This window comes from Leisingera sp. ANG-M6 (assembly GCF_000813905.1).
Taxonomy (GTDB): domain Bacteria; phylum Pseudomonadota; class Alphaproteobacteria; order Rhodobacterales; family Rhodobacteraceae; genus Leisingera.
In genome coordinates, this window is sequence record NZ_JWLG01000013.1 from 167,930 (window position 1) to 223,662 (window position 55,733).

General features: G+C 61.5%; 57 protein-coding genes, 2 tRNA genes and 1 riboswitch (2 of these 60 running past the window's edge). Of the genes, 40 read left to right on the plus strand and 19 right to left on the minus strand.

Annotated features, from left to right (window positions below):
• The 7 genes from RA24_RS10670 to RA24_RS10700 form a co-directional block, all read left to right on the plus strand.
• Positions 1–1,613, plus strand: the 3' portion of a protein-coding gene (locus RA24_RS10670; RefSeq protein ID WP_152612835.1) for a tetratricopeptide repeat protein. The gene continues 4 nt to the left of window position 1, outside the view; 1,613 of the gene's 1,617 nt are visible here — the last part of the coding sequence; the start codon falls outside the window, past its left edge; it ends in the stop codon at positions 1,611–1,613.
• Between the two features lie 246 nt (positions 1,614–1,859).
• Positions 1,860–2,438 carry a phage tail protein gene (locus RA24_RS21980; protein WP_082008995.1) on the plus strand — a complete coding sequence of 193 codons (579 nt, stop codon included), beginning with the start codon at positions 1,860–1,862 and terminating at the stop codon, positions 2,436–2,438.
• Positions 2,439–2,479: 41 nt separating this feature from the next.
• Complete coding sequence (locus RA24_RS21760) at positions 2,480–3,040, plus strand: phage tail protein (protein WP_052254262.1); 561 nt, start codon at positions 2,480–2,482, stop codon at positions 3,038–3,040.
• 75 nt (positions 3,041–3,115) lie between these two features.
• A complete protein-coding gene (locus RA24_RS10685; RefSeq protein WP_082008996.1) occupies positions 3,116–3,655 on the plus strand; it encodes a phage tail protein in 540 nt (179 codons plus the stop codon).
• A gap of 38 nt (positions 3,656–3,693) precedes the next feature.
• A complete protein-coding gene (locus RA24_RS10690) occupies positions 3,694–4,278 on the plus strand; it encodes a GNAT family N-acetyltransferase (RefSeq protein ID WP_039191456.1) in 585 nt (194 codons plus the stop codon).
• 81 nt (positions 4,279–4,359) lie between these two features.
• On the plus strand, positions 4,360–4,644 hold the full coding sequence (locus RA24_RS10695; RefSeq protein WP_152612215.1) for a DUF6916 family protein: 285 nt from the start codon (positions 4,360–4,362) through the stop codon (positions 4,642–4,644).
• Between the two features lie 202 nt (positions 4,645–4,846).
• A tRNA-Ser gene (locus RA24_RS10700) sits at positions 4,847–4,936 on the plus strand.
• A 142-nt stretch (positions 4,937–5,078) separates the two neighbouring features.
• Here the strand turns inward: RA24_RS10700 and RA24_RS21765 are convergent.
• Genes RA24_RS21765 through RA24_RS10715 form a run of 3 tightly spaced genes read right to left on the minus strand, consistent with a single transcriptional unit; the run spans position 5,079 to position 8,263 of the window.
• Complete coding sequence (locus RA24_RS21765; protein ID WP_052269582.1) at positions 5,079–5,819, minus strand: MbnP family protein; 741 nt, start codon at positions 5,817–5,819, stop codon at positions 5,079–5,081.
• Entirely contained in the window at positions 5,819–6,943 is a 1,125-nt protein-coding gene (locus tag RA24_RS10710) for a cytochrome-c peroxidase (RefSeq protein ID WP_039191459.1), read from the minus strand. Before RA24_RS10710 ends, RA24_RS21765 begins: the two co-directional genes overlap by 1 nt.
• Before the next feature lie 12 nt (positions 6,944–6,955).
• A complete protein-coding gene (locus RA24_RS10715; protein WP_039151205.1) occupies positions 6,956–8,263 on the minus strand; it encodes a hypothetical protein in 1,308 nt (435 codons plus the stop codon).
• 409 nt (positions 8,264–8,672) lie between these two features.
• Here RA24_RS10715 and RA24_RS10720 point away from each other — a divergent pair, with 409 nt between their 5' ends.
• The 7 genes from RA24_RS10720 (at position 8,673) to RA24_RS21770 (ending at position 16,580) form a co-directional block, all read left to right on the plus strand.
• Positions 8,673–10,232 (plus strand): ABC transporter substrate-binding protein, encoded by a 1,560-nt coding sequence (locus tag RA24_RS10720; RefSeq protein WP_039191462.1) that lies wholly within the window; start codon positions 8,673–8,675, stop codon positions 10,230–10,232.
• Between the two features lie 145 nt (positions 10,233–10,377).
• On the plus strand, positions 10,378–11,358 hold the full coding sequence (locus RA24_RS10725; protein ID WP_039191465.1) for an ABC transporter permease: 981 nt from the start codon (positions 10,378–10,380) through the stop codon (positions 11,356–11,358).
• Positions 11,355–12,305: an ABC transporter permease gene (locus RA24_RS10730; protein WP_019297368.1), complete on the plus strand. Its 951-nt coding sequence runs from the start codon at positions 11,355–11,357 to the stop codon at positions 12,303–12,305. Before RA24_RS10725 ends, RA24_RS10730 begins: the two co-directional genes overlap by 4 nt.
• A 4-nt stretch (positions 12,306–12,309) precedes the next feature.
• Complete coding sequence (locus tag RA24_RS10735; protein WP_039191466.1) at positions 12,310–13,305, plus strand: ABC transporter ATP-binding protein; 996 nt, start codon at positions 12,310–12,312, stop codon at positions 13,303–13,305.
• On the plus strand, positions 13,302–14,345 hold the full coding sequence (locus RA24_RS10740) for an ABC transporter ATP-binding protein (RefSeq protein WP_019297366.1): 1,044 nt from the start codon (positions 13,302–13,304) through the stop codon (positions 14,343–14,345). Before RA24_RS10735 ends, RA24_RS10740 begins: the two co-directional genes overlap by 4 nt.
• A 14-nt stretch (positions 14,346–14,359) precedes the next feature.
• Positions 14,360–15,280 carry a LysR family transcriptional regulator gene (locus tag RA24_RS10745; protein ID WP_019297365.1) on the plus strand — a complete coding sequence of 307 codons (921 nt, stop codon included), beginning with the start codon at positions 14,360–14,362 and terminating at the stop codon, positions 15,278–15,280.
• A 94-nt stretch (positions 15,281–15,374) separates the two neighbouring features.
• Positions 15,375–16,580: a PAS domain-containing sensor histidine kinase gene (locus RA24_RS21770; protein ID WP_052257702.1), complete on the plus strand. Its 1,206-nt coding sequence runs from the start codon at positions 15,375–15,377 to the stop codon at positions 16,578–16,580.
• Between the two features lie 93 nt (positions 16,581–16,673).
• Here the strand turns inward: RA24_RS21770 and RA24_RS10755 are convergent.
• The 9 genes from RA24_RS10755 to RA24_RS10795 all read right to left on the minus strand — a co-directional run bounded on the left by RA24_RS10755 (position 16,674) and on the right by RA24_RS10795 (position 23,986).
• A tRNA-Pro gene (locus RA24_RS10755) sits at positions 16,674–16,750 on the minus strand.
• A 173-nt stretch (positions 16,751–16,923) separates the two neighbouring features.
• Positions 16,924–18,027 (minus strand): 3-isopropylmalate dehydrogenase, encoded by a 1,104-nt coding sequence (gene leuB / locus RA24_RS10760; protein ID WP_019297363.1) that lies wholly within the window; start codon positions 18,025–18,027, stop codon positions 16,924–16,926.
• Between the two features lie 125 nt (positions 18,028–18,152).
• Positions 18,153–19,196, minus strand: coding sequence for an endonuclease/exonuclease/phosphatase family protein (locus tag RA24_RS10765; RefSeq protein WP_019297362.1), 1,044 nt, complete (start codon positions 19,194–19,196; stop codon positions 18,153–18,155).
• On the minus strand, positions 19,193–20,029 hold the full coding sequence (locus RA24_RS10770) for a hypothetical protein (protein WP_039191786.1): 837 nt from the start codon (positions 20,027–20,029) through the stop codon (positions 19,193–19,195). The genes RA24_RS10765 and RA24_RS10770 overlap by 4 nt, the downstream gene beginning before the upstream one ends.
• 373 nt (positions 20,030–20,402) lie before the next feature.
• Positions 20,403–21,008, minus strand: coding sequence for a 3-isopropylmalate dehydratase small subunit (leuD, locus tag RA24_RS10775; RefSeq protein ID WP_019297360.1), 606 nt, complete (start codon positions 21,006–21,008; stop codon positions 20,403–20,405).
• Entirely contained in the window at positions 21,008–21,835 is an 828-nt protein-coding gene (locus RA24_RS21775; protein WP_052254272.1) for a hypothetical protein, read from the minus strand. The genes leuD and RA24_RS21775 overlap by 1 nt, the downstream gene beginning before the upstream one ends.
• A gap of 16 nt (positions 21,836–21,851) precedes the next feature.
• The gene (leuC, locus tag RA24_RS10785) at positions 21,852–23,255 is read right to left on the minus strand and encodes a 3-isopropylmalate dehydratase large subunit (protein WP_019297358.1); all 1,404 of its coding nucleotides are present in this window, start codon (positions 23,253–23,255) and stop codon (positions 21,852–21,854) included.
• A gap of 53 nt (positions 23,256–23,308) precedes the next feature.
• Positions 23,309–23,407, minus strand: coding sequence for an isopropylmalate isomerase (locus RA24_RS10790; protein ID WP_226429013.1), 99 nt, complete (start codon positions 23,405–23,407; stop codon positions 23,309–23,311).
• A gap of 84 nt (positions 23,408–23,491) precedes the next feature.
• Positions 23,492–23,986, minus strand: coding sequence for a DUF3592 domain-containing protein (locus RA24_RS10795; RefSeq protein ID WP_039151225.1), 495 nt, complete (start codon positions 23,984–23,986; stop codon positions 23,492–23,494).
• 113 nt (positions 23,987–24,099) lie between these two features.
• Here RA24_RS10795 and RA24_RS10800 point away from each other — a divergent pair, with 113 nt between their 5' ends.
• From RA24_RS10800 to rlmH, 3 genes are all read left to right on the plus strand, one after another.
• Positions 24,100–25,476, plus strand: coding sequence for a mechanosensitive ion channel family protein (locus tag RA24_RS10800; RefSeq protein WP_029204929.1), 1,377 nt, complete (start codon positions 24,100–24,102; stop codon positions 25,474–25,476).
• 167 nt (positions 25,477–25,643) lie between these two features.
• Positions 25,644–26,015, plus strand: a complete 372-nt coding sequence (gene rsfS, locus RA24_RS10805) for a ribosome silencing factor (RefSeq protein WP_039191469.1) — start codon at positions 25,644–25,646, stop codon at positions 26,013–26,015.
• A gap of 61 nt (positions 26,016–26,076) precedes the next feature.
• Positions 26,077–26,547 (plus strand): 23S rRNA (pseudouridine(1915)-N(3))-methyltransferase RlmH, encoded by a 471-nt coding sequence (gene rlmH / locus RA24_RS10810; RefSeq protein ID WP_019297353.1) that lies wholly within the window; start codon positions 26,077–26,079, stop codon positions 26,545–26,547.
• Positions 26,548–26,599: 52 nt separating this feature from the next.
• Here the strand turns inward: rlmH and RA24_RS10815 are convergent, their stop codons facing one another.
• Both RA24_RS10815 and RA24_RS10820 read right to left on the minus strand, forming a co-directional pair.
• Positions 26,600–26,956: a hypothetical protein gene (locus tag RA24_RS10815; protein ID WP_039151230.1), complete on the minus strand. Its 357-nt coding sequence runs from the start codon at positions 26,954–26,956 to the stop codon at positions 26,600–26,602.
• Between the two features lie 35 nt (positions 26,957–26,991).
• Positions 26,992–27,714 carry a DUF599 domain-containing protein gene (locus tag RA24_RS10820; RefSeq protein WP_039173645.1) on the minus strand — a complete coding sequence of 241 codons (723 nt, stop codon included), beginning with the start codon at positions 27,712–27,714 and terminating at the stop codon, positions 26,992–26,994.
• An 80-nt stretch (positions 27,715–27,794) separates the two neighbouring features.
• Between RA24_RS10820 and RA24_RS10825 the strand changes: the two genes are divergently transcribed.
• The 7 genes from RA24_RS10825 (at position 27,795) to RA24_RS10855 (ending at position 34,676) form a co-directional block, all read left to right on the plus strand.
• Positions 27,795–29,243 carry an FAD-linked oxidase C-terminal domain-containing protein gene (locus tag RA24_RS10825; RefSeq protein WP_039191473.1) on the plus strand — a complete coding sequence of 483 codons (1,449 nt, stop codon included), beginning with the start codon at positions 27,795–27,797 and terminating at the stop codon, positions 29,241–29,243.
• 42 nt (positions 29,244–29,285) lie between these two features.
• Entirely contained in the window at positions 29,286–30,413 is a 1,128-nt protein-coding gene (locus tag RA24_RS10830) for an FAD-binding protein (protein ID WP_039191476.1), read from the plus strand.
• Positions 30,414–30,416: 3 nt separating this feature from the next.
• Positions 30,417–31,739, plus strand: a complete 1,323-nt coding sequence (gene glcF, locus RA24_RS10835; RefSeq protein WP_039191479.1) for a glycolate oxidase subunit GlcF — start codon at positions 30,417–30,419, stop codon at positions 31,737–31,739.
• A 159-nt stretch (positions 31,740–31,898) separates the two neighbouring features.
• A complete protein-coding gene (locus tag RA24_RS10840; protein WP_152610586.1) occupies positions 31,899–32,657 on the plus strand; it encodes a trypsin-like serine peptidase in 759 nt (252 codons plus the stop codon).
• Positions 32,654–33,469, plus strand: a complete 816-nt coding sequence (locus tag RA24_RS10845) for a trypsin-like serine peptidase (protein ID WP_039191481.1) — start codon at positions 32,654–32,656, stop codon at positions 33,467–33,469. The genes RA24_RS10840 and RA24_RS10845 overlap by 4 nt, the downstream gene beginning before the upstream one ends.
• A gap of 134 nt (positions 33,470–33,603) precedes the next feature.
• Positions 33,604–34,068: an Hsp20 family protein gene (locus RA24_RS10850; RefSeq protein WP_019297345.1), complete on the plus strand. Its 465-nt coding sequence runs from the start codon at positions 33,604–33,606 to the stop codon at positions 34,066–34,068.
• A 209-nt stretch (positions 34,069–34,277) separates the two neighbouring features.
• Positions 34,278–34,676, plus strand: a complete 399-nt coding sequence (locus RA24_RS10855) for a globin domain-containing protein (protein ID WP_019297344.1) — start codon at positions 34,278–34,280, stop codon at positions 34,674–34,676.
• Between the two features lie 41 nt (positions 34,677–34,717).
• Here the strand turns inward: RA24_RS10855 and RA24_RS10860 are convergent, their stop codons facing one another.
• Positions 34,718–36,190 (minus strand): NAD-dependent succinate-semialdehyde dehydrogenase, encoded by a 1,473-nt coding sequence (locus tag RA24_RS10860; protein WP_039151248.1) that lies wholly within the window; start codon positions 36,188–36,190, stop codon positions 34,718–34,720.
• A 181-nt stretch (positions 36,191–36,371) separates the two neighbouring features.
• Between RA24_RS10860 and RA24_RS10865 the strand changes: the two genes are divergently transcribed.
• Together RA24_RS10865 and RA24_RS10870 are read left to right on the plus strand one after the other, a co-directional pair.
• Positions 36,372–37,157: an alpha/beta hydrolase gene (locus RA24_RS10865; protein ID WP_039191483.1), complete on the plus strand. Its 786-nt coding sequence runs from the start codon at positions 36,372–36,374 to the stop codon at positions 37,155–37,157.
• A gap of 189 nt (positions 37,158–37,346) precedes the next feature.
• Positions 37,347–38,555 (plus strand): aminopeptidase P family protein, encoded by a 1,209-nt coding sequence (locus RA24_RS10870; protein ID WP_019297341.1) that lies wholly within the window; start codon positions 37,347–37,349, stop codon positions 38,553–38,555.
• Positions 38,556–38,646: 91 nt separating this feature from the next.
• On the opposite strand, the gene RA24_RS10875 is transcribed toward RA24_RS10870, so the two are convergent.
• Positions 38,647–39,876, minus strand: a complete 1,230-nt coding sequence (locus RA24_RS10875; protein WP_039191487.1) for a 50S ribosomal protein L11 methyltransferase — start codon at positions 39,874–39,876, stop codon at positions 38,647–38,649.
• A 322-nt stretch (positions 39,877–40,198) separates the two neighbouring features.
• Between RA24_RS10875 and pssA the strand changes: the two genes are divergently transcribed.
• The 11 genes from pssA to RA24_RS10940 all read left to right on the plus strand — a co-directional run bounded on the left by pssA (position 40,199) and on the right by RA24_RS10940 (position 50,521).
• Entirely contained in the window at positions 40,199–40,945 is a 747-nt protein-coding gene (gene pssA / locus RA24_RS10885; RefSeq protein ID WP_019297339.1) for a CDP-diacylglycerol--serine O-phosphatidyltransferase, read from the plus strand.
• A 25-nt stretch (positions 40,946–40,970) separates the two neighbouring features.
• Positions 40,971–41,594: a class I SAM-dependent methyltransferase gene (locus RA24_RS10890; RefSeq protein WP_039151259.1), complete on the plus strand. Its 624-nt coding sequence runs from the start codon at positions 40,971–40,973 to the stop codon at positions 41,592–41,594.
• A gap of 173 nt (positions 41,595–41,767) precedes the next feature.
• The gene (locus RA24_RS10895) at positions 41,768–42,850 is read left to right on the plus strand and encodes a hypothetical protein (RefSeq protein WP_039151262.1); all 1,083 of its coding nucleotides are present in this window, start codon (positions 41,768–41,770) and stop codon (positions 42,848–42,850) included.
• On the plus strand, positions 42,850–43,185 hold the full coding sequence (locus RA24_RS10900) for a hypothetical protein (protein WP_019297336.1): 336 nt from the start codon (positions 42,850–42,852) through the stop codon (positions 43,183–43,185). Before RA24_RS10895 ends, RA24_RS10900 begins: the two co-directional genes overlap by 1 nt.
• A gap of 1 nt (position 43,186) precedes the next feature.
• Entirely contained in the window at positions 43,187–44,308 is a 1,122-nt protein-coding gene (locus RA24_RS10905; protein ID WP_039191493.1) for a hypothetical protein, read from the plus strand.
• A 455-nt stretch (positions 44,309–44,763) separates the two neighbouring features.
• Positions 44,764–46,698: an ATP-binding protein gene (locus RA24_RS10915; RefSeq protein ID WP_039191496.1), complete on the plus strand. Its 1,935-nt coding sequence runs from the start codon at positions 44,764–44,766 to the stop codon at positions 46,696–46,698.
• Between the two features lie 3 nt (positions 46,699–46,701).
• Positions 46,702–47,085 carry a hypothetical protein gene (locus tag RA24_RS10920; RefSeq protein WP_039191497.1) on the plus strand — a complete coding sequence of 128 codons (384 nt, stop codon included), beginning with the start codon at positions 46,702–46,704 and terminating at the stop codon, positions 47,083–47,085.
• A 181-nt stretch (positions 47,086–47,266) separates the two neighbouring features.
• Positions 47,267–48,091, plus strand: coding sequence for a hypothetical protein (locus RA24_RS10925; protein WP_039191500.1), 825 nt, complete (start codon positions 47,267–47,269; stop codon positions 48,089–48,091).
• Positions 48,088–49,449, plus strand: a complete 1,362-nt coding sequence (locus tag RA24_RS10930; RefSeq protein WP_039191502.1) for a DUF6638 family protein — start codon at positions 48,088–48,090, stop codon at positions 49,447–49,449. The genes RA24_RS10925 and RA24_RS10930 overlap by 4 nt, the downstream gene beginning before the upstream one ends.
• Positions 49,450–49,598: 149 nt before the next feature.
• Positions 49,599–49,865, plus strand: coding sequence for a hypothetical protein (locus RA24_RS10935; protein ID WP_019297329.1), 267 nt, complete (start codon positions 49,599–49,601; stop codon positions 49,863–49,865).
• Between the two features lie 11 nt (positions 49,866–49,876).
• Positions 49,877–50,521, plus strand: coding sequence for a DUF1523 family protein (locus RA24_RS10940; RefSeq protein ID WP_019297328.1), 645 nt, complete (start codon positions 49,877–49,879; stop codon positions 50,519–50,521).
• A gap of 73 nt (positions 50,522–50,594) precedes the next feature.
• On the opposite strand, the gene RA24_RS10945 is transcribed toward RA24_RS10940, so the two are convergent.
• Complete coding sequence (locus tag RA24_RS10945; RefSeq protein WP_039191505.1) at positions 50,595–51,146, minus strand: TetR/AcrR family transcriptional regulator; 552 nt, start codon at positions 51,144–51,146, stop codon at positions 50,595–50,597.
• A gap of 3 nt (positions 51,147–51,149) precedes the next feature.
• Complete coding sequence (locus tag RA24_RS10950) at positions 51,150–51,701, minus strand: dihydrofolate reductase family protein (protein WP_241477425.1); 552 nt, start codon at positions 51,699–51,701, stop codon at positions 51,150–51,152.
• Between the two features lie 256 nt (positions 51,702–51,957).
• Positions 51,958–52,156: riboswitch (cobalamin riboswitch) on the plus strand.
• A gap of 107 nt (positions 52,157–52,263) precedes the next feature.
• Between RA24_RS10950 and RA24_RS10955 the strand changes: the two genes are divergently transcribed.
• From RA24_RS10955 to rpiB, 3 genes are all read left to right on the plus strand, one after another.
• Complete coding sequence (locus tag RA24_RS10955) at positions 52,264–53,499, plus strand: aromatic ring-hydroxylating oxygenase subunit alpha (protein WP_039191508.1); 1,236 nt, start codon at positions 52,264–52,266, stop codon at positions 53,497–53,499.
• A gap of 4 nt (positions 53,500–53,503) precedes the next feature.
• On the plus strand, positions 53,504–54,589 hold the full coding sequence (locus RA24_RS10960) for a hybrid-cluster NAD(P)-dependent oxidoreductase (protein ID WP_039149637.1): 1,086 nt from the start codon (positions 53,504–53,506) through the stop codon (positions 54,587–54,589).
• A gap of 140 nt (positions 54,590–54,729) precedes the next feature.
• Complete coding sequence (gene rpiB, locus RA24_RS10965) at positions 54,730–55,179, plus strand: ribose 5-phosphate isomerase B (RefSeq protein WP_019297322.1); 450 nt, start codon at positions 54,730–54,732, stop codon at positions 55,177–55,179.
• Positions 55,180–55,220: 41 nt separating this feature from the next.
• Here the strand turns inward: rpiB and RA24_RS10970 are convergent, their stop codons facing one another.
• On the minus strand, positions 55,221–55,733 hold the end of the coding sequence (locus RA24_RS10970) for a DUF5928 domain-containing protein (protein ID WP_039149634.1). It continues 1,065 nt past the right edge of the window; 513 of the gene's 1,578 nt are visible here — the last part of the coding sequence; its start codon lies off the right edge, out of view — the gene reads right to left on this strand; the stop codon is at positions 55,221–55,223.

Below are 55,733 nucleotides of genomic sequence, written 5' to 3' on the forward strand. Positions count from 1 at the left end.
ATGAGCAGCACGCACGCAGTTTGATGCAATCCGGGAACTACCAGGGCGCCCTGTCGCTTTACGAGAGCTGGGCAGAGGAAACCGGAGCGCCGGGAAGAGCCTATCTGGGAAAAGCGCGCGCGCTTGAGCAGCTCGGGCGGATTGAGGAAGCGCTTGATGCTGCCGAGGCGGCGGGAAAACTGCTTCCGAGGAACCTGGATGGGTGGTGGATAAGGGCCCGCTGCCACAACAAGCTGGGGCAATCCGGGCAAAGCGAAGCATGCTGCCGTCAGGTGCTTGCACTGAACCCGGCCCACGCGGGGGCGGCTGCAGCGCTGGCCCGTTTATATGTGAAAGGGGATGCTGCCGAGCGCGCGATGGCAGTTGTAGCTGGTTTCCATCAGGCGGGTGGTACGGACGCCAGGGTTTCTCTTGTCCACGCCGGCATTCTGATCAGCAGGCGGGCTTACGGTGATGCCGCGGCTATTCTGCGCGGGCTTCTCGATGACGGCTTGGAGACACCGCAGCGGCAGAACGCAGTGCGGCGGCTGGCGGACCTGTATATTACCTTGAAGGATTTCCCTGCGCTGCGGGCGCTCTGTGACGGGCACGTCAAGGACGACGATGACAAGATCCGCATTGCCGTGCGCCTGTGCAAACTGCCGCCAGCGGACCTTGGAGCCAGTTTCCCGTTTTCCTTTTTCAGGGAGCTCTATGAAAACAACGCAGGCGACACGCGTGCATTCAATGCGTTCTTTATTCAAGCAAGCCTGGCTGGCGAAATTGAAGATACCCGCGGGTTGGAAATTTCGCATGCTGCCATAGCCGACACGTCGAATGGTGATATCTGCGGCCTGCTGAAGCGGCTGGAGCCGCCAGCGCCGGAAACAGCGGCCAAACCGGAAAACCTGGAATTCTGGCACCTATGCGGCCAGCCTTGCGGCAGTTTTGCGGCGTGGGCAGCCAGGGCATTGTGGAACCGGGAGGCCACAGCCGCGCTGGCACGCTACCTGGGCCCGCACCGTGGCAACCGTGCGGAGGTGATGAAGCAGCTGAACGCTCTATGCGCACAGCCGGACTTCGCCCTGCTTGCGCAGCAGCGGTCCCGCGGAAAGGGCTGTCTTGTGGCCGGATCCCACCTTGGGCCTATCCGGGCCCTGCCGCCGTTTCTGGAAGACCGCTTTGACAGTGTGGGTGTCATTAGTGACCTGCGCCGGCACCGCTCTGCTGAAGGCCAAAATGATATCTCCGTTCGTTTGAACCCCGGACGAAGCTTTCGCGAGATCGCCATGTGCCTGAAACAGAACGCCATCTTATGCTGTGCGCCCGATGGTATTTGGCCGACCGATCCGAAACGTTTCTTTGACAGTGAGTTCGGGCCTGTCGCCCTGCAAACTCTTTATGCACGCGCCCAGTACGCCAGCGGGGCATCCTGCGTCTGGGCCGAGGCGTATTGGCAGGACGGTGAAATCCGCTTTGGTTTCCGGCCAATGCCTTGCCCTCGCGCCGGCGAGGGCAGGGAGGCCTTCGTGCAAAGATGGGGCAGATCATACCTGATGCATACGGTAGAGCTTCTGAAGAACCGGCTGCCTGCATTTTACGATGGGCACCGGAGATTCCGGGAGAGGGGCTGAGTGATCCCCTCTGGGCTGACCTGGCCGGTTGGCTCAGCTTTGTACCTGTTCACCGCCCGCTGCGGCAGGTGCGGCGGGCTGTTCCTTGCTGCCGTCTGCGCTGTGGTGCGTTCAATCTTTGAGTGTTGATTATAAAGATAAATATATCTCAGGTTGTTTAAGGCGACTTTATGCAACAAAAAGGAGTTGTCATTCAGGCGTGGCACTTCGTGGGGGCTGCCAGCTTTCAACCGCTCCGAGCGGAAAATGTTTCCGGTAACTTTTGGCGAGGACACAATGGGACAACCTTTTCTTTCCCAGATATCGTTGTGGGGCTTGGATTTTGCGGTAAGGGACTGGGCATATTGCGACGGTCAAGACATTCCTATCGCTCAGAATACAGCGCTCTTTGCTTTGCTCGGAGCCCGCTACGGCGGTGATGCCCGCACGACATTCGGACTGCCCAACCTTAAGGGGCGCATGGCCTGCGGCCTTGGAAATCCTGGCGAGGACCGCGGCTCAACCGGAGGTGCAGAGACCGTAACACTCAACGCAGCCACCATGCCGCAGCACAACCACCCAGGCACCATTCTCACGGTGGCAGATACGGCAGGTACCAGCGGGCCGGCAAGCGGCCTGGTCATGGCCAAGCCTTCGGTGACACGCAGTGGGACCACCGCGGTGGGCAGTTCATTCTCCGATCAAAGCTATGTCAGCGCGGCTGTGAGCAGCGGGCTGCCTGAGACCGGAAGCATTGGTTCGGGCACTCCTTTCTCCGTCCGCAGCCCGTATCTGGCGGTGAGTTACGAAATTGCCATTGAAGGGATCTTTCCGGCCCGGGCCTAGAATTTCCCTTGTCAATCCAACCTTGTTTCAAGGAGTACATTATGGCTGAGCCCTTTATCTCCCAAATTTCCGCATTCGGGCTTGGATTCACCATCAGAGACTGGGTGCAATGCCAGGGGCAAATCCTGGCAATCTCTCAGAACCAAGCGCTGTATTCACTGATCGGCGATATCTATGGAGGCGATGGCATCAATTCCATGGGGGTGCCCAATCTGAAAGGGCGCACAGTCCTGCATTCGGGATCGGGTCCGGGTTTGACCCCGCGCCAGATCGGGTCCTTCAACAGTCTCCGGGACAGAAGCCTCACTTCGTGGGAGATGCCTGCCCATGCGCATCCGATTTCTCAAAAAGCGAAGCCGGAACCAGGCACCAGCCTGACACCGTCTACAGGGTCGGTAACCGCGATACCCGAGGGCACCTACTCCGGAGCTTCAATCATTGCCGATTGGTACGCCGAAGCGTCAAACCTGACGGACCTGTCTTCGCTGGGCTCTCCGGCAACAGCGCCGAGTGGGAACAGTGCCGCCATTCAAACAATCTCTCCCTACCAGGTTGTCATGTATGAAATGGCCCTTTTCGGGGCCTATCCGCCGCGCAGCTAGCCACCCGGTGTCTCACCCACCTATCCAACCCAGCCACCGCCCTGAGCGGGTGTTTCAAACGAGTGGAGGCAGGAAATGTCAGAACCATTTATGTCGCAGATTTCAATATTCCCTTTGACCTATGCTGTCAGGGACTGGGCTTTTTGCGACGGCCAGATTCTTGCGATCGCCCAGTATAATGCCCTCTTTTCGCTTGTCGGAAGCAGGTTTGGCGGAAACGGAGTTTCTACTTTTGGCCTTCCGGAAATGCGCGGCCGTGTGGCGGTTCACCGCAACACAAATGGGACTTATCCGCTGGGCCAAATGGCAGGATCCGAAAATCAGAAGCTGACCACGGGCAATCTTCCTCCGCACACGCACGGCAACGTGTTTTTTGCAGTAGCCGAGGATGACGGAAGCGAAAACCCGGGGCCGGGCACTGTATTGTCCATTCCCAAGGTGGGGGATGTGGCTGGCCGCGGCTATGCTGCCCCGGATGGCAGCGAGGTTACTCTCGGCAACAGCGGTAGCCGGACTGTCAGTTCAGGGCAAAGCACCCCTTTTTCTATCATGGATCCGTTCATGTGCATGAGCTACGAGATTTCGCTTAGGGGTGCATACCCTTCAAGATCCTAGCTTTTGCCCCACCATCCTGAGAAGCAAAAGGAATTCTGATGACCGCAGTGAATCCCTTAGATGTGAAAATCAGGCCCGCCCGGGCAGGAGATGAAGCGTTTCTCCAGCAGGTGCATGCGGCTGAGCGGCATTGGGAGTTTGCTCCGCTTCTCAATGCAGGAGATGAAGAAAGCTACCACAAGGTGCTTGCGCAGCAGTACGACGCCCACCACGACGTTTACTTCAACAGCTATTCCGTTGCGAAATACGGAATCATCCTGCTTTGCGGCACGCCGATCGGCCGGCTGTACCTGGACGAACGGGACAGCGAATTCCGGATTTTGGACATCGCTCTGCTGCCGCAATACCGCGGGCGCAGCATTGGCTCCATTGTCATGCATGGTGTATGTGCCGCCGCCGCTAGAAAGCATCTGCCGGTCACACTGCATGTGCATAGTCTGAACGCCGCAGCCTACCGCTTCTACTACAGGCTCGGATTTGAAGCGCAGAGCTCAAACAACCGCCATGTTCTGATGCGCTGGTTCCACCCCGACTATGAGCAGTTGGCCAGCGGCTGTTTCGTGCCGCCAGATGTAACCATTCGGCGGCTGCAGCCCCTCACAGCCAGGTCAGGACCGGTTTGACCGCGGCCAAGCCGGAATTGCCTGGCATCCACTGCATTGGCTTCAGGCCGATGCGCGAAAGCACCACCCATGGAGGTTATCATGAAAGCGATCAAGGAATTGGAACACAACGATTTTGCAGGTCTGGTTGGCGAGGCCTTTAATATCGGACATCTTGAGGCCAAACTCACTTCGATTGACATGGGGCCGGAAACACCCGCCGAATTCAGAGCGCAGTTCTCGCTGCTGTTTGAATGCCCGGAAGATTTTGTTGGCGACCACGATACGCTTGCGCTTTCCCATGAAAAAATCGGCTCCCATTCTGTCTTTATCTCAAAGGTGATGGGCGGCAACGGCAAGCCAAACCTTCAGGTCGTATTCAATTGAAGGTTTGGCTTGCGGCGGGTGAGTTCACTCGCGGGAACTTGCCATCAAACAGTGCATGCGACTGCAGGGATTTTGCACGCGAATCGCGTGCAGCCCTGCCAAAAATCCGGGAAGCGGCCTGAAATTCCATATTTTTCAGGGGCTGGAAGAAAATTGAAAAAACGCCTTGTTTCTCTGGGTTGCGGCACATATACGGGTCAGCGGAGACGTGGCCGAGTGGTCGAAGGCGCTCCCCTGCTAAGGGAGTAGGCGGGAAACCGTCTCGTGGGTTCGAATCCCATCGTCTCCGCCATCATACATTGGTAATTGATCGTTTCAGATTGCGTGCGGCTGCAGCCCGGTTGCCTGCGTGGCCTTCGCAGATGTGCCGGAGCGCGGGTCTGCTGGAGGCGGCTGTTGCGTTCTGGAAAACGAGCGCATTCGCCCCTGTGCAATCAGTTACCTGCGATTGAGATCATTCTGGCGTAGTTTTCCGCCAGCCTCCGGGCGTCCTGACGGTCAAATTTTACTGACTGGGTTTGTGCCATGTTGAATGCAGATGCGCCGCTGAACAGTTCCATGACGTCAACTTTGAAGTTTTTTGCGCTCGTGCTGCTCAATTGTTCTTCGGCGGGCAAAGAGAACTGTAAGTCGCGCCGGTTCTCATCAAAGCCCAGGTGATAGACCAGGGGCAGGATGGCATCATCCAAGCTCAGGCTGCCTTCGAACACGACAAACTTGTAGCCCACTTCCCAGTTCCAGGCCATTTGGCTGTTCGGGTCCAGATCGCCGCGCGGTTCGATGGAAGCGTTCGCCTGCTCGTCTATGCCGATTGAAAAGGAGAGGCCGGAATAGGACCTCAGCGGTATGTTGTTCAGTTCTACTGCAAAACTCTCATTTCCAGCACCGAACCGGACCAGATGGTAGCTGTCCGGCTCCAAATAGGTGCCATCTTCGCCCGACAGTTTGATATTGCTGATGTAGAAACGAAAATTCTGTACCCTGAACTGCCCGGGACCGTTTGGGTTCTTGTAATGGAACTGGTCAAAAACCAGCTTCTGCCCATTGGCCTCTGCCTGGAAGACGAGGCGCAGCTGGCTGGCGGGCGGATCCGTTTTCCGGAACGCGTGCCAAACGGTAAGCGCCAGCAGGAAGGCCAGCAAGACATTGATGTGGATCGGCTTCATTCCGGACATCACAACTCTCCTTCAAGAGGATTGGAAAATCGGGCATCCGACAGGAATGCTTCATCCGTCAGGGTGTGCAGAAATGCGATGATTGCGGCTTTCTCGCTGTCCGTCAGACGTAATCCAACAAAGGAACCGGGAGGTGAGGCGGCGTTGTCAGCTTCAAGTATGAGCGGGCTCAGAGTGGGGCTGACCACCACTCCGCCGTTGTAGTGGTCCATCACGTCTTCAAGCGTCTGCAGGCGCCCGTCATGCATGTAAGGGGCCGTGACGGCGATGTTGCGCAGCGTTGGCACTTTGAAGAAGCCCTTGTGTGCCGGGTTGCCTGTTACAGCCATGAGACCCGCGGGCAAATCCTCGTCCTTGTCCAGCCCGTTGTTGGAAAAACCGTCCAGCCCATCCCGGAAGCCTGAGGTCAGAAACTGGCTGTGGCAATCAATGCAGTTGCCGCCGCGCAAAGAGACCTTGGTGTCCGGGTGGGCCATGAAGAGCTTGCGGCCCAGTTCCTCCTGCTCGGTCAGCACCGCCTCGCCGCGCAGGAAACGGTCATACTTGGAACCAGCAGAGATGAGCATGCGCATGAACGTGGCCAGCGCCCGCGCGATATTCTCGGATGACACTTCGCCATAGGCCTGCCGGAACATGCGCCGGTACTGCCGGGACCCTTTCAGTTCGCGGACCAGCTCTTCCAGATCCTGTGCCATTTCCTGGGGGTTCTCGATCGGGAGCAGGGCCTGCTGCTCAAGGGACAGGGCCCGGCCGTCCCAGAAAAACCGCTCCTGCCCCCACAGAAGATTCACCAGACTCATACTGCTGAATTCCAGGCTTTCCCCATTCAGCCCGGCAGCAGTTGGCAGGCCGTCGGTGAAAGCCAGCCGCTGGATATGGCAGGTCGCGCAGGACCGGTCATTGCCGCCGGATAGGGCGGGATCGTAAAACAGCCTCCGCCCGAGGGCGAACGCCTCTTCGGTCAGGGGATTGTCCTGCGGGACAGAGAAGCGCCCGAATACAAAAGGGGCGGAAAAATCCGCAACCGGCGTCGGATCGGGTGGCAGCGCCCTGATGACGAAGGACGCTCCCGTACCGATGGCCACCACCGCAGCGGCGGTTGCGATCCAGCGCTGGCGAGCCATCCTGCTGCTTCCTCAGTGGTGATGCACAAACCCGGACCCGAACAGCCCTTCCAGGTTGTCTACGCCCTTGCTGTACTTTTCCCTGAAGTTCACTGATCCCAGCTGCTCGCCGGTGGCGAGATCATGCACGGTGATCGTGTGGGCGTTCAGCGCGGCGATGAAATCCACATCTGTCGGGTCATTATCAGCTGCGTTGCCAAGGTTCAGCAGGTTGTTCTGGACCGCGATCAGGTCACGGCCGGACTTGGATGTGAAGAAGATCATGTGGTGCGCGCCGGGCGCTGCCTGAATATCCGGCCCGGAAGACACCAGGTCGGGCAGCTTGGCGAGATCGTAGCGCTTCACCACGCCGGGCAGGGCATGGCTGATGAACAGTTCGGTATCGGTGCCATAGAACTCCAGCGGCACAGCGGTATTGTTTGCGGCACCGCTATAGAGCACCTCGGGATCTCCGAATGTCTTGGAGGCTTCGTCATAAGGCACTTTCCAGGTTTCGAATCCGAACATCGTATTCACCAGCACGGCCGGTTTGATGTTTTCGTTCATGGACGGCCGGGCAAACAGGACTTCCACAGGTGACGACGGGAAACCCAGCGGCTTTTCGTTTTCCACGACAATGTTCTGGATGGGCTCCAGCGTGTTGAGATCAATCACGGTCAGCGCATTTCCCACGCCCGTGGCCAGGTCGGGGTGCACCGTGGAAGTGATGATCATCCGGTCCTGATAGGCGGAGATGCCATGTGGATACATGATGTAGGGCTTGTCCGCGCCGACTTCGCTTGGCCGCGCTTCGATGACTTTCACAACCGCGTTTGTCTGCGGGTCGAACACGCCCAGCGTTCCGCCGTCATCGCCGCCGGTGCCGCCCATGAAGGTGACAAACATGTACTCCGTGCCATTGGAGGAATGCCACATGATGTCTTCGCCCACCATCTGGCCTTGGGTGTCGAGGCATTCGAAACCGGTGACCTGCGGCGCTCCGGTTGCGTCCCGCTCCAGGCCGATCTCCGCCAGGCTGCAGACCGGGTCCAAACCGGTTGCATACAGCCGCCCGGCTGGGCTGTAATACAGGTGATGCAGCGGATGCGTCATGTCCGGTTGCGTGACTTCGCTCAGGATTTCACCGAAATTTTCCTGCTCTGGATCCAGCTCGACGATGGCGATGCTGTGAGCCGTTTCCAGCGTTGGCAGCCCTCGCAGGAGAACAACTCCGTGGCTTTCCTCGCGCACTTGGGCGCCAGGTTGAGCCGGCAGCATTGAAATGAGTGCAGCAGTAAACAATGCGGGCAACAGGCCCTTGAACTCGTTATTAACCTTCATGGCAGCTACGTCCCCTCCCGAGAAAATGACCCTGCTCGAGCCAGCCTCAACGTAACTTCTGACGAACAATACCACATCAGGGCTTACCCCCCAAGCTGCAGCGCCTCCCCATTGTCCGCCGCTAATAAACAGTCGGAGAAAGCCTTCGGCGAAGCACTTGCTGCCAGGTTGACCCGTGCCTCCGGCGGTCCGCTGAGTAACTAAACGAGGGGCAGTTTTGGGTGCTTCATGCAAAAGAGGCGGGTGAGGCTGAGCAATGTTACAGGCACCTAAGTCTATAGCATTAAAGAGATATTCAATAATCGCATAGCTCCGATGTGCATCCTGCATACCCTATGCGATATCGGCATTTCACAGTTTGCGCAGCGCAGGATAGCGTTTGCGGCATAATCACAGGGGAGTATGCCTAATGACGAAATTTGTCAGAAGCCTGGCGGCTGCTGCGGTGGTGGCGATGGCACCGGTTGCCTATGCCGAAACCACCGTGCGCGTTGCCTATGACGCTGACCCGGTTTCGCTGGATCCGCATGAACAACTGTCCGGCGGCACGCTGCAGCTGTCGCACATGGTCTTTGACCCGCTGGTGCGCTGGACAAAGGACCTGCAGTTCGAACCGCGCCTGGCCGAAAGCTGGGAACAGATCGACGAGACCACCATGCGCTTCAAGCTGCGCAGCGGTGTTACCTTCCACAGCGGCAATGCGCTGACCGCCAAGGACGTCGACTGGACCTTTGACCGCCTGAAGGCGAGCGACGACTTCAAGGCGATTTTCGCCCCCTTCACCGATGTCGAAGTCGTCGACGACATGACCTTCGACCTCAAGACCTCTGAGCCCTATCCGCTGGTGCTGCATACCGCGACTTACATCTTCCCGATGGACAGCGCGTATTACACCGGCACCACCGATGACGGCAAAGACAAGGGCGAAATCGTCAAGCACGGTGACAGCTTTGCTTCGCGCAACGTTTCCGGCACCGGCCCGTTTGTGGTTTCCGAGCGTGAGCAGGGCGTGCGCGTCGTGTTTGACCGCTTCGACGGCTACTGGGACGCTGATGCGGGTAATGTCGACAAGATCGTTCTGACCCCGATCAAAGAAGACCCGACCCGCGTGGCAGCCCTGCTGTCCGGCGACGTGGACTTCATCGCGCCGGTTCCGCCGACCGACCTGAAGCGTGTGGAAGAGGCTGAGGGCGTTGACCTGATCACCATGCCCGGCACCCGTATCATCACCTTCCAGATGAATCAGAACCGTGTCGAGGCCTTCAAGGACGCCCGTGTCCGCCAGGCAATCGACTATGCTGTCAACAACGCAGGCATCGTTGACCGCATCATGCGCGGCTTCGGCACCGTGGGCGCGCAGGCCAGCCCGGCTGGTTACCTGGGTTACAACGAAGCCCTGGCACCGCGCTTCGACCTGGATAAAGCCAAGGCCCTGATGGCTGAGGCAGGCTATGCCGACGGCTTCTCGATCACCATGATGGCGCCGAACAACCGCTATGTGAACGACGACAAGATCGCGCAAGCCGTGGCTTCGATGCTGGCACAGATCAACATCAAAGTTGACCTGCAGACCATGCCCAAGGCGCAGTACTGGCCGACCTTTGACGAGCGCGCAGCAGACATGATGATGATCGGCTGGCATTCGGACACCGAGGACTCGGCGAACTTCCACCAGTTCCTGACCGCCTGCCCGAACCCGGACAACGGCAACGGCCAGTACAACTCGGGCAACTACTGCAACGAGGAAGCAGATGCGCTGATGGATGCCGCCAACGCGGAAACCGATCCGGCCAAACGTGCGGAAATGCTGCAGAAGCTGGAAGGTATTCTGTACGACGAGGCCGCCTTCATCCCGCTGCACTGGCAGAACCTGGCATGGGGTTCCAAGTCCGGCATGAACTCGGCCGACATCGTGAACGCGCTTAACTTCCCCTACTTCGGTGACCTGGTTGTCGAAACCGGCAGCTAATCACTGAATACTTCCGGGCCGGTCTCCCCCGGCCGGCCCGGACCTTTTAAACAACAAGCGGCCGCCAAGGCTGTGCTTGCAGGACCCGCGGTTCCATCGGACACTGCGACCTGCGCTGTAACCAAACTCTACAAAGGTCAGGACGATGTTTGCCTATCTCGCCAAGCGAGTGATTCAGGCGGTTGCCGTGATGTTCGTCATCTCGCTGATTGCCTTTGCCATCCAGGGCAACCTGGGCGATCCGCTGCGCGAATTGGTCGGGCAGTCGGTTTCCGAAGAAGTGCGCCAGCAGTTGCGCGACGAGATGGGGCTGAACGACAGCTTCGTGACGCAGTACCTGCGGTTTGCGGGCAATGCGCTGCAGGGCGACCTGGGCACCTCCTATTTCTTCAAGGAGCCGGCACTGGACGTGATCCTGAAGAAGCTGCCCGCGACGCTGGAGCTGGTATTCGGCGCAACGCTGATCATCGTCGGCTTCTCGGTGCCGCTGGGCGTCTACACCGCGATCAAGCCTGACAGCATCCTGAGCCGCATCATCATGGGCCTGTCGATTGTCGGCATCTCAATCCCGGTGTTCCTGACCGCCATTCTGATGATCTTTGTGTTCTCTGTGGAATACGGCTGGTTCCCTTCCTACGGGCGCGGCGACACCGTGCATATCTGGGGCTACTGGGAGACCAACTTTGCCACTGCAGACGGCTGGCTGCACATCATCCTGCCCTCGATTGCGCTGGCCTCCATCATGCTGCCGCTGTTTGTCCGCCTGATCCGCGCCGAAATGATGGAAGTGCTGCAGTCCGAATACGTCAAATATGCCAAGGCCAAGGGCATCAATCCCTGGCGCATCTACTTTGTGCACGCGCTGAAGAACACGCTGTTGCCGGTGATCACCGTGGGCGGCGTGCAGATCGGCACCATGGTGGCCTACACCATCCTGACCGAGACGGTGTTCCAGTGGCCGGGCATGGGCTTCATGTTCCTTGAGGCGGTGAACCGCGTCGATACCCCGCTGATCGTGGCCTATCTGATTGTTGTCGGCTTCATCTTCGTGGTCACCAATACCATCGTCGACTTGATCTATGGCCTGGTGAACCCGACCGTGAATATTGCGAGGATGGGCGCATGAGCACCGAAACGCTGAACCCGAAATCCGAACCCTCGCGCTGGTCCAAGATCTGGAACTCCAACATGGGCTACAGCTTCCGCCGCAACCCGGTGGCGGTGGTGAGCATGATCGTGTTCCTGCTGATCGCCATTGCGTCCTTCCTGGCGCCGGTGATCGCGCCCTATGACCCTTATGATCCGGCGCAGATCGACATCATGAACTCGGAATACCCGCCTGCCTGGGTCAGCGGCTCGCTGCCGGAGTTTGTGCTGGGCACCGACGACCAGGGCCGCGACCTGTGGTCGACTATCCTCTACGGGACCCGCCTGTCGCTGCTGATCGGCATCTGCGCAGTCGCGCTGCAAGCCTTCCTGGGCATCTCCATCGGTCTGATCGCTGGTTACGTGGGCGGCCGCCTGGACAGCCTGCTGATGCGGCTTGCTGATATCCAGCTGTCGTTCTCGACCCTGATGGTGGCGATCATCTTCCTGGCGGTGACGCAGGCGATGTTCGGAACCGACACCTTCAACAAATATGCGGTGGTGTTCCTGATCGCAGTGATCGGGGTGGCGGAGTGGCCGCAATACGCCCGCACTGTCCGCGCCACTGTGCTGGCCGAAAAGAAGAAGGAATATGTCGACAGCGCCCGGGTGCTGGGTTTCGGCCCCATGCGGATCATGGTGCGGCACATCCTGCCGAACTCGCTGTCGCCGATCTTTGTGATCTCCACCGTGCAGGTCGCCAATGCCATCATCTCCGAGGCCTCGCTCAGCTTCCTGGGCCTCGGTATGCCGCCGAGCCAGCCGTCGCTGGGCTCGCTGATCTCTTCCGGCTTCGACTACATCTTCTCCGGCAGCTGGTGGATCACCGCCATTCCCGGCGTGGTGCTGGTGGTGCTGGTTCTTGTCATCAACCTGCTGGGCGACTGGATGCGCGACGTCCTGAACCCGAAACTCTACAAGGGGTAACGCGATGAGCCTTCTTTCCGTTCGCGACCTCACCGTCAAATTCGCCATGCGCGATCAGACGGTCACTGCCCTCAACGGCATCTCCTTCGACCTGGCCAAGGGCGAGCGCCTTGGCATCGTCGGCGAAAGCGGTGCCGGCAAGTCAATCACCGGGTTTTCGCTGATGAACCTCCTTAGCCGGCCCGGTTACATCGACAGCGGCAAGATCCTGTTCGACGGCGAGGATGTCGTTCAGATGAACGACAAGCGCTTGCGCAACCTGCGCGGCAACCGGATGGCGATGATTTTCCAGGATCCGATGGTGACGCTCAATCCGGTGCTGACGATTGGCCAGCAAATGATCGAGACCCTGATGGCGCACCGAAAGCTGAGCCATGAGGAAGCCCGCCAGATTGCAATCGTCAAGCTGCGCGAGGTCTATATCCCCTCGCCGGAGGAACGTCTGGAGCAATATCCGCACGAGCTGTCGGGCGGCATGCGCCAGCGGATCATCATTGCGATTGCGCTGCTGCTGGACCCGCAGCTGATCATTGCGGATGAGCCGACCACCGCGCTGGACGTGACCATCCAGGCTGACATCATGGAGCTGATGCTGGAGCTGTGCCAGTCCAACCAGGTGGGTCTGATCCTGATCACCCACGATCTGGGCGTGGTTAGCCAGATGACTGAGCGCACGCTGGTGATGTATGCCGGCCGGACCATCGAAGCGGGCCGCACCCGCGAGATCATCAACGACCCGCAGCACCCCTATACCCAAGGTTTGATCAACGCGCTGCCGCAGCAGACACTGCCGGGCCAGCGGCTGAAACAGATACCGGGCAACATGCCGGGGCTGGCCAGCATCCCCGCCGGCTGCGCCTTCAATCCGCGCTGCAAATACGCCACTGATCTCTGCCGCAGCCGGGTTCCGGAAATCGTGCACTATGGCGAGGTCGAAGTGGCCTGCCACGAGGTGCAGCGCCTGAACAGCGATGAAGACCGTCAGGAGGCACGGGCATGAGCGACGCAAATACTGACCGCCCGCTCTTGGAGATCAAGAACCTGGAAAAACGGTTCGATCTCGATCAGGGCTTTCTGGAAACCCTCAAGTTCAAGCAGGGCAAGATCGTGCGCGAGAGCCGGTCTGTCCATGCCGTAAACAACATCTCGCTGGAGGCCCGCAAGGGCGAGGCGCTGTGCGTGGTGGGCGAGTCCGGCTGCGGTAAATCCACCGTGGCGAGGCTGGTGGCGGGCCTGCTGACCCCATCCGCAGGTGAGATCCACTATGGCGGCCAGCGTATCGACAACCTGTCGCGGGCCGGCATGCAGCCGCTGCGCAAGAAGATCCAGATGATCTTCCAGAACCCCTATGCCTCGCTGAACCCGCGCATGACAATCCGGCAGGCGCTGGAAGAACCGGTGCGCCACCATTATCCCAACGCCTCGGCAGCGGAGGTGCGCGACAAGGTGACCGAGGTGATGCTGTCGGTCGGCGTCGACCCCAGCTGGGCCAAGCGTTACCCGCATGAATTTTCCGGCGGCCAGCGCCAGCGGATCGCCATTGCCCGCGCCCTTACAGTGGACCCGGAATTCATCATCGCCGATGAGCCGATCAGCGCGCTGGACGTCTCGATCCAGGCGCAGGTGCTGAACCTGATGCTGGAAGCCAAGGAAAGCCGCGGCCTCACCTATCTGTTCATCACCCACGATCTGAGCGTGGTGGAGCATTTTGGCACCCGTGTTGCGGTTCTTTACCTTGGGTCTGTTTGCGAGGTTGCCGACACCCGGACATTGTTCTCCAGCCCCAAACACCCCTATACTCGGGCCTTGCTGTCCGCGGTGCCGCAGCTGAAGGACGACCGGCCGAACCACATCCGCCTCAAGGGTGAGATTCCGACGCCGATCAACCTGCCCACAGGCTGCCCGTTCCAAAGCCGCTGCGCCTTTGCGGACGCACGATGCAAGAGTGAAAAGCCCAAGGCCATTCACCAGCCCGACGGCAGCATGGTTGCGTGCCATGCCGTCGAAGAAGACAGGCTGGATGCGGTGGCCGCCGGTTAAGACGGGACGCCCAGTTGGATATCATCTGGCTCAAGGACTTCGAGGCTTTGGTCGCGTGCAAGAATTTCTCGCGCGCGGCCGAAGAACGTAATGTCAGCCAGCCGGCCTTTTCGCGCCGGATCCGGGCACTGGAGAATGAGATCGGCGTTCGGCTGATCAACCGCGAGACGCTGCCGCTGACGCTGACCCCGGCCGGGGAGGTGTTCCTGTCGCAGTCCCGCATCATGCTGCGCACCTACGAGGAAACCATCGAGCGCTGCCAGACCATCGACGCGGCCGGCGAAAACGTGATCCGCTTCGCCGCCTCGCAGTCGCTCTATATGACCCACTACAAGACCCTGATTGCGCCCTTGGCCAGCGAGGGCGGGGTGGATACCGATCTCAACTCCACCTCTTGGGCCGCCGACCAGTTCGTTAGCGCGCTGCAGCAGGGCTATTGCGATGTGATCCTGACCTACTGGCACCCGTCAATGGATTTTCTGGGGCCATTGGAGGTCGCAAATTTCGAGTATCTGACGCTCTCGACCGACCGTTATGTGCCGGTGTCCCGCACAGCCACGGACGGCGCGGCGGAGTTCGCTTTCAAACCCGGCAGCAAGGACGCAGTGCCGCTGCTCTCTTATGGTGCGGTGTCGGCGCTGCGCTCGGTGCAGGAATTTGCGTTGACCCAGCTATTGCCTGGGCAGAAAGTGTTTGTCGTCAACCAGAACGCACTGGCCAACAGCGTCAAGGCGATGATCCAGGAGGGGTTCGGCATCGGCTGGCTGCCGCTGAGCCTGTGCCGCGAAGAAATCGCCTCCGGCCGCTTTGCCATTGTGGATGAACGGCTGGGCACCGACCTGGAGATCCGCCTTTACCGCGATCCGCGCAGCACCAAGCAGACGCTGGATGTGCTGTGGAAGCAGCTGAAGCGCTCGGCGATGAAAGCGGCCTGAGCGGCCAGCAGAAGGCAGTCGCCCGTTGATTGCGCTGGCCGTCGTGCAGTAAATCTGACATTGCTAGTTGCGGGCCGGACACGAGCAAAGGCAGATGGATATGCATTATCTCAAGCGTGAGCTGTACGATCTGGTTAAAAGCGATGATGCCATCTTTGACTTCCTTCAAATCGGGTCGCTGGACGGCCTCTGGTACTGGGACCTGGAAAAGCCGGAACACGAATGGATGAGCCCGGAATTCTGGCGCCTGTTCGGGCTGGACCCGCAGACAAAGCAGCACTTTGCGTCAGAGTGGCAGGATCTGATTCACCCCGACGATCTGGCGCTGGCGCTTGAGAACTTCCACAAGCACCTGGAGGACCCGGAGCACCCCTATGACCAGATCGTCCGCTACCGCCATGCCGACGGTCATATGGTTACGGTGCGCTGCCGCGGCCTGGCGATCAGGGATGAAAACGGACGGCCGGTGCGGATGCTGGGTGCGCACAACGATTTGACAGAGCTGAAGGCGCGGGAAGCCGAGCTGGCGGCGGCCATTACCGGCTTGGCTGCGGAGGTGACGCGTGCAAATTCTGCCGTCGAAGCCCGCACTGCCTTTCTGGCTACGATGAGCCACGAGATCCGCACACCGCTGAATGTGATCCTTGGTCTGCTGCACCTGATCAAGAGCGATGAAACCGCCTCGGACAAGACCCGAGAGCGGGCGGATGTCGGGCACCGGGCTGCTGAGATGCTGATGACTCAGCTGGTCAACGTGCTGGAGACCGCACGGATTGATTCCGATGCGGTGGAATTCAGTCCAAAACCTGTGGAAACAGCGGGTCTGGTTGTCCAATGGCAGGACGCGCTTGAAGCCAGCGCCAGCCGTTACGGCAAGCCGTTGCGCACCTGGGTGTCTACGGCAGCTAATGTGCCGGAACAGCTGCTTCTTGATCTCCCGAAGGTCACCCAAATCGTGAACAACCTGATCGACAATGCGGTGAAATTCACTCCCAAGGGGAGCGTCTCCATAGCGCTGGAGCGTGACAATGCGGCGGCCTGTCCGATCAGCATCACTGTGCTCGACACTGGTCCCGGCATAGCGGCAGAGGACAGCGGCAGGGCTTTCGAGCGGTTCACTCAGCTCGAAAATGCGGTTTCCCAGCACAAGGGCGGGTCCGGCCTGGGCCTGTCGATCTGCGACGAATTGGCGGAGCTTATGGGCGGCAGCATCGCCATTCTGAAAAATCCGCCCGATGGGTTCAGCCTGGGCATCCGGTTGCAACTGCCCGAACCGGATAGTGACATGGCAGCAGGCTGACTGCTTGGGCTGGCATCCGTCCTGAGCCTGATTGTCCCTTGCGGCCAAGTGTCCCGGACAACAAAAAAGGCGCCCGAAGGCGCCTTGTTTTATTGGTCGGAGTGAGAGGATTCGAACCTCCGACCCCTGCCTCCCGAAGACAGTGCTCTACCAGGCTGAGCTACACTCCGACCGTGGAGGGCGAAATAGCTCAGGGCGCGGGGTTTGACAAGGGCGATTCCACAGAAAGATGCGGTTTTCGGGAATTCTTTTTGGCACTGCAGGCTGCGGCTCCACAGGCACGAAAAAGCCCCGCTCCGGCGGCCGGGCGGGGCTTTGTTAGTTCCGGATTAGCGACTGGAAATCAGAGGCTTGCGTCCAGCGCTGCGATCACTGCGTCGCCCATCTGGCTAGTGGAGACCGGCTCCACGCCTTCGCTTGCCAGCAGGTCCGCGGTGCGCACGCCGTCGGCCAGAACCTTCTCGACCGCGGCTTCCAGCCGGTCGGCCTCGGCGCCTTGGTCGAAGCTGTAGCGCAGCGCCATCGCAAAGCTCAGGATGCAGGCGATCGGGTTGGCCTTGCCTTGGCCTGCGATGTCGGGCGCAGAGCCGTGCACGGGTTCATAAAGTGCCTTGGGGCGGCCGTTTTCCATAGGCGCGCCCAAGCTAGCGGAGGGCAGCATGCCCAGCGAGCCGGTCAGCATCGCGGCGCAGTCGGACAGGATGTCGCCGAACAGGTTGTCGGTCAGGATCACGTCGAACTGCTTGGGCGCACGCACCAGCTGCATTGCACCGTTGTCGGCGTACATGTGGGACAGCTCGACCTCGGGGTAATCAGCTGCCACGCGGGTCACAACCTCGCGCCACAGGATGCCGGATTCCATCACGTTGGCCTTCTCCATCGAGCAGACCTTCTTGCCCCGGCGCATCGCCAGTTCGAACGCGGAACGGGCGGCGCGCTCGATCTCGCTTTCGGTGTAGCGCTGGGTGTTGATGCCGACGCGCTCGTTGCCCTCTTCGAAGATGCCGCGCGGCTCGCCGAAGTAAACGCCGGAGGTCAGCTCGCGCACGATCATGATGTCCAGACCGGCAACGATGTCCTTCTTCAGCGAGGAGAAATCCGCCAGCGCGTCAAAGCACTGCGCCGGGCGCAGGTTGGAGTAAAGGTCCATCTCCTTGCGCAAGCGCAGCAGGCCGCGCTCGGGTTTCACGGAGAAGTCCAGATCGTCATAGGCCGGGCCGCCCACCGCGCCGAGCAGCACTGCGTCGACGTCCTGCGCCTTGGCCATGGTCTCATCCGCCAGCGGCTTGCCGTGCTTGTCATAAGCCGCGCCGCCGACCAGATCCTCGCTCACATCGAACTGCAGGCCGCGCTTGTCTCCGAACCAGGAGATGATCTTGCGCACTTCGGCCATGACCTCTGGGCCGATGCCGTCGCCGGGCAGAATCAGAATCGATGGGTTGGGCATGGGGATCCTCCAAAATAACAGCTGGCAAGGGCGTAGCGGGACAGCGGGGCAGGGTCAATAACACCCCTTGGAAATAAAGGGGATTAAGGGGGATTACCTGCGCAATGAAGGTGCCGCCGGCCGGGTCAGTCCAGCAACAAATCAACCCAGACCAGCCGGTGGCGGCTGGCGGCTGCTGCGGGGTCATCCGGACCGTCTGGCCACACCACACCGCTGGCGGTCACGGTCAGACCGGCAGAAGGCAGCACATAGTCGACCCGCATGCGGCCCGCGTTTTGCCATTCGACGGTGTCTGTGCCTGCTTCCGGGCTCTGCGGGAGCGGATCCTGCAGGCGCGGATCCGACAGCAGGCTGCGGATCGCGTCTCTGCGGCCTTCCCCGCGCCCGGGATCGAGATTGGCGTCGCCTGCAATGACAAAAGCACCGTCTGGCGCCGGCCCAAGCTGGCCATCCAGCAGCAGTTGCCATAGGCGGATTTCATCGCGGTTGCGCAGCCCGTTGCGGTCTTCCGGCCCATCGAACAGCGGCGGGGTGGCGTGGAAAGTCATCACATTCAGGCGGGAGCCATCCGGTGGCATCAGCGGCACCAGCCAATGACCAGTAGCGGACAATCGTTGCACGGCCTGCGCCTCGGCGGAGGGAAAGGGGCTGCCATCCGGATGCTGCGGCAGCAGGGCACCCGCCAGATCCTTCCACAGCAGAGAAGAAAAGTCGCGGATGCCGTCATGATTTACCGGCAGCCGGGACAGCAGCGCAATGCCTCCCTGGCCGCGGAACCGGCCATAGCCCTGATTGTCGCGCGGTTCACCAGCCTTGCCGTTGCCATCCATGTCCAGCGGGGCAGGGGGCGGCAGGCCGGAATTAGGCTGCAGCGCAATGCGGTAGGGGTAATCCAGCCCATGATCCGCCAGCCGCGCGGACAGCGCCGCCAGTGCCTGGCCTTCGTAGTCCCAGTCGATGCCTTGCAGCGCCAGCACATCCGGTTGCGCGGCGGCGATGACCTTCACCACCGCAGCAACCTGCGGGTCGCTGCCGCGAAGGATATCGCGCAGCAACAGGCCAGGTCCGTCACGCGACAATTCTGTGTTGAAGGTGGCAATGCGCAGGGTGTCTGCCCAGCCCGTCCCGGCGGCAAGGATCAGGAGGAGACCCGCCGCCAGCCGCCTCATGCGGTCTGCAGCGCCTCGTCGGGATCAGCGCAGGCAGCACGCCGCTTCTGTGCGATCAGCCCGGCGATCCGCAGCATCGCCATGCCGCGCATGATCATTGAGGCAGGCACCAGCGCCCAGGCGCTGATCACCCAGATAAGCATATGCGGCGCGGCCAGCATGCCAGGGTCCACCAGGCCAGAGGCCAGCTTGACCGCCGCAGGCAAGGCAAAGGGCAGCAGCACGCCGCCGATGATGTTGACGCGGCCGTCGCGCTGCAGCCGCTGCACCACGTCGCCGCCGGTAGTGGGATCGAACAGCGGCAGGTTGACCCAGACGTTGAAGGCGCCGCTGCCGACCGGCCAGTGACCGACCCGGATCACCAGCGCAAAGAGAACGATGGCAGTTGCCACAACCGCGCTGGCCAACCCAGCGGCATCCCGCACCATCAGCACCACGGCCTCCGGCACTTGCGGCGGCATCATCAGCACTGTCAGCTGCACCGGGGAATAGGCAAAGTCGAGCTGGCCGCCGAGCCAGCTGCCCAGCCGCTGCACCAGCGCCGTCAGCCCGGTCGGGGCCTGCGGGTGGGCCGCCAGCAGGCTGAGCGCGCCAACGGTGGCCGCTGCCGCTGCAAAACGCATCCGGTTGATGGGCGGGGCATTGCGGAATTCGACGAAGCTGGGGAAATGCGAGGCGTATTCGCTGAACGCCAAGGCTGAGCCCAGAAGCGCGATGAACAGGATGATCTCCGGCGACTGGGTGGCGGCTGCCGGCAGAATCAGCGTCGGCATCGCAAACAGCATGGCCACCAGTATGCCGCGGAACGCCGCGCCTGTGATGCGTGCAAACACGTTATTCATTCCCTTCAAACCGGCACGGGCGTTTTGCCTCTTGGGTCCGGATTTGAAGCCCCCCGCAAAGTGCTCCGGGGTGCTCTGCCTCATTTTTGCCCCATTGTGGCAGGCGGGCGGCTTTCCGCTCAAGAGGCTGCAGCAGGTGCAGGGCCACTTTCGCTGCTGCACTGGTGCCGGATTGCATCAGAGTTTTGGTGGAATTTGAGGGTCTTGGCGGGCTTGCTACCAGATGCTGTGTTGCTGCGCGTACAGCGCACAAGCGGGCCGCCAACAGGCAATTGCGGCGGAAATGCGGCGCGAATCTGGCGGGCAAAAAGAAAACCGCCCAGGGACAGGGCGGTTTCCAGGTGTTTCAGCTGCGGCTGCAGGATCAGACCCAGGGGCGTTCCTGCGCGGCCTTGTCCTCGAACGACTTGATCGAGTCGGCCTTTTCCATGGTCAGGCCGATGTCATCGAGACCGTTCAGCAGGCAGTGCTTCTTGAATGCGTCCACTTCGAACGGGATCACTTCACCGTCGGAGGTGGTGATCTCCTGCGCTTCCAGGTCCACGGTCATGCGGGCATTTTGGCCCTTTTCCGCGTCGGCCATCAGCACATCGACCTGCTCCTGCGGCAGCACGATCGGCAGGATGCCGTTCTTGAAGCTGTTGTTGAAGAAGATGTCGGCGAAAGAGGTCGACACGATGCACTTGATGCCAAAGTCGGCGATTGCCCAGGGCGCGTGCTCACGGCTGGAGCCGCAGCCGAAGTTGTCGCCCGCCACCAGGATTTCTGCGTTGCGGTACTGCGGCTTGTTCAGCACGAAATCCTCGATCTCGGTGCCGTCGCGGTTATAGCGCATCTCGTCAAACAGGTTCTTGCCAAAGCCGGTGCGCTGGATGGATTTCAGGAACACCTTGGGGATGATCATGTCGGTGTCGATGTTCACCAGCGGCATCGGGGCGGCGATACCCTGCAGTTTCTGGAACTTTTCCATTACTCGTTTCCTTGTTTCTGGTGCTTCAAACCGCTGAGATCGAAGCCGATCTCCTGCGCGTGGCGTGCGATGAAGCTGTGTTTTTCGGGCCGGTGCGCCTTGTGGTAGCGGCGCACCATGGATGCATAAAGATGAACGGCCAGCGTGTTGTCCGTAAGCCAGCCGTCTTCCTGGCAGCTGCCGCTGAACAGCACATCGGTCAGAACGCCGCGGATCGGGTAGAACACGTCCGGCTCGCGCACGTGCTCGACCTCACCGGTCAGGTTCAGCGTGTAGTCCAGCGCCCGGGGGCCAAGCGACGGGCGCTGCAGCTCAAAGGCTGTCAGCAGGCGCTTGCCGGGCGGCGCGGCTTCCACTTCCTTGCGGATCCTGCGGCCCAGCCAGGGCGGCACGAACCCGGGGTCCTCGAACCAGTCCAGCAGATGGTTCAGCGTTGCGGAGCCTTTCGGCAGCCGCAGGACTGCGCCATTGATCGACCGTGTCGGCTCATAGCCGACGTGATAGTCCGCGTCCGGCAACGGCCGGCAGCAGAGCATATCGGTGTCGATCCAGATCATGTCCGTCTGCTTCAGCAGGTAAAGACGGAACAGATCCGACAGCATCGAGGCTGGTGCCTCCCCGTGCCCTGCCTTGGCAGGGTCCCAGATTTCCGCCGCCGGGCAGGTGCGGACACCTGCAGGAACCGGCGGTGCCGCAGGCCCGGTGTGGAACAGCACAACCTCGTGGCCGCGCTGCACGAAACTGGCCAAGGACAGTTCGTGCAGCCAGTTCAGGCTGTCACCGATCCACAGGCTTGCGACCGCGGGAAGGGAAGGGCTGGACGGCATCGTTGGCCCCTCAGGTTCAGATCAGCTCACGCACATCCGTCAGCCGCCCGGTCAGCGCGGCAGCGGCGGCCATGGCAGGCGACACCAGATGGGTGCGGCCCTTGTAGCCCTGGCGGCCTTCGAAGTTCCGGTTCGAGGTTGCGGCGCAGCGCTCTTCCGGGGCCAGCTGGTCGGGGTTCATTGCCAGGCACATCGAGCAGCCCGCAAGGCGCCATTCGAAACCGGCGGCCTCAAAGATCTCGGCCAGGCCTTCTTCCTCAGCCTGGGCGCGGACCAGGCCGGAGCCCGGAACGATCATGGCGCGCATGCCGTCCTTGATCTTCTTGCCCTTCACCACGTCTGCCACGGCGCGCAGGTCTTCGATACGGCCGTTGGTGCAGGAGCCGATGAACACGGTATCGATCTCGATGTCGGTGAGCTTCTGGCCGGGGGTCAGGCCCATGTACTCGATCGAGCGGCGGGCCGCTTCGACCTTGCCGCCGGAGAAGTCCTCGGGGTTTGGCACCACACCGGTGATCGGCAGCACGTCCTCAGGGGAGGTGCCCCAGGTCACGACCGGCTCAATCTCCTCGCCCTTCAGGGTGACGACCTTGTCGAAATGCGCTCCCTCGTCGGTGTAGAGGGTCTTCCACCAGTTCAACGCGGCTTCCCATTGGGCGCCTTTCGGGGCGTGCGGGCGGCCTTTGACGTATTCAAAGGTGGTCTCGTCCGGCGCAATCAGGCCCGCGCGGGCGCCGCCTTCGATCGCCATGTTGCAGACGGTCATGCGGCCTTCCATCGACAGATCGCGGATTGCTTCGCCGCAGTATTCGATGACATAACCGGTGCCGCCGGCGGTGCCGGTCTCGCCGATCACGGCCAGGGTGATGTCCTTGGCGGTGACGCCCGGCTTCAGCTTGCCGGTGATCTCCACCTTCATGTTCTTGGACTTCTTCTGGATCAGCGTCTGGGTGGCCAGCACGTGCTCCACTTCGGAGGTGCCGATGCCATGCGCCAGCGCGCCGAAGGCGCCGTGGGTGGCGGTGTGGCTGTCGCCGCAAACCACGGTCATGCCGGGCAGGGTCCAGCCCTGTTCCGGGCCGACGATGTGCACGATGCCCTGACGGACGTCATCCACCGGGTAGTAATGCACGCCGAATTCCTTGGCGTTCTTGTCGAGCGCCTCGACCTGAATGCGGCTTTCCTCGTTCTCGATGCCTTTGGCGCGGTCGAGTGTGGTCGGCACGTTGTGGTCCGGCACCGCGATGGTCTTTTCGGGCGCGTGCACCTTGCGGCCGGCCATGCGCAGGCCTTCAAACGCCTGCGGGCTGGTCACTTCGTGGACCAGGTGGCGGTCGATATAGAGCAGGCTGGTGCCGTCCTCTGCTTCATGCGCTACATGCGCATCCCAGATCTTGTCATAGAGTGTCTTGGGGGACATGGGTCCTCTCCCGTGATGTATTGGGTATGCTGGCTTTGGGCTGGGCAAGCACCTTATAGGCGCGCCAGGACCGTGCGGGCGGCGCCAAAGAACCGTTCGCGCAGCCGCGCGCGGTCTTGCAGTTCGATCTTTTGCGCCAATACGAGGGTCATGGCTGTCAGATACATCCGCAAAGGCCGGCAATCAAGATTCGTTCGCAGACGGCGGCCCAAGCCTGTCCTGCGTCAAAGCAGTCATCAGCCGGTGCTGTTCTTCTGTGCCAGCCGTCTTGTGTCTGCCCGCGACATCGATCGCAGGGCAAACCGCATGCCAAAGGCGCCGGCGATGCCCAGCCCGGCCATGACCAGCGGCATCATCCAGGTGGTGAAGAACCCATGCCGCTCCTGCACCCAGCCGCGGTTTTCCTCGTGGTAGAGGATCTCGAATTTCTGGCCCACCTCCGGCGTGAAGAACACTGGCAGAAAAGTTTCCGCTTGCCACCAATCGCCGGCCGCATCCCTGTAGCGCACTGTGGGGTAGTAGTCGCCGTCGTCGACCGTGCGTTTGGTGACGGAATCCGTGCGGGTCCCGTGAACATAGCGAATTGACAGAATTTCTGCTTCGGCGGGCTGCGCATGGCGCACAAACCGCCAGTTGTCGAGAAAGGCTATGAGGCCGAACAGAATGAAAATCCCCGGCACCAGAAACATCAGAAAACGCATCCACAGCGGTTGCTTTACGGTTTCTGCCATCTGCCCCTCCGGTTTTCCGGCAGCCTAACAGGCGGCGGCAATGGTGGCGAGAACTTCGCATTGGCTTGATCGAAACCCAGCGGAACGGCACAGTGGCAGAAAACGGGGGCGCAATGGAGCCGGAAGAGCAGACACCACCCAGGGACGCGATTGCCGAAAGCACCGCCGAGGCGCTGGAGCTTGGCCAGCGGCTGTGGGAACTGGCATCAGAAGGGCTCGAGCTGCTGCTGCGGCCCTGGAACGCGTACCAGGCCGGGATCGTTGTTGCGGTCTTTGTGCTGGCAACCTTGATTGCTCGTCCGCTGAAGAACGCATTCCACAACTGGCTGCGGGCGCGCGAGGGCTGGCCGCGCTGGCGGATCCGGGCCGGGCTGGTGGTGCACAAGCGGATCCGCGGCATCTTGTTTGTGCTGCTGATCTGGATGGTGGTCCTGATCATGCAGGAAATGACCTGGCCCAGCCGGTCCCGCCTGCTGACCGTCATCGCCAACCTGTCGCTGGCCTGGCTGATTGTCTCCTTTGCCACCCGGCTGGTGGGCAATCCGCTGCTCCGGAACCTCGTGAAATACGGCGCCTGGGCCTGGATCACCTTGCGCATCCTGGGCATCACCGAAGACGCGATACATCTGCTGGACGGCGTCGCCATCAATTTCGGGGATCTCAGGATCTCGCTGTTCCTGGTGGTGCAGGCGGTTGTGATCCTGGGCGTGATGCTGACGCTGGCGCGGGTGATCTCCTCGGTGGCGGCCAACCGGATCCGTGCCAATTCCGATATTTCCCCGTCGATGCAGGTTCTGGGGGCCAAACTGGCGCAGATCCTGCTGTTCGGCGGTGCATTCTTTATCGGGCTCAAGGCGATCGGCATCGACCTGACCGGCCTGGCGGTGCTGTCCGGCGCCATCGGCGTGGGCCTGGGTTTTGGCCTGCAGAAGGTTGTGTCGAACCTGGTGTCGGGCCTGATCATCCTGTTGGACAAATCAATCAAACCGGGCGATGTGATCTCGCTGGGCGACACCTTCGGCTGGATCAATGCGCTGGGCGCGCGGTATGTCTCAGTCGTGACCCGCGACGGGCGGGAATACCTGATTCCGAACGAAGATCTGATCACCACCCAGGTGGTGAATTGGTCGCATTCCGACAAATACGTGCGGCTGGACCTGCATTTCGGCACCGGCTACGGCGACGATCCCCACAAGGTGCGCAAGATCGCGATTGAGGCCGCCTGTGGCGTCAAGCGGGTGCTGCAGTACGGCAGCAAGAAGCCGGTTTGCCATATCACCGGTTTTGGCGACAGCAGCGTTGATTATGTGTTGCGGTTTTGGATCGACGACCCCACCGGCGGCCTCACCAACATCCGCGGCAACGTCTATCTGGCGCTGTGGGACGCGTTCCAGGAAGAAGACATTTCGATCCCGTTCCCGCAGCGCGAAGTGCGGATGCTGAACGACCCTTTGCCGGTCAGGGTTGCACCTTCGGACAATGACGGATAAAGCACAGGGCTTGCATCGCCGGGGCGTGGTTTTATTGAAAAGTTACCCTCCGGTTGCTACATTATTAACAGGCCCGGCGCCGGGGCTTGGCGGCGCGTTGCAAGGAGGACTATGTCCTGTCACCCGTACCTCAAGCGGCAGATGCCGCTGTTAATGGGGCAGCCGTGATGGCCGCCCAGTCCCAGCCCACCAGCGAACAGCTGCTGGAGCGGATTCTCTCCTCACTCAGCGATGACAAAGCCGAAGATGTTGTGCAGATCGACCTGCGCGGCAAGACGTCGATCGGCGATTACATGGTGCTGGCCTCCGGCCGCTCCACCCGTCAGGTCGCTGCGATGGCAGAAAAGCTCACTGACCGGCTCAAGCAGGAGTACCGGATCACCTGTAAGGTCGAAGGCAAGGATGCCGGCGACTGGGTGCTGATCGACTCCGGTGATGTGATCGTCCATATCTTCCGCCCGGAAGTGCGCGAGTTCTACCAGCTCGAGAAGATGTGGATGCCCGCAGGCACCGCGGCAGCACCGGCCGCCGAGGGCTGATCCAAGGCTGATTTGAGGCAGGCCCGCACAGGCGTGCGGGCCGGATTGCTGCAGGAAATTCATGCGTCTGCATATCTGTGCGGCCGGGCGTCTTCGCTCTGGCCCGGAAAAATCCCTCATCGACGATTATCTCACCCGGTTCGACCGGACCGGCCGCGCGCTGGGTCTGGGTCCTGCGCGGGTAGTGGAGATCGAGGATAAGAAAAACGCAGGCATGGCAGCAGAGGCCGCGCTCTTGCGCAAGGCGCTGCCCAAGGGCGCGGTGATCTGTACCCTGGATGAGCGCGGCAAGGTGATGTCTTCCCCCGATTTTGCGGACAGGCTGGCTGGCTGGCGCGACAGCGGCCGCCAGGACCTGGCGCTAATCATCGGCGGCGCAGACGGGATCGACCCTTCCTTGCGGGCCGAGGCCGATTTCTCCATTTCCTTCGGTAAGATGGTCTGGCCGCATATGCTGGTGCGGGTAATGCTGGCGGAGCAGATCTACCGCGCCGCAACCATTCTGGCGGGCAGCCCGTACCACCGGGTGTGAAGGTGCCTTGGGGCGCATGTCTCCGGCGGGGATACTTTCAGCCAGAAGAAGATCAGGGCAGGGTGAGCACGTAAGTTTCCTTGCCCCAGCCATCCACCAGGCAGCGGGCCTGGATCTGCACCTGGGTTATTCCCTCCGGGATCTGCACACCGCTGAGCGACCGGGTAAAGGGCTGCTCATGCTCGTGCGGATGCGCCAGCACCCGCAGGCCCAGTTCGTTTCCGTCCATATCCAGCACCCGCCAGCCGTCGGCGTAATGCTCCCAGCCGGTGTCCGGGTGGGAAAGGGTGACGCTGAAGGACCAGCTGCCGCCAGAGGCGCGGGCGGTGGCGTCCTCGATCACCGGTTCATCTGCAAGGGCGGGCAGGGCGGCGGCGCTGAGCGCACAGGTCAGAAGCAAGTGTTTCATGCCCACACCTTAGCCTTGGGGAGCCAGCTGTGCAGTCACGAAACCGTGTCCCCTTTGCTATCAGACGGGATGCGCAGCAGGATCCGGCGGGAGTGCGAGACGAATTCGCGCCGGTACAGCACCGCAACAGTAATCAACGCGGCCCCGCCCAGCGGCAGGGCGCCCGCCAGCCAGGCCACGGCGGCCAGCGCGAAATAGGTCGACCGCATGCCGCGGTTGAAACTGCGCGCGGCAGTGATGCTGATTTCGGCCGCCTGTGCGGCGCGCGGATAGGCAAGCTCATGGGCCGGATCATTCGGCACCGCCGCCATCAGCACCGCGCAATAGCCGAACAGCCGGTGCGACCAGACAAACTTCAAAAACGCATTGGACAGAAGCAGCAGCACAACAAGGATCTTCACTTCCCAGACAAAGGCCGGAGCGCTGTCCTGGATCAGGTCTTCTGCAACCCCCGCCAGCTGTTCAGTATTGCCGATCAGTGCCAGCCCGCCGCCGATCGCGATCATCGCAGCAGAAGCAAAAAACGCGGTGGCCTGCCGCAGGTTGCCGGCCAGCTGCGCGTCAAATATCCGCGGGTCGCGTTCCACCATCCGTTTCATCCAGTCGCGCCGGAAATCCTCCATCAGCAGAGAGACAGAGGGCCGCCCGGCAGGCGGATTCTCAATCCTCCAGCCGATCCACAGCCAGCCTGCGATCAGCAGGGTCAGTGCGGCGAGGTCAAAGAGGGTGAATTGCGCAAGGCGGGTGGTCCAGATCATGGCCTGACCGTAGCGTGGCAATCCGTCCCTTGCCAGATGGGAAGAATTGGTAATATCATTTTACCAAATAGGAGAGCCCGATGGAGATGCCATCCCCGAACCCCGCCATTCTGGCCCGCAAGGCGCGGCTTGCCGAGCGCCTGCGTGCCGTGTTGCCCGCGGATGCGGTGATCCAGGACGAGGCGGAAACCCGCGCCTATGAATGCGATGCGCTCACTGCCTACAGATGCCCGCCGCTGCTGGCGGTGCTGCCGCGGAGCACGCAAGAGGTCTCAGCCGTGCTGCGGATCTGCCACGAGGAAGGCGTGCCGGTGGTGCCGCGCGGTGCAGGAACCTCGTTGGCGGGCGGGGCGCTTCCGACGGCAGATTGCGTGATCCTGGGCGTGGCGCGGATGAATGAGGTGCTGGAGACCGATTACGACAACCGCATTATCCGGGTGCAGACCGGGCGCACCAATCTCAGCGTCTCCGGCGCGGTGGAGGAAGAGGAATTCTTCTACGCCCCCGACCCGTCTTCGCAGCTGGCCTGTGCCATTGCCGGCAATATCGCGATGAACTCCGGCGGGGCGCATTGCCTGAAATACGGGGTCACCACCAACAACCTCCTGGGTGTGACCATGGTGATGATGGATGGCACCGTGGCGGAAATCGGCGGTGCGCATCTGGATGCGGGCGGGCTGGACCTCTTAGGCGTCATCTGCGGCAGCGAAGGGCAGCTGGGGGTGGTGACCGAGGCCACCCTGCGGATCCTGCGCAAGCCTGAGGGCGCGCGGCCTGTTCTGATCGGCTATGACAGCAACGAGGTGGCCGGTGCCAGTGTCAGCAACATCATCAAGGCGGGTGTGCTGCCGGTGGCCATCGAATTCATGGATCGCCCCTGCATCGAGGCTTGCGAGGCATTTGCCAAGGCGGGTTATCCGATGTGCGAGGCGCTGCTGATCATTGAGGTCGAGGGCAGCGAGGCCGAGATCGCGCACCAGCTGGGGCTGATCACAGAGATTGCCCGCTCCCACAACCCGGTGGAGCTGCGCGAGGCGGGGGATGCGGATGAGGCCGCCCGCATCTGGTTGGGCCGCAAGTCGGCCTTTGGCGCCATGGGGCAGATCAACGATTACATGTGCCTGGACGGAACGATCCCGGTGTCCTCGCTTCCCTTCGTGCTGCGCCGCATCGGTGAGATGAGCAAGGAATTCGGGCTGGATGTGGCCAATGTCTTCCACGCAGGTGATGGCAACATGCACCCGCTGATCCTGTTCGATGCCAACAAACCGGGCGATCTGGAAACCTGCGAGGCCTTTGGTGCCGAGATCCTGAAGCTCTGTGTCGAGGCGGGCGGCTGCCTGACCGGCGAGCATGGGGTCGGGATCGAGAAACGCGACCTGATGCTTCATCAGTACAGCGCGGCGGATCTGGAAGCGCAGCTGAAAGTTAAGGATGTGTTTGATCCCAAATGGCTTTTGAACCCGGCCAAGGTGTTCCCGCTGTCTGTAACTGAAAGCCGCCGGGCCGTGGCGCTGGCTGCTGAATGATTGGGGGCTAGCCCCCAAACCCCCAGAGTATTTTCGGGAAAGATGAATATGATGACACCAGGGAGCGAGGCAGAGCTGGCCGAGGCCATTGCAGGCGCAAGCGGGCCGCTGTGCATTCAGGGCGGCGGCAGCCGCGGGCTGGGTGTGGAAGGGGACGTGCTGAGCACGCGCGGGCTATCCGGTATTGAACTCTATGAGCCCGGCGCGCTGACGCTGGTGGTCAAGTCGGGCACCCCAGTGGCTGAGGTGGAGGCGCTGCTGGCCGCGGAAAACCAGCGGCTAGCGTTTGAACCGATGGATCACCGCGGCCTGCTGGGCACCGATGGCGAGCCGACCGTTGGCGGAGTGATTGCCGCCAATGTCTCCGGCCCCCGGCGAATCCAGGCGGGGGCGGCGCGCGATCACCTGTTGGGGGTGCGGTTAGTGGATGGGTCCGGCCAAGCGGTGAAGAACGGCGGCCGGGTGATGAAGAATGTGACCGGCTATGATCTGGTCAAGCTGATGTGCGGCGCCCACGGCACCTTGGGAGTGCTGACGGAGGTGTCTTTGAAAGTGCTGCCAAAGCCTGAGTGCAGTGGCACGTTGGTCTGGCACGGGCTTGGATGGGTCGCGTCGCTGAAAGTCTTCTGTGAAGCTCTGAAGTCACCCTATGACGTGACTGGTGCAGGCAGGGTTCCGCAGGGTGCCGCTGGAAAATCGATGACGTACATTCGGGTGGAGGGGTTCGAAGATTCCGTCAAATACCGCCTGACAGAACTGCGGAGGCTCTTTTCAGATTTGAAACCTGATGAGCTGAACATCGACGCAGAAGAAAATACCCGAATTTGGCAGTCGTTGCGCGACGCAGAACCGTTTCACGGCAAAGCTGGAGATGTGTGGCGAACCTCGGTAAAGCCGACTGACATGCTTAAAGTAACAGGCCAGGGGGATTTCGAGCATGTTGTCGATTGGGGCGGCGGGTTGATCTGGAGCCTTGTGCCGGAAGGGGAGGATTTAAGGCAGAAACTGGCAGATGTGCCGGGCCACGCCACACTGGTGCGGGCCAGTGCAGACACGCGCGCGAGGCTCGGCGTATTCCAGCCGCAGCCCGCACCGCTGGCAGCCATCTCCGAAGGTCTGCGGCGGCAGTTCGACCCGCGCGGCATCCTCAATCCGGGCTTGATGGGGTAACACATGCAGACAACATTCACCGAAAAACAGCTGCAGGAACCCGGCACCAAACGGGCCAACGAAATCCTGCGCTCTTGCGTCCACTGCGGGTTTTGCACCGCGACGTGCCCGACCTATCAGGTGCTGGGCGATGAGCTGGATTCACCGCGCGGTCGGATCTACCTGATCAAGGACATGCTGGAAAACGAACGGGTGCCGGACGAAAAGACCGTCAAGCACATCGACCGCTGCCTGTCGTGCCTGGCCTGCATGACCACCTGTCCGTCAGGCGTGCACTACATGCATCTGGTGGACCATGCCCGCGCCTACATCGAAAAGCACTACGACAGGCCATGGAGCGATAAGGCCCTGCGCTGGCTCCTGGCGCGGATCCTGCCTTATCCGGGCCGGTTCCGGCTGGCGCTGCTGGGGGCCAAGCTGGCGAAACCGTTCAAGGGTCTGCTGCCGGATCCCCGGCTGCGCGCGATGCTGGATATGGCGCCGAAAACCATTCCGCCGGTCAGCCGCAACGACGACCCGCAGAGCTTTGCGCCCGAGGTTCCGCGCAGGAAAAGCGTGGCGCTGATGACCGGCTGCGCCCAGAAGGCGCTGAACACCGATATCAACGACGCCACCATCCGCCTGCTGACCCGGCTCGGCTGCGAAGTGGTGGTCGCCAGGGGGGCGGGCTGCTGCGGGGCGCTGACCCACCACATGGGGCGAGAGGATGAGAGCCGCACTGCGGCGGCAAAAAACATCCGCGCCTGGGCGGCAGAGATCGACGGGCAGGGGTTGGATGCGATTGTCATCAATACCTCCGGCTGCGGCACCACGGTCAAGGACTATGGGCATATGTTCCGAAACAGCGAACTGGCGGCGGATGCGGCGCGGGTGTCAGGCATTGCGATGGATATCTCCGAATTGCTGATGCAACTGGATCTGCCTGAGGGGGAGGACAAGGGGCTGACAGTGGCTTATCACGCCGCCTGCTCGCTGCAGCACGGCCAGCAAATCAAGACCCACCCCAAGACGCTGCTGAAACAGGCCGGTTTCACGGTGGTGGAGCCTGCCGACAGTCATCTGTGCTGCGGATCGGCCGGTACCTACAACTTGATGCAGCCGGAAATCTCGGCCCAGCTGAAGGCGCGCAAGGTCAAGACGCTGGAGGCCAAAGAGCCCGATCTGATCGCTGCTGGCAATATCGGCTGCATGATGCAGATCGGCGGGGGCACCGAATTGCCCATCGTGCATACGGTCGAGCTGCTGGACTGGGCCACGGGCGGCCCGCAGCCGCCTGCGCTGACGGCACCGGGCATACGCGCGCCGGAGGTACCCATCTTGCGCTGAACGGTGTTTGAAAAGCGGAAAGAATCGGGCTGCACAAACCGCGCATTTGCCGTAATTTTGCCTGAACAGACAAATAATCTCCCACCCGGTGGATAAGAGGAGACGCATGTGAGGCAGTGGATTCTTGCGGTTGCAGCGCTGCTGCTGCCAGCCGCAGCAATGGCGCAGGACAGCAGACTACAGCGGATGGATACCCTGGATGCGGGCCGCAAGTGGGAAGCTGTCGGGCGGCTCGACGTGAATGGCGAGGGGTTCTGCACCGGTGCGCTGATTGCTCCTGACCTGGTGTTGACGGCCGCGCATTGCCTCTATGACAGCCGCACCAAGGCGCCGATCGACCCCGCCACCATCGAATTCCTGGCCGGCTGGCGCAACGGCCGCGCCTCTGCCTACCGCTCTGTGCGCCGGGCGGTGCAGCATCCCTCTTATGTCTATGACGGGGAGCTTTCGACCGGCCGGGTGCGCAATGACATCGCTCTGCTGCAATTGCAGCGCCCGATCCGCAATACCAAGGTCACGCCGTTTGAAACCGAAGCGCGCCCGCGCAAAGGAGCCAAGATCGGTGTCGTCTCTTATGCCCATGACCGCTCCGAGGCGCCGTCCCTGCAAGAGGTCTGCGCGGTGATGGCGCGGCAGCAGGGGGTGCTGGTAATGTCCTGTGACGTGGATTTCGGCTCCTCCGGTGCGCCGGTGTTTTCCTTTGACGGTGGCGTGCCGCGCATCGTCTCGGTGGTTTCTGCCAAGGCAGAGGTGAGCGGCAAGCAGGTGTCGCTGGGATCTGCCCTGGCCGAAGAACTGACTCTGCTGCAGGCGCAACTGACAGCAGTTGCGACTGGCGGCCAGCTGCCCCCTGGCGTGGGCCGGGTGAAGGCGGGGGAGCGCGCCAGCTCCTCCGGTGCAAAGTTTATTAAGCAATGATCCAGCGGGCGCTGATACTGGCGGCTGCGGTTCTGGCCTATGCCGGCGGTGCGGCGGCTCAGGAAACCGGCCTGCGGCGGCTGACCGACCGCGATGATCTGTTCGGCTGGGAGGCCGTGGGCCGGCTGGAGCTGAACGGGCAGGGCTTCTGCACCGGTACATTGATTGCCCCGGAGCTGGTTCTGACAGCAGCCCATTGCGTCTATAACAGAAAGGGCGAGTTGCGCCCGGCAGAGCAGATCGTGTTCCGTGCAGGCCTGCGCGACGGGGTAGCAATTGCCGAACGCCAGGCGCTGCAGATCGCAGCCCACCCCGGCTACAACCCGCGCAGCCGTCTGAATATGGAAAATATCCGCCACGATGTGGCGCTGATCCGGTTGGCGGAGCCGGTCCTCAGCGGTCAGGCAGATGCCTTTGCGCTGCATTCTGGCCAGGATTACGGCGTTAACATTTCGGTAACCTCTTACGGCATGGGCCGGGCTGAGGCGCTGTCGCGCCAGCGTGAATGCAACCTGATGGGGGAGCACCGGGACGTGCTGATGATTGACTGCAATGTCACCTTCGGCTCTTCCGGGGCGCCGGTGTTCTCACAGGTTGGCGGCCGTGGACGCATCCTGGCGCTGGTTTCGGGCGGCGGCAGTTATCAGGGCAAGAAGATCGCATTCGGCATGAAGCTGCCCCAGCGGGTTGCAGAGCTGAAGGCGCAGCTGCGCCGCAATCCGGTGGCAGCACCTGACCGGCGGATCAAGCGGGTCCGGGTGGGCAGCGGTGCTTCCCCAGGTGGTGCAAAATTTGTCAGCGTGGGCGACTGACAAACCTCTTGAAGCCGCAAATTCCGCTTCCTATCTCAGGATCATCCGGGCAGCCGCTGATTGGGGCCCGGAGAAAAATCAGCCTGTCCCTGCGGGGAAGGCATCCTGAAATCGCTCATGAATGAGGATGGAAAATGCGTACTTTTGACTTTGCACCGCTGCACCGTGCCACCATCGGCTTTGACCAGATCGCCAGCCTGATGGACCGCGCCCTGAGCGCTGACGCGGCCCAGTCCAGCTACCCGCCCTACAACATTGAGAAGACCGATGCTGACAGCTACCGCATCTCAATCGCTGTCGCCGGTTTCTCTGACGAAGACCTGAACGTCGAAGTGAAGGAAAACGCGCTGGTCGTGTCCGCGAAGAAAGCAGAGGACGGCGACGGCCGCACCTTCCTGCACCGCGGTATTGCCACCCGTGCTTTTGAACGCCGTTTCACCCTGGCCGACCACGTGCATGTGACCGGCGCCAGCCATGAAAACGGCATGCTGCATATCGATCTGCACCGCGAGGTGCCGGAGGCGCTGAAACCGCGCCGGATCGAAATCTCCTCCTCCCGCCCGAACCGACCGGAGATCGAGGCCAAAGCGGTCAACTGATCCTTCGGTTCCCGGTTCGCGCACAAGACGCCCCCTGGCTTTGCCAGGGGGCTTTTTTGTTTTGCCGGGCTGTCCCCGCGGGGACAGCCCAGGGTTGTGCGGCGCAATCAGATGTTAGGATTTTGGCGCCACACTGAGGTGGTGAATGGTTGTTGCGCCGGTGTCCGACCGCCCGCCGGTGCTGTCAATACGCGGTCAGGGTGAACCATATGGGACCACAAGAGATACAGCATGTTCAGCAGAGCTTCGCAGGCATATTTGCCCGCAAGGCGGATCTGGCAGAACGGTTCTATGTGCATCTCTTCACCCGACTGCCGGAGGCGCGGGGGATGTTCCGCGGCAATTTCGTGAAGCAGAAAACGATGCTGACGGCGATGATCACGTCCTGTGTGCGCAATTTGGATGACCCGCGCACGCTGGAGGACATCGGCGTGCAGCTGGCGCAGGAACACGCCCATCTGGACCTTGGCCCGCGGGAGGCGGAGGCGGCAAAGCGGGCGCTGATCGCCGCTTTGCGCGATGTTCTGGGGGCGGAACTGGACCCGGAGACCGAGTTTGCCTGGGCCAGTGCCATCAGCCGGGTGGCCGGGACGCTGACCCGGCACTGAGCTGGCACTGACCATCCGGCTGCCCTGATCCGCGGGGCGGTTCAGACCGCCATGCAGATGTATTTCATCTCCAGGTAATCTTCGATGCCGTGGTGGCTGCCTTCGCGGCCCAGGCCGGACTGCTTGACGCCGCCGAATGGGGCCACCTCGGTGGAGATGATGCCGGTGTTGACCCCGACGATCCCGTATTCCAGCGCCTCGGCCACCTTGTATACACGGGAGAGGTCCTTGGCGTAGAAATAGGACGCAAGGCCAAAGATGGTGTCATTGGCCATAGCGATCACCTCATCCTCGTCCTCGAACTTGAACAGCGGGGCCAGCGGGCCAAAGGTCTCGTCGGTGGCAAAGGCCATCTCCTGGGTTGCGCCCTTGACGATGGTCGGCTGGAAGAAGCTGCCGCCCAGTTCCGACGGGTTGCCGCCCAGGATCACTTCGCCGCCCTTGGAGGTAGCATCGGCGATATGCTCCTGCACCTTCTCGACCGCTTCCTTGTTGATCAGCGGGCCGAAGTGGATGCCGTCCTTGAGACCGTCGCCGACGTTCATTTTCTCGACCGCGGCTTTCAGCTTCTCCGCAAAGGCATCGTAAACGCCAGCCTGCACATAGATCCGGTTGGCGCAGACGCAGGTCTGGCCGTTGTTGCGGAACTTGCACATGATGGCGCCTTCGACGGCGGCGTCCAGATCGGCGTCGTCAAACACGATGAACGGCGCGTTGCCGCCCAGCTCCATCGAGCATTTCATCACCGTGTCTGCTGCCTGGCGCAGCAGGATGCGGCCGACCTCGGTGGAGCCGGTGAAGGTCAGCTTGCGCACCGCGTCGTTCTCGCAGAACTCCTTGCCGATGTCGGAAGCGCGCGACGACGGCACAACGCTGAACACGCCCGCCGGAATGCCGGCCCGGTCGGCCAGAACTGCCAGCACAATCGCCGACAGCGGGGTTTCCGCGGCGGGACGGGCGACAAAGGAACAGCCGGCGGCCAGCGCCGGGCCTGCCTTGCGGGTGATCATCGCGTTGGGGAAGTTCCAGGGAGTGATCGAGGCGGCAACACCAATCGGCTGCTTCAGCACGGTGATGCGCTTGTCGCGCTGGTGGCCGGGGATGGTCTCGCCGTAGATCCGCTTGGCCTCTTCCGCGAAGAACTCGATGAAAGATGCGCCATAGGCGATCTCGCCGCGGGATTCCGCCAGCGGCTTGCCCATCTCGGCGGTCAGGATCACTGCCAGATCCTCCTGGTTTTCCATCATCAGCTCGAACCACTTGCGCATCACATTGGCGCGCTCCTTGCCGGTCCACTTGGCCCAGTCCTTTTGCGCGGCATCGGCCTGGGTAATGGCACCGGCAACCTGCGCGCGGCTGGTGTCGGCGACCTGGGCGATCACGTCGCCGCGGGCCGGGTTGGATACGTCAAAGGTGCCTTCGCCGTCGGTAAACTGGCCGCCGATATAAGCGCGGGTTTCCAGCAGGCTGGGGTCTTTGAGAAGGGATTTCAGGTCAGTGGTTGCGTCAAGCATGGCGGGCCTCCCGGGTGTTCTGTTGCGGAATGCAAAGCAGTTGTGCCTTGATATGTCCAGAAGGATTGATGAGTCCAGAATTTGATCAAATTCCGGGCAAAGATTTTGAGCCAAGCAATTTGACATGTGCTGTGCCAGACTGTCTGGTAGCCGCAAAGAATAAGAACAGGGGAGATTGGGCATGGAATTGGATGATGCCTATGCCAACGGGGCCTATATCGAGAATGCCGACAAGTACCCGCCGCGCTGGGCGGCCTCGGCGGAGGATTTCCGCAACAGCCTGCATGAGCGCGCCCGGCTGAACATTCCTTATGGCGAGGGGGAGCGGCAGACCTTTGACCTGTTCCTGCCTGAAGGCACCGCCAAGGGACTGTTTGTCTTTGTCCACGGCGGCTATTGGCTGGCTTTCGATAAAAGTTCCTGGTCGCATCTGGCGCGCGGCGCGCTGGCACATGGCTGGGCGGTGGCGATGCCGTCCTACGACCTGTGCCCGGAGGTGCGGATTGCCGATATCACCCGGCAAATTGCGGCCGCGGTGACGCGGGTTGCGGAGGAAGTGAAGGGCCCGATTGCGCTGGCTGGCCATTCGGCGGGTGGTCACCTTGTAGCGCGGATGCTGGACAAGGCGCTGCTGCCGGCGGATGTGGGCGCGCGGATCAAAACAGTGATCCCAATCTCGCCGCTGTCGGATCTGCTGCCCTTGCTGCGCACCACGATGAACCAGAAGTTCAAGATGGATTCGGCTGCTGCGGTGGCAGAAAGCCCGGTGGAGATGCAAGACCGCTATGAGGCAGAGGTCACCGTCTGGGTCGGCGGCGAGGAACGCCCGGCGTTTTTGGATCAGGCGGTCTGGCTGGTGGAAGCCTGGGGTGCGGATCATGTGATTGCCTTTGGCAAGCATCATTTCAACGTGATCGACCCGCTGGCCGACCCGGACAGCGATCTGGTGGCGCTGATCGTGAATTGAGGGCTTGGAGGGGGCAGAAACGCCCTCTCTGAACAGGGCGAAAATAGTTCTTGCCAGAATCCCCTTTCCGCCGCATCTTCCGGCTCAAGGGCCAGGCGATGGCGTCGCCGCATGGAATACATGCCAGCCCCCGCATTCCAAAACTGTCCTGAACGCCGGGACCTTTCTTGTAAGAAGGAAGGGTCTGATATGACTGCACGTCCTGAAATGTACCGTTTTCACAATGGTGAGAAGGCGCCGCTGCAATTTGCTGTCTCCGAGTACGAGGCGCGGATCGCGGGCCTGCGCAAAATCATGGCTGAAACAGGGGTGAGCGCTGCTGTCTTCACCTCGATGCACAACATCTCCTACTACTCGGGCTTCACCTACTGCGCCTTTGGCCGCCCTTACGGCCTGGTGGTGACCGCAAGCGAAGCCGTAACCATCTCGGCCGGCATCGACGCGGGCCAGCCCTGGCGCCGCTCTTTCTGCGACAACATCACCTACACCGACTGGCAGCGCGACAATTTCTGGCGTGCAATCAAATCGGTATCGGGCGAGGGCGCGGTGGTCGGCTATGAGAGCGACCACCTGACGCTGCTGCAGAAGGCCAAGCTGGAAGGGTTCCTGAAGCCCTCGCAGCTGGTTGACCTCTATGAACCGACCATGCGCCAGCGGATGGGCAAATCCGCCGCTGAACTGGACATGATCCGGGCCGGTGCCGCCGTTGCCGATGTGGGCGGCTTTGCGATCCGCGACGCGGTCAAGGAAGGCGCGCGGGAGATTGATGTGGCGATGGCGGGCCGCGATGCGATGGAGCTGGAGATTGCCAAGCGGTTTCCGGATGCGGAGTACCGCGACACCTGGGTCTGGTTTCAGTCGGGCATCAACACCGATGGCGCCCACAACCCGGTAACGGGCCGCACCCTGCAGCGCGGCGACATCCTGTCCCTCAACACTTTCCCCATGATTTCAGGGTATTACACCGCGCTGGAGCGGACCATGTTCGTGAAGGAAGTGGATGCCGACTCCCTGCGCATCTGGGAGGCCAATGTGGCGGCCCATGAGCTGGGTATCTCGCTGCTGAAGCCGGGCGCGAGCTGCGCGGAAATCACCCATAAGATCAACGCCTTCTTTGAAGAGCAGGATCTGCTGCAGTACCGCACCTTCGGCTACGGCCACTCCTTCGGCGTCTTGTCCCACTACTATGGCCGCGAGGCGGGGCTGGAACTGCGCGAGGACATCGACACGGTGCTGGAGCCCGGAATGGTGATCTCGATGGAGCCGATGCTGACCATCGCCGATGGCCAGCCGGGTGCCGGTGGCTACCGTGAGCATGACATCCTGATCATCCACGAGGATGGCAACGAGAACATCACCAAATACCCCTATGGGCCGGAGTTCAACGTCGTCGGCTGAGGCGCGCGAACACAAAAAATGCAGGGGGTGCCATGCGTGCACCCCCTGTACACCGCCTGTGCACCGGGGAGGGCGTCAGGCGGACTTGATCCTAGTAATGCGCTTGCCCCAGAGACTGGGTGCGCGCGGCCTCTGAAGGCGGGTAAACCGGGGTCTGCGGAACCGACGGACCGCTGGCGGCCAGCAGCTGGCGGTGCCCGTTCCAACCTTGGGTCATCCACAGCGCAGCAGCAGATTGTTCCTCAGTTTGCAAGAGTTCCCGCACCGACAGGCTCAGCTGAGACGCGTCGTGCTGCGCGGTTACGCTCAGGCGGTCCCCGGCCTTGGCCGTTTCCGGTTGGTCGAGCAGAAAGGCGGTGCGGCCCCAATGGCCGCCGGATTTCAGCCCATTTGCCACTTGCACCCCCGGGGCCAGGTCCATTTTGAAGCTGACAAGCACTGCGTGAATGCGGCCCGTTTCGGAACAGGCGAGGTCTTTTGCAGCGCGCGCCGGATTGATGTTTGGCCGGGTGAAGTCGAATTCGAACAGATCTGTTGCCGGGCCAAGGGGCCGCAGGCTGCAGGCCTCAAAGTCGTTCGGTGTGAGCTGCGCCACGCGGGCAAAATTGTGAAAGGCGCTGAGGTCGAAACCTTCTGCCTCATGCGGGCGCCAGAGGTTCAGAAGCCCATCGCTTTCGACCGGCTGCGCCATGAGCGTTCCGCGTTCGGGGATCGCGCGGGCATCCGGCTTGGCAAGTGCGGCCATGGCGTGGGTGAGAGTTGCAAGCGCACCTTCGCCAAGCAGAACCGTATCGACGATTTCCGAGATCACGACATCTGCCTGCTCTGGAATGTCTTCACCGACCACGATGTCGTGCGACCATTTCGGGATGACGGTGATGCGGCTGCTGAGACCGTTGTCCGCGATGACCTGCTTCGCAGCCTGGGCGATCAGGGGCTGCTGTTCGCAAGTGTAGACATGTTTCGCGCCCGCACGTGCCGCCAGCATGGCGGTCAAACCAGCGCCGCAGCCGATGTCCAGAACCACGTCGCCGGGCTTCACCTTGGCTGCGATGGCCTTGGCATAGGCCTTGTTGCGGGCGGTGTCCGACAGCATCGGGAAGTGCCAGCGGGGCACAAATGTCTGATGCAGCCGTTCCTGCAAGATCTGCGCCTCGTGGTGGCCGGGGTCAATCCTGAGAGCCTCTGATAAGAGCTGCGAAGTCCGGATGCCGCCGTCGGTCAGGGGTTCAGATTTTGCGGATTGTAAGAGGGATTCTGCGTCCTGTGCAGGCTGGTTCTGGTGTTTTTGCGAAGGGGCAGGCGAATGACTTCCAGGCAAATTTTGTCCTCATTTATTGCAAATGCCACTGACCTGCTTATCCCTCATGCCTATCTAATAAATGATGAAGGAAAGGCACGTGCTGCGGGACGTTTCTGCCGGCGCTTCTGAGAAGACCGGTGCCAAGGCAGCCGGAGGGGCTGGTCCGCAGATCTGCCGGCCGGGCGAGAGCTGTTCCAGCAAGGGGGGCACGGACGTTGCGCCGGGGCGGGTCTTGGGGCATATGTGCGCCACGGCATCGCCCGCCGAATAGCCCGCCGATATGATACCCTCTTGCTGCAGCACGGTTGCATGCCGCCGCGAGGAAGAAAGAGCCACCGCCATGTATGACGCCCCGGAAAAGAAGAAATCGGAATTTGCGCTGATCCAGCTGATGCCGAACCTGATGACCATCGGTGCCATCTGTGCGGGCCTGTCGGCGATCCGGTCTGCGGTTTACGGCAATTACGGGCTGGCGGTGATGCTGATCCTGCTGGCGGCGGTGCTGGACGGGCTGGACGGGCGGCTGGCACGGGCGCTGCGCAGCGTCAGCAAGATGGGAGCGGAGCTGGATTCGCTGGCTGACTTCCTGAACTTCGGCGTGGCGACGCCGCTGGTGATCTATTTCTGGGCGCTGCAGGACATGCGCGGGATCGGCTGGATTTCAGTGCTGGTGTTCTCGGTCTGCTGTGTGGTGCGGCTGGCGCGGTTCAATGTGTCTGCCAAGTCGGAGGAAGACGCGCCGAAGCTGCGCAAGGGGTACTTTGAGGGCATCCCTTCGCCTGCCGGAGCGCTGCTGGCGCTGCTGCCGATGTTTGCCTCCTTTGCCTATGGCAGCCGCGAACCGGTGCTGCATGAGCTGCTGATCTGTCTCACCATGGTGCTGGTGGGGCTGGCAATGATCAGCCACATTCCGACCTGGTCGCCGAAAGCAGTTAAAATTTCACGTGAGAATGTTAAGTACCTGCTTGTGGGCTTTGCCTTCATGGCTGCGGCATTACTGACCTATGCATGGACCGTGCTGGTTGTGCTATGCCTTGGCTACGTTGCGATGGTGATTTGGGGGCTGGTTTCCAAGCCAAAAGACTAGCCCAAGACGTCCGGGGAGGGACGAATTGGATATCAAAGCAGTTGAGGAGTCATACGCGCGCTGGGCGCCGGTGTATGACAGGACATTTGGCGCGGTGACGCGCTCTGGCCGCCGCAGGGCGACCCGCTACATCAATTCCCGCGAGGGCAGTGTGCTGGAGGTCGGGGTCGGTACCGGGCTGTCGCTGCAGCATTACGCACCGCATCTGCAGGTGACGGGGATCGATTTCAGCCATGACATGCTGAAGAAGGCCCAAGGAAAGGTGCAGGAGCTGGGGCTGAAACAGGTGGAGGCGCTGCGGCAGATGGATGCCCGGCAGCTGGATTTCCCGGACAACTCGTTTGACACGGTGGCGGCGATGCATGTGCTGTCGGTGGTGCCGGACCCGAACAAGGTGATGCATGAGATTGCGCGGGTTCTGAAACCAGGCGGCAAGGTCGTGATCACCAACCATTTCAAGAGCGGCAAAGGGGTGCGGGCCTCGCTGGAGAAGCTGTCAGCCCCCCTGGCCAATGTGATTGGCTGGCATTCGGACTTTGCGCTGGAAACGGTGCTGCAGGAGGACCGGCTGCAGGTCGAGGTGCAGGAAAGCATTCCGCCCTTCGGGATGATGACATTCCTGGTGCTGGGCAAGCAGCAGACAATGTGAAACAGCCAGTTTCCGCAATGCAGCCCCGGGGGGATCCTCCGGGGCTTTTCTTTGTGCGGCCTGTCTGCAACAGTGCATTTGAAACGGGTGGAATTGCGCCGCCTCAGGGGATGTAAAATTCTTTTACATCCCCATATCAGGATCAGGTATTTGACAGGGAAGGAGCGGATGCGATGAGTGTGTCCCAATTTGAGAAAATGGTGGCGGACAGCCAGGACAAGGTGCGCGAGTCGCAGTCCAGGATCGAGGCGCTGACCTCGCGTATCGAAGCGGCGCGCAGCAAGATCGAGGCCGGTGAGGACGCCAGCATCGACATCGAAAACGCCACCCTGGAAGACGTGCATGCGCATACCGAGGTGATGAACGCCAATATTGCCGAGCTGATCATGGGGCTCGATGATGTGACGGCGGCGTTTTCCAAGGATTTTGACGAGATGCGCAACAAGACCGGCTGGGAGAGCTTTGTCGGCTTCTTCAGCCGCGGCAAGTCGGACTCGATGCGCCAGGAGCGGATGCGCACGGCAAATATCGACGACAAGCTGCAGGACCTGATTGCCAAGTCGGATGTGATCGTGAAGCTGCTGGAAGGCCAGCTGGCGACGCTGGAAGAGCAGCGCGAGAAGGTGCAGGTGAACCTCTCCGCAACCCTGGACGACCGCGAGTTCACGGTGCAGGAGCTGGAGGGCGTGCGCGCCCAGATCGTGGCGCTGGACCCGCAGATCATCGAGCTGGAGAACAAGATCGCGGTCGAGCAAGACGCGGCGGCACGCACCAAGCTGGAGACCGAACTGGCCGACATCAACGCCAAATACAACGCGCTGGTGCAGGAGGAGCAGGTGAAGCTTGCCAAGTCCCAGACGCTGGAGCGCTATATCGAGAAGGGCAAAACCTGGGTCGACAGCCTGCAGAACCAGGCGGCGACGCAGATGGTGCTGATCAACAAGCTGCAGACGGACACGCAGCAGCGGGTGGTGCTGTATGATGCGCTGACCAAATCGCTGAAGACCGCGCAGCAGCAGGATGTGGCGCACCGGATCAACGAGATCGGCGTGCAGACCGACAAGGAAGCCCAGACCGCAATGGCGGCGATCGGCACCGCGACCAACCAGAAGATGGCCGACATGCTGGAAGCGCATGAAGGCAACATGGTGTTTGCCCGCGACGTGCTGGAGAAGAAGGCCAAGGCGGATGAACGCTTTGCCCGCCGGTTTGCCGCGATTGTCGAGAAGCACGACAAGAACCTGTATGGTGGGTGATGTTTCGCTTTTTCGAGCAACAACACCAGCCTATTAAGATCAAAAGCCTGAAGGAGCTTGAGCCTGGTTTTAAGCCCCGGTGGTTCCGAATTTCGTTTCGCTTGATCCTGATGGGCTTTTTGTCAATGCCAGTGATAGTGGCTGGCAGCGTGTTGAAGGTTTCACTACTAATTTGGCTGGGAGTTGCGGTTTTTCACTTTGTGATGTTTGCGTTGATCGCCTTGTCAGTGGTTCCGAGGGGCATGAGGTTTGTCGGGTACTGGTGGCCCTGGGTGGGTCTGAAAGCGGCGCAATTGGATAGTTGGCTTGAGCGCGACTTGGACTGGGGCAACTAAAATGACTGATCCTTGCAAGGACCACGCGGGCCTCAGCGATACCTTCGCCTCGCGCCGGTATTTCAAGAAGTTTGAGACCATCATCCGGCATCTGACCCGGGTGGCGGCGGCGATGCAGGCGGAGGGGCGGCTTTCGAAGTCCGATGTGAAGGTGCTGACCGCTTACCTGATGCGGCTGAATTTCACCTTCCGCGCGCTCAGCATGAAATACCTGATGGCCGGGCGCGATACCGGGCGGTTCTTCGGCAGCCTGGCGATGGACAAACGCGACAGCGGCTTTCCGGTTGCCGCGGAACTCATGACCATGGCCAACGACGCCCAGCAGGCGGAGCGGCATCTGGCCAATATGGCGAGTGAGGCGCAGTTGAAGGACGATATGGTGCGCACCATCATCTCGGACCGCACGGTGCCCTCGAAACTGCAATTCGCCCTGTCGCAGCGGCTTTATTATCAGGAGCTGGTGAAGGGGGAGCTGTTCTGGACCCAGAACGATCCGGTCTGCGAATGGCTGGAAAACATCGGCGAGCGGCGGCGGCGCTTTCTGCTGCATTGGGCGGCTTATGACAGCCAGGTGAACCTGCCGGTGATCTACCTGATGGAGCTGGAGGACAGCGGCAAGGTGGCGCTGCCCAAGGACGAGCGGCGCTGGCCGGAAGTGCAGGCGCATCTGATGGCCCAGGCGCTGGCGGGGCTGAAGCTGGTGACCATTGCCAAGGGGTTTGACGAGGATTTCGATGACCTCCACCCCAAGCATCTGCGCCGCTACCACGTCGGGCCGATGTATTCCTCTGCCTATACCGAGCAGTCCGGACCGCTGCACCAAGTGCTGGAGCAGGCGGAGGCCCCTGCGGGCCAGGACTGGGCGCTGGCCTGGACGCTGGAGGAGCTGGAAAGCGAGGACGTGCGCGAGGAGCGCGCGGGCTGGTTCGGCACCGTGGAGCGGGAGATCTTTGCGCTCGACCCCTTTGGCGGGCGCGGCGCTGATACCGGGGCAACCCGGACCCAGCGCGCCATTATCCTGCCGCAGCGCCCGTTCCAGGTGCTGGCAGAGCTGGACCCGCCCGGGTTCGGCGATGTGCAGAAGTTCGTGGTGAGCGATGCCGGGCAGGTGCTGCGGTATTGAGCGGCTGGCGTGCGGCCGGAGCCTCCCCTCTCGGCGGCAAAGCCGCCTGCCGGGCAGCGGGACGGGGATATTTTTAGCCAGATGAAGATTGTTTAAGTTGGAGGGCCAATGCGGATTGCGGGAGTATTGATGCTGATAGCTTTGACGGGAGGTTGCAGCGGGTACCTGGCTCAGGATCTGAATGCGTTCAAAGCGGAGACTTTGAGCCGCTATCCTGTTGGGAGCACCGTTGAGGACTTGCAGCGCGATCTCGGATGGCGCGGGTTCAAAGAAAGCGGCCCGGCTTTCAGGTCTACTCCGCATCGGCCCGTGCCACTGCCGCATTGCATGCGGAAGTCACTGGTTTACGGCTTTTGGGGAGGTGGCAATCGTTGGGTGTGCTACCGCGAAGAAGCAGGCCGGATAGAAGAAATTGAAATTTATCAGTTGGTCGCGGGCCTCTGAAGGAGAGAGAGATGAGCATTTCAGGCAATCAGATGGAGCTGCGGGAAGAGGATATCCGCAAGCATTACGCGGCTGCGGCGGCGATGCTGGAGGGGTTTGACCACACCCCGCGCATTGCCAAGCCTGCTGTGGAGGGCAAGGCGCCGGAACGCTCGCCCGGGATCGCCCGCACCCGCCGCTTCCGCTCCACCACGCCCGGGCTGGTCACACGCTCCACCGCGCGGCCCGAAGGCGTGCATCTGATTGCCCGCATCGAGGCGGCGGATGACGATGATCCGCTGACCTCACCCCTGCAGGCGACCCTGCAGCACGCCTTGCGCCGCGCCTTGGCGGTCTCCTTGGCAATGGGGGAGGCTTATGCGGATGTATCCGGGCTGGCGGATCTGAAGCGGGCTAATCTGGCTGGATCTTTGGATGCAGCGCGCAAGGGGGAGTTCACCGAACTGCTGGCCGCCGAGGCGCTGATTGCGGCGCATGTGTTTGCCAATGCCGCGGCCTATCTGCTGGCGCCGCACGGGTCCGAGGCGCAGGCCGAGGTGGGCGAGGTGGAGGAGCTGCTGACCGACAACGCACCGCTGGCGCTGCACGGGGCGCTGTGGGAGCTGGACCAGAAGCTGGCGCTGCACGCGCCCGATGATGCGCATCTGATTGCGGCTGCGGCGGGTTATGCCGAGCAGCTGATGGAAAAGGCGGCCTTGCGCGCCCAGACTGCGCCGCGGCTGGAGGCGTTCTCTGCCGCCGCCTGGCGGGTGGAGGCGGATGATCTGACCATCAGCGGCTTTGAGCCGGCGGCCAAGGCGAAATCCACCACCCTGACGATGGCGTTCAAGAAGCCGCATGAGGTGGTCGGCAACCACATCGCCAAGTATCAAGCCTTGCGGCTGTCCAAGATGCTGATGGCCTATGACTTTGACCGCCGCCTGAACCCGTTTGCCGAGATGGGCGGCTTCATCTTCACCTTCATGGGTGACGGCAAGCCGGGGACGGGTAAGACCACCCTCATTCAGATGATGGCGGGGCTGATCCATGATTATTGCCAGAATGCGGGCTACGCCTTCCGCTACCAGAACTTCGGCATCGACAATATCGACAGCTATCAGGGCAAGTCGGGGCAGAACGCCAAGTCGTTCATCCAGAACGTGATCGACCCGGGCGTGATCGGCTTTGGCACCATCGACGACATCGACCAGATCGCGGGCAAGCGCGGCGACCGGCAGTCCAGCGCGGGCCAGCAGGAGGTGACGGCGGTGTTCATGGAGGCCTTTGCCGGCGCCAATACCGTGGTGCGCGGCAACTGCACCTTTGGCATGTTCTCCAACTACCCGGAGAATGTTGACGACGCGCTGCGCCAGCGGGCGGGCGCGCGGTTCCTGGTGGACGGGCCGCAGACGCGGGAGGATTACATCGACATCCTGACGCTCTTGATGGGCAAGAACCATGCGATCCCGCTGGGAGAGCACGACCTCTATGGCGCGCAGGAGATCAAGAAGGCGGTCGCGCGCTCGTTTGAGGCGCACAACCGCCCGCAGGAGCCGGGGCTGATGGAGGTCTTTGGCCGGGTGCACGACCAGATCGGGGAACTAGATGATTTGGCCAAGCTGGGGACGTACCTCAAGGCGATCCAAGCCGCGGATGAGCGGTTCACCGGCCGCGCCATCAAGAACATCACCGATGCGGTCAAGGTGCGGGCGATGGATTTCGAGCTGCCGGATGAATGGATGGAGAACCCGGAGCTGTTCCTGTTCAAGGATTACGACACCAAATCCGCGATGATTGCGGAGCTGCGGGTTCCGATCACGGTCGACATGGTGGTGCAGGAGATCAACCGCTACGCCGACAGCGAGTTCCGCTATGCCGACAAGTCGGATGAGGTAGCGATTGAAAACATGGTGCGCGATTTCGGGCGGCAGGAAGAGGCCAAGCGGCGGTATCTGGAGGGGAAGTGACCCTTGGGGATCGCGCTCGCATATTTCGCCTTGATCGTGACAGGAGTTGTTGCGTTTTTGGCCATTCCGGTTGCGCTGATTGCAGGGAGCGATTTCGGAATGCGGCAGACAACTTGGCGGCGGGCTGGGATTTTGACATTCGGGACATCCTTCGCTGTGCCATCTGTAATCTTTCTGGTGATAGCGATGTTGGTCTGGGATGACCTGACAGGAGAGCCGATAGCTGGAAACGGTATTCTGTGGTTCGCTTTGGTAATGGAAGCAATTTCAGCCTCCATCCTTGTGCCGGTGACCGCAGTTGCATTTGGTGTAGGCTGGCTGTTTGGAACCAGGAAGTTCAAACGATTAACCCAGCAGACTAGAGCATGTGATGGAGGGGAAAGCTGATGCGGGTTGTTTGCCACACAAGGGCAGAGCCTGTCCGCGGGCGGAAGCGAAGCGCCCGCCCGTTTTGCCGGGGGCAAACCTGCGGTTTGACGGGGCGGACGGGCGCTGCCCGAGCCGCAAGCGCCTCGGGTGGGGACGAAGCGAAAAGCTTGCACACTTTGGCGAGTGATGGGATGCGCCGATGAAATACTTCATCAAGTGGCTGAAGGTATACCCTCGTTACAGGTTTACTCGCTACGATGTGTTGGTTCAGCGAGGTATCGTAGCCACCTCGTTATTCTTGTCTGTTGTCTTATTTCTTTCGCTTTTGCCGATGTGTCAGGGAACTGATTGCCAAAGAAGAATTGTTGCCTTCTGGTATTCACCGCCAAATGAAATTGGCGACTCATTGGCCGGTGCCGCCGGTGCGTTGGCGTTCTTTTGGATCATTGTGACAGTAATGATGCAGAGCAAGGAGCTCTCTCAACAGCGTTTGGAACTACGTTTGGCGAGAAAAGAGTCCGAAAAAATGGCTGCACAACTGACTGCACAAACGCAGTTGTTTGCTTACGAGGAACAGCGACGCAAAGCCGTGGAAGCGGAAAATCTGCTGCATGAGTACCTTTTAGACGCCTTTTTGCTTATGCGAGACTTGTCCGGTGCCGCTTGGTATCAGGACAAAGCATTAAGTCGGAGAGGAGGGCATAATATTGAGTTCAACTGCCCCTCTGAATGGAGTTGGGAAAAAAAGCTAACCTTCGCTTCCGAAAGCTATGATGCTGTGGAGAGTATTCTATGGCGTTGTGAGAAAGGAATTTACGTCCCGGGCTGGAACTGCGTGCATGAAGTTCCACAGTTGTACGACGTACTGCGCAAAATTAAAGTTCTGCAGCCTGAATTATCGGCAGTGAACTCTTACCGATTAGAAAGAGCTAGGTTTGATTCACTTTTAGAGGCTGCAAGGTTACTAGCGCAAAGTGACGTACTTTGGATTTCAGGCTGCTACACAAAGGAGGCCGCCCAATGAAACGCCTCATCCAGCATGGCCTGATGTTCGGCAATCTCTTCCATGTGGCCTCGCCCGCGCTGGTGGAGCGCTATAACCGCGCGCTGAAGCATCTGACCGGCAAGTCCACGGCTCTGACGGATTTCCACGTCGATATCTCGGGCTTTTCGCCGGAGATCGGGGATGAGCTGGGGGATGATCACTATCTGAACCATGCGGGCGTGAACCGGCAGTTCATTCTGCTGTCGACCGAGCAGAAGCGCTGCCCGCTGCTTCACGTGAAATTTTCCACCAGCCGGGATATCCTGCGGCGGTTCATCGAGGTCAATGAACGCCAGCTGTTTGCGCTGACCGCGACGGATGCGGTGGCGGGGGAACTGGTGAATTCGGTGTTTGAGGTCTCCGAGCCGCGCAAGCTGTTCGACATCCGCCAGGTGCGGATCGAGGCGGATACTACCAAGGGTACGCTGCGCCATGCGGACCGTCTGGCGGAGCTGGTGGAGCGGTTCAAAACCGGGGAGGATGCCTGGTTCGATGATGCGCTGATCGGAGAGATGATCGCGACGGCGGAACAGACCGGCGATGTGACCCGCAATCCGGTGCATCTGGAGCATGAGGTTTTTGAGCAGGGCAACTTCTGGACCGCGCATTTCGGCGGGCTGTACCTGTTTCAGGACGTGCAGCACCCGGCGGTGATTGCCAGCGGGGCAAAGCCCGAGGGCGTGCCGCTGGATCGCGTTTTTGACCTGAGCCAGCGTAATGCCATTGCCAAGTTTCTGGAGCTGAACGGGCTGGCAGAGCCGGTGATCCGGGCGCGCGGTGTCGATGGCGCGGCGATCCTGCGGCAGAAGATGGGGTTCCTGGCGGTTTCGGTTTTGACAGAGAAGGGGCGGGATCTGACCGGCCTGTCACGGTCGGATCTGCGGCGGCTGGCGGCGCGGCATGCGGAGGAGCTGCCGGAAGAGTTTGAGGGGCTGGCAGCATTGGTGCGCTGGGCCGAGGGCGGCGGCAAGTGGCCAAAGATCACCTCGGACCATCCGGCCTATTTCTATAGCCTCAGGGCGTCGGACACGCCCTGCCGCGATCTGGTCAACATGCTGCTGGCAGAGCTGTGCCCGCATGACTTCCGCCAGATGTTCATCTGCCACAAGGAAGAGTTCTACCGCCGGTACCGCGGCTGGCCGGAGACCAAGAAAGCCTATGCAGCGGAGTTTCTGGCGCGGGAGTATACGGTGGACAAGGCGGGTGCGCGCGCCGCGCTGTTCGGGCATGAGCCGGATATGGAGGGGCGGATGCCCAAGCTGCCACGGAACCGGCGCAAGGGGGTGGTTGAGCGGGTCGGCCCCTGGGGCGCGGTGAACCGGGTGAGGGGGCGATAGGATGGTCCTATTGGAGCAACTAAATTCTTCCCGGATCGCTTGCGATCCGGTTCGCGCCCGACCAGCCCCCATGGGCGGGCGCGAAGTGCGCCCACCCCGGGACGGGCGCGAACCTATGTTACGTGCAAAAGCTCAGGAGGCGTGCTGAGATGTTCGGCTTTATCCGCCTGATCCTGATCCTCTTGGTGGTGCTGACCGTGGTCTACGCCGCGGTGTCGCTCTATTCGCGCGAGATGCGGCGGCTGAAGCTTAAGCGGCGCTGGAAAGAGAAGGGGTTGACCGGCGACCGCGCGGCCTTCATCCAGCGGGGGCTGAAACAATACGACAACTCGTTCCGGCGCAAGCTGATCCTTCTGGTCTATATCATTCCGCTGGGGGCGCTGGCGCTCCTGATCTACGTCATTAACTTCATGTGAGGTCCACCCCCATGCGTTTCATCAAATGGGCTTTCCTGATTACCTTCTGGGTGCTGTTCGGCGCCTTTCTGCATTACACGCTGCCGCAGTATGACGTGGTGCGGATCGTCAACACCTACGAGGAGCGGCAGGAGCTGAACGACTGGACGCGGGTTTTCTGGTCCAAGCCCGACGACCAGTCGGCGCAGCTGATCAACCGCGATGTGCAGTTCATCCAGGCAGTGCGCGCCAACGGCCGCAATATGGTCTACCGCAACGAGGACACCGGCTGGAACTGGCCGCCCTATTTCAAGTTCGACACTGCGAACCTCTATACGGACGCCAATGACAGCATCTCGACCAAGGCGAACCCGGAGTGGGTGGCGGTGATGCATTACGGCTGGCGCAACGAGTTCCTGTCGATCTTCCCCAATGCGGTGACAATCAAGCCGGTGGCGGGGCCGGAAGATAAGCCAACCAACTGGTTCTCGATCATCTTCCTGGTGCTGCTCGCGGCGCTGTTGTGGGCCATCTATGTGCGCTGGCGCCGGTTCCGTCAGGCGCGGATCGACCCGATGATCGAAAGCGCCGAGGACAGCCTCTATGCGGCAGGCGATGCCATTGCTGAGCGCAAGGGCCGGTTCCGGCGCTGGCTGGATACCTGGAAATCGAAGTGACGGGAGGGGCCGCCGGATGGGCGGCTCTGAAAGACACAAACGGATGCGCGGGCCTGAAGCGGCCCGCGTTTGTTTATTCGATCCGGTCCAGCACCCAGTCCAGCGCGGAGGTGAAGCCGTCAGGTGACAGCGCTCCGCGTGGTGCCGCGGCGGCGGCAAAGGCGAAGCCGTGTGTGTAATCCACCAGCAGGCACAGAAGGGTGCGGGCCTCTGAGCCGGATACGCCTGCGGCGGTGACTTCCGCCTCGATCAGCCGGGTCAGCCCGGTCAGGGCAGGACCGATCAGGGACGGGTTTTCCAGGATGCATTTCGCAAGTTCCGGGTGCCGGGTCACCTGGGTGCAATAGCGGGTCATCAGGTCACGCAGCCGCAATTTGGGCGTTGCCGCTTCTGACGGTGCATCCGCGCCTTCAAACGCAATGCCGACGAGGGATGCGATCATCTCGTCCCTGGTGCCGGCGTGATGGGCAACGGCCATTGGGGTGACGCCAAGCGCCGCTGCCAGTGCCTTGAACGTGAGGGCCTTGCTGTCACCTTCGTCAAGCAGCTCCAAGGCTTTCTGCAGCACATCATCCTTGCTGAGGGTGCGGCTGCCCTTGGGCGGGCGACCCATGCGCGGGGGCATTGGTCAGGCCACCTGGAACGTGGTCTGGACCATGCCGGTGGGCAGGATGCGGGAGCTTGCCACCTTGAGGTCGATGTCCCGGTCCAGGCTGCCGAACAGGGGGATGCCGCTGCCGATCAGGATCGGAACCGTTGTGATGGTCAGATCGGCGATCAGCCCCTGGCGCAGGAAGGACTGCACCATCCGGCCGCCGTCGACATAGGCGCGGGTCCAGCCTTGCTCTTGCAGCTCCTGCATAAGGTCTGCGGGTGCGGCGGTGCTGAGGCGCACCTTGTCCTTCAGCTCTTCGGGAATGTCCTGTTCACTCAGGCTGTTGCTGAGGACCACAACCGGTTTGGTGTAGGGCCATTGGCCGAACCCCAGCACGGTGCGGAATGAGCCCGTCCCCATGACCAGCCCGTCTACGCTGTCCATGAAGGCGGCAAAACCGCCATCGTCATCTTCGGCGTCGGGCTGTTTGAGCAGCCAGTCCAGCGAATGGTCCTGCCGGGCCACGAAGCCGTCGAGGCTGGTGGCGATGAAGACGTGGCCGGTGGTCATCGGATTCTCCTGCATATCATTTAACTATACGTCATATAGTTAAATGCAATTCGTGTTCCAAGGGGCCAGCGTAAGATTCGCTGCGTGCGAATCGATCTGCAGCGGCTGGCAGCGCCTAACCGCATGAAAGATAAGCGCTTGCCGCAAACGGGCTGGCGGATGCCGGTTTGAGATTCTGGACATCCCTGTCCCTGCAGGCATGGCAAACATGCATGTCTTTTTCCGGTTTTGGCGGGTCGGATTTGTCTCCGCCGGCGGCGCGGGATTCGGGCATTTTCCGCTTCAGCAAGGTGCCGCCCCTAGGGGTGGAGAATTGGGAAGCTGGTGAAATTCCGGCACTGCCCCCGCAACGGTGACCCCGGGCAAGGCATGGCAATAACCACTGAAGCAACGGCTTCGGGAAGGTGCCAGGCCCCGCCGCCGAATGGCCCCGGGACAGTCCGGAAACCAGCCTTGCCCCGAAAACGTCAACCGCGGGCGGCGGCGGGGCGGTTGCAGGCGCGTGGCCTGCAATCTCTCTATCCATGCCCGCAGCCAAGCCAACCTGCCGCGGGGATGCGGCAAAGGAGAGAAGCAGATGCTTCACGACAGCGAAATTCTGGCCAAACTGGTCGCCCGTCAGAAAAACTATTCCCTGGAGCAGGCGTTTTACACCGACCCGGGCGTGCTGGATCTGGACATGCGCCAGATCTTCTACCGCGAATGGCTGTTTGCCATTCCCGCCTGCGAGATCCCGAAGGCGGGCAACTTCGTGACCCATCAGGTCGGCGCCTACAACGTCATCATCGTGCGCGGCACCGATGGCGAGGTGCGTGCCTTCCACAACGCCTGCCGCCACCGCGGTTCTGTTGTGTGCAAGGCCAAGAAGGGCAACTCGCCCAAGCTGGTCTGCCCCTACCACCAGTGGACCTACGAGCTGGACGGCTCACTGCTGTGGGCGCGCGATATGGGGCCGGACTTCGATGCCTCCAAACACGGGCTGAAGCCGGTGCATTGCCGTGACCTGGCCGGCTTGATCTACATCTGCCTGGCGGATGAGGCGCCGGACTTCGACGCTTTTGCCGCAGTTGCGCGCCCCTATCTGGAGCCGCATGACCTGGGTAACGCTAAGGTCGCCTATGAAAGCTCGATCATCGAGAACGGCAACTGGAAGCTGGTCTGGGAGAACAACCGCGAGTGCTATCACTGCGGCGGCAACCACCCGTCACTGTGCCGGACCTTCCCGGAAGATCCGTCGGTGACCGGCGTCGAGGGCGGTGAGACCCCGCCGCATCTGCAAAAGCATTTCGACCGGATCGAAGCGGCGGGCGTGCCGGCGCAGTTCCAGATCGATGCGCGCGGCCAGTACCGGGTGGCGCGGATGCCACTGAACGAGGGCGCCGAGAGCTATACCATGGACGGCAAGGCGGCAGTGGCCAAGAAACTCGGCCGGGTGCCCTTTGCCGATGCCGGCACGCTCTTGAAGTTCCATTACCCGACCACCTGGAACCACTTCCTGCCAGATCATTCCATCGTGTTCCGGGTGACCCCGATTAGCCCGACCGAAACCGAAGTCACCACCAAGTGGCTGGTGCACAAGGACGCGGTGGAAGGTCAGGACTATGACCTGAAGCGGCTGACCGAGGTCTGGGTTGCCACCAACGACGAGGACCGCATCGTGGTAGAGGACAACCAGCGCGGCATCAACTCGCCCGCTTATGAGCCCGGTCCCTATTCGGAAGTGCAGGAGAGCGGCGTCATCCAGTTCTCCAACTGGTACGCCGACCATCTGACCCGCGCGCTGACCGGCCGCCACCTGATCGCGGCGGAGTAAGCGTATGGGACTGCAGGCAAACTTCGAGACGCTGGACGAAACCCTGGCGTGGAAGGACGACGAGATGCTGGAATGCGTCTCTGTCGTGCCGGAAGCGCCGAACACCGCCACCTTCAGCTTCCGCGCGCCTTCGGGCGCGTGGTTCAAATACCAGCCGGGCCAGTTCCTGACCCTGGAGCTGCCGGTGCCGGGGGAGACAGTCTGGCGGACCTATACGATCAGCTCCTCGCCGTCGCGGCCCTTGTCGATCTCAGTGACGGTGAAGGCGCAAGGAGACAGCATCGGCACCCGCTGGATGCTGGACAGCCTGAAACCGGGCATGTTCCTCAAGGCCTCCGGCCCGGCGGGCGTGTTCACCCTGCCCAAGCGCCCGAACGGCAAGTTCCTGTTCATCTCCGCAGGCTCCGGGATCACACCCAGCCTGTCGATGACCCAGTACCTGTTCGACCGCGGCCAATCGCCGGACGTCTGTTTCATCAACTGCGCCAAGCGCCCCAGCGAGATCATCGCCCGGCGCCAGCTTGAGGGCATGGCGGCGCGGGTGCCGGGCATCAAGCTGCACTTCGTTGTGGAGGAGGACGACCCCTATCAGGTCTGGACCGGCTACCGCGGGCAGCTCAATCAGATCATGCTGGGCCTGATCGCCGGTGACTACCTGGAGCGCGAGGTCTATTGCTGCGGGCCGGAGCCGTTCATGCAGGCGGTGCGCGACATGCTGAACGGCCTGGGCTTCGACATGGAGAACTACAACCAGGAAAGCTTTGGCGCGCCGGTGGAGACAGAGGCAGATGCGCCGGAGCTGGACGATGTTGTTCCGGCAGAAACCGCCGCCGCCGAGATCACTTTTGCAGCGTCGGGCGTCACCGCAACCTGCACCGAGACCGACACCGTGCTGGCAGTGGCCAAGGCGTCGGGCCTCAACATCCCGTCGGGATGCACCTTCGGCATTTGCGGCACCTGCAAGGTCAAGAAGACCGCAGGCGACGTGCATATGGTCCACAACGGCGGCATCTCGGAAGAGGACGTGGAGGCAGGGTATATCCTGGCCTGCTGCTCCAACCCGATTGGCCGGGTCGAAGTGGAAATCTGATCTGTCGGAGGGCCTCCCGCGGGCCCTCCGCTCCCTTCTGGTCCGGGCCTGCGGCGATAAAGGGATTGACGCCGCGCCCGTCCCTTGGTCAACACGGGGCCAAGCCTCATACCCCCGTTGCGACACAGGACCATCAGACCATGACTGCCAGCAAACGCATTGCCCTTTCCAGCGACCACGCCGCCATCGAGCTGCGCAAGGCCGTTGCCGCCCATATCGAAGCGCAGGGCTGGGAGGTCGAGGACATCGGCCCGCAAACCCCGGAAAGCACCCATTATCCCAAGCACGGCGCCGCCGCGGCACAGCTGGTGGCCTCTGGCGACTGCACTCTGGGCATTGTCCTGTGCGGCACCGGCCAGGGCATCATGATGGCGGCGAACAAGGTGAAGGGCATCCGCTGCGGTGTCTGCTCCGACACGTTTTCAGCCAAGATGATCCGTGCCCATAACAATGCCAACATGCTGTCGATCGGCGCCCGCGTGGTTGGTGAAGGGCTGGCGCTGGAAATCGTCGATGCCTTCCTGGGCACGGAATTCGAAGGCGGCCGCCACGGCACCCGCGTCGACATGATCAACGCGCTGGAAGACTGAGACCTGGCCCTCTCGCCCGGCAGCGCAGGGCCGCGTCCCGCTCAGTCTGCAAAAAGATAACTGGTCCCGGCAATTTGCCGGGACTGATCGCCGGACAGGTTCAGAAAGCCGCTGAGCTGGTCTGCGTTTTCCTCCACGCTGCTGCTTTCCCGTATCTCGTAGAGCTGGCCGAAGCCTGCATCGCGGATGCGGTCGTTTTCATGCAGGATGTCGTTGCGGATCGTTGGCAGCAGCCGTTCGAGCGTCAGCTGCGGCGTGCGTTCGCCTGCCAGTCCGACCCGGCGGGCATGGCCGATCAGGTAGTCGTCGCTGAAATCGCATTCGATGTGCAGAAAGCGGGTCGATGACCGGTCTGAATGGAAATCGTTCATCAGGTCGATGGCGCCGGGGTCCAGGCAGATGATCAGCTGATCGGATTCATAGTATTCGAACAGCATCCGCATCAGCGCCCGGCGGTGACGGGTGCGTTTCATCAGCGCCGCCTGAATGCCGCCGAGGTCGGGCAGCGGGGTGTCTTCCTCGTTGAACAGGTATTCGATTGCCGGGATGTTGGT

Bases quoted from the DNA above. Each gene is read 5' to 3' on its own strand.
- RA24_RS21980 (WP_082008995.1), top strand. From the start codon at position 1,860: ATGTTTCCGGTAACTTTTGGCGAGGACACAATGGGACAACCTTTTCTT.
- RA24_RS21760 (WP_052254262.1), top strand. From the start codon at position 2,480: ATGGCTGAGCCCTTTATCTCCCAAATTTCCGCATTCGGGCTTGGATTC.
- RA24_RS10685 (WP_082008996.1), top strand. From the start codon at position 3,116: ATGTCAGAACCATTTATGTCGCAGATTTCAATATTCCCTTTGACCTAT.
- RA24_RS10690 (WP_039191456.1), top strand. From the start codon at position 3,694: ATGACCGCAGTGAATCCCTTAGATGTGAAAATCAGGCCCGCCCGGGCA.
- RA24_RS10695 (WP_152612215.1), top strand. From the start codon at position 4,360: ATGAAAGCGATCAAGGAATTGGAACACAACGATTTTGCAGGTCTGGTT.
- RA24_RS21765 (WP_052269582.1), bottom strand. From the start codon at position 5,819: ATGTCCGGAATGAAGCCGATCCACATCAATGTCTTGCTGGCCTTCCTG.
- RA24_RS10710 (WP_039191459.1), bottom strand. From the start codon at position 6,943: ATGGCTCGCCAGCGCTGGATCGCAACCGCCGCTGCGGTGGTGGCCATC.
- RA24_RS10715 (WP_039151205.1), bottom strand. From the start codon at position 8,263: ATGAAGGTTAATAACGAGTTCAAGGGCCTGTTGCCCGCATTGTTTACT.
- RA24_RS10720 (WP_039191462.1), top strand. From the start codon at position 8,673: ATGACGAAATTTGTCAGAAGCCTGGCGGCTGCTGCGGTGGTGGCGATG.
- RA24_RS10725 (WP_039191465.1), top strand. From the start codon at position 10,378: ATGTTTGCCTATCTCGCCAAGCGAGTGATTCAGGCGGTTGCCGTGATG.
- RA24_RS10730 (WP_019297368.1), top strand. From the start codon at position 11,355: ATGAGCACCGAAACGCTGAACCCGAAATCCGAACCCTCGCGCTGGTCC.
- RA24_RS10735 (WP_039191466.1), top strand. From the start codon at position 12,310: ATGAGCCTTCTTTCCGTTCGCGACCTCACCGTCAAATTCGCCATGCGC.
- RA24_RS10740 (WP_019297366.1), top strand. From the start codon at position 13,302: ATGAGCGACGCAAATACTGACCGCCCGCTCTTGGAGATCAAGAACCTG.
- RA24_RS21770 (WP_052257702.1), top strand. From the start codon at position 15,375: ATGGATATGCATTATCTCAAGCGTGAGCTGTACGATCTGGTTAAAAGC.
- leuB (WP_019297363.1), bottom strand. From the start codon at position 18,027: ATGCCCAACCCATCGATTCTGATTCTGCCCGGCGACGGCATCGGCCCA.
- RA24_RS10765 (WP_019297362.1), bottom strand. From the start codon at position 19,196: ATGAGGCGGCTGGCGGCGGGTCTCCTCCTGATCCTTGCCGCCGGGACG.
- leuD (WP_019297360.1), bottom strand. From the start codon at position 21,008: ATGGAAAAGTTCCAGAAACTGCAGGGTATCGCCGCCCCGATGCCGCTG.
- RA24_RS21775 (WP_052254272.1), bottom strand. From the start codon at position 21,835: ATGCCGTCCAGCCCTTCCCTTCCCGCGGTCGCAAGCCTGTGGATCGGT.
- leuC (WP_019297358.1), bottom strand. From the start codon at position 23,255: ATGTCCCCCAAGACACTCTATGACAAGATCTGGGATGCGCATGTAGCG.
- RA24_RS10790 (WP_226429013.1), bottom strand. From the start codon at position 23,407: ATGACCCTCGTATTGGCGCAAAAGATCGAACTGCAAGACCGCGCGCGG.
- RA24_RS10795 (WP_039151225.1), bottom strand. From the start codon at position 23,986: ATGGCAGAAACCGTAAAGCAACCGCTGTGGATGCGTTTTCTGATGTTT.
- RA24_RS10800 (WP_029204929.1), top strand. From the start codon at position 24,100: ATGGAGCCGGAAGAGCAGACACCACCCAGGGACGCGATTGCCGAAAGC.
- rsfS (WP_039191469.1), top strand. From the start codon at position 25,644: ATGGCCGCCCAGTCCCAGCCCACCAGCGAACAGCTGCTGGAGCGGATT.
- rlmH (WP_019297353.1), top strand. From the start codon at position 26,077: ATGCGTCTGCATATCTGTGCGGCCGGGCGTCTTCGCTCTGGCCCGGAA.
- RA24_RS10815 (WP_039151230.1), bottom strand. From the start codon at position 26,956: ATGAAACACTTGCTTCTGACCTGTGCGCTCAGCGCCGCCGCCCTGCCC.
- RA24_RS10820 (WP_039173645.1), bottom strand. From the start codon at position 27,714: ATGATCTGGACCACCCGCCTTGCGCAATTCACCCTCTTTGACCTCGCC.
- RA24_RS10825 (WP_039191473.1), top strand. From the start codon at position 27,795: ATGGAGATGCCATCCCCGAACCCCGCCATTCTGGCCCGCAAGGCGCGG.
- RA24_RS10830 (WP_039191476.1), top strand. From the start codon at position 29,286: ATGAATATGATGACACCAGGGAGCGAGGCAGAGCTGGCCGAGGCCATT.
- glcF (WP_039191479.1), top strand. From the start codon at position 30,417: ATGCAGACAACATTCACCGAAAAACAGCTGCAGGAACCCGGCACCAAA.
- RA24_RS10840 (WP_152610586.1), top strand. From the start codon at position 31,899: ATGGCGCAGGACAGCAGACTACAGCGGATGGATACCCTGGATGCGGGC.
- RA24_RS10845 (WP_039191481.1), top strand. From the start codon at position 32,654: ATGATCCAGCGGGCGCTGATACTGGCGGCTGCGGTTCTGGCCTATGCC.
- RA24_RS10850 (WP_019297345.1), top strand. From the start codon at position 33,604: ATGCGTACTTTTGACTTTGCACCGCTGCACCGTGCCACCATCGGCTTT.
- RA24_RS10855 (WP_019297344.1), top strand. From the start codon at position 34,278: ATGGGACCACAAGAGATACAGCATGTTCAGCAGAGCTTCGCAGGCATA.
- RA24_RS10860 (WP_039151248.1), bottom strand. From the start codon at position 36,190: ATGCTTGACGCAACCACTGACCTGAAATCCCTTCTCAAAGACCCCAGC.
- RA24_RS10865 (WP_039191483.1), top strand. From the start codon at position 36,372: ATGGAATTGGATGATGCCTATGCCAACGGGGCCTATATCGAGAATGCC.
- RA24_RS10870 (WP_019297341.1), top strand. From the start codon at position 37,347: ATGACTGCACGTCCTGAAATGTACCGTTTTCACAATGGTGAGAAGGCG.
- pssA (WP_019297339.1), top strand. From the start codon at position 40,199: ATGTATGACGCCCCGGAAAAGAAGAAATCGGAATTTGCGCTGATCCAG.
- RA24_RS10895 (WP_039151262.1), top strand. From the start codon at position 41,768: ATGAGTGTGTCCCAATTTGAGAAAATGGTGGCGGACAGCCAGGACAAG.
- RA24_RS10900 (WP_019297336.1), top strand. From the start codon at position 42,850: ATGTTTCGCTTTTTCGAGCAACAACACCAGCCTATTAAGATCAAAAGC.
- RA24_RS10905 (WP_039191493.1), top strand. From the start codon at position 43,187: ATGACTGATCCTTGCAAGGACCACGCGGGCCTCAGCGATACCTTCGCC.
- RA24_RS10915 (WP_039191496.1), top strand. From the start codon at position 44,764: ATGAGCATTTCAGGCAATCAGATGGAGCTGCGGGAAGAGGATATCCGC.
- RA24_RS10925 (WP_039191500.1), top strand. From the start codon at position 47,267: ATGAAATACTTCATCAAGTGGCTGAAGGTATACCCTCGTTACAGGTTT.
- RA24_RS10930 (WP_039191502.1), top strand. From the start codon at position 48,088: ATGAAACGCCTCATCCAGCATGGCCTGATGTTCGGCAATCTCTTCCAT.
- RA24_RS10935 (WP_019297329.1), top strand. From the start codon at position 49,599: ATGTTCGGCTTTATCCGCCTGATCCTGATCCTCTTGGTGGTGCTGACC.
- RA24_RS10940 (WP_019297328.1), top strand. From the start codon at position 49,877: ATGCGTTTCATCAAATGGGCTTTCCTGATTACCTTCTGGGTGCTGTTC.
- RA24_RS10945 (WP_039191505.1), bottom strand. From the start codon at position 51,146: ATGCCCCCGCGCATGGGTCGCCCGCCCAAGGGCAGCCGCACCCTCAGC.
- RA24_RS10950 (WP_241477425.1), bottom strand. From the start codon at position 51,701: ATGCAGGAGAATCCGATGACCACCGGCCACGTCTTCATCGCCACCAGC.
- RA24_RS10955 (WP_039191508.1), top strand. From the start codon at position 52,264: ATGCTTCACGACAGCGAAATTCTGGCCAAACTGGTCGCCCGTCAGAAA.
- RA24_RS10960 (WP_039149637.1), top strand. From the start codon at position 53,504: ATGGGACTGCAGGCAAACTTCGAGACGCTGGACGAAACCCTGGCGTGG.
- rpiB (WP_019297322.1), top strand. From the start codon at position 54,730: ATGACTGCCAGCAAACGCATTGCCCTTTCCAGCGACCACGCCGCCATC.